General features: G+C 70.9%; 51 protein-coding genes and 3 tRNA genes (2 of these 54 only partly in view). 45 read left to right on the forward strand and 9 right to left on the reverse strand.

The genetic code is table 11. The features are described from left to right. On the reverse strand, nt 1-76 hold the beginning of the coding sequence (locus ACIQZN_RS06810; protein ID WP_403989053.1) for a cation:proton antiporter. It extends 1,115 nt beyond the left edge of the window; only the first 76 of its 1,191 coding nucleotides appear in the window; it begins with the start codon at nt 74-76; its stop codon lies off the left edge, out of view. A 146-nt stretch (nt 77-222) separates the two neighbouring features. Between ACIQZN_RS06810 and ACIQZN_RS06815 the strand changes: the two genes are divergently transcribed. Next, nucleotides 223-708, forward strand: a complete 486-nt coding sequence (locus ACIQZN_RS06815) for an HD domain-containing protein (RefSeq protein ID WP_403989055.1) — start codon at nt 223-225, stop codon at nt 706-708. Nucleotides 709-802: 94 nt separating this feature from the next. Here ACIQZN_RS06815 and ACIQZN_RS06820 read toward each other — a convergent pair whose 3' ends face one another. Beyond that, the gene (locus ACIQZN_RS06820; RefSeq protein WP_403989057.1) at nt 803-1,954 is read right to left on the reverse strand and encodes an acyltransferase family protein; all 1,152 of its coding nucleotides are present in this window, start codon (nt 1,952-1,954) and stop codon (nt 803-805) included. Nucleotides 1,955-2,409: 455 nt separating this feature from the next. Between ACIQZN_RS06820 and ACIQZN_RS06825 the strand changes: the two genes are divergently transcribed. Further along, nucleotides 2,410-2,604, forward strand: a complete 195-nt coding sequence (locus ACIQZN_RS06825) for a hypothetical protein (RefSeq protein WP_018103181.1) — start codon at nt 2,410-2,412, stop codon at nt 2,602-2,604. Nucleotides 2,605-2,658: 54 nt separating this feature from the next. Here the strand turns inward: ACIQZN_RS06825 and ACIQZN_RS06830 are convergent. After that, a tRNA-Gly gene (locus ACIQZN_RS06830) sits at nt 2,659-2,732 on the reverse strand. Nucleotides 2,733-2,887: 155 nt separating this feature from the next. On the opposite strand from ACIQZN_RS06830, the gene ACIQZN_RS06835 reads away from it, so the two are divergent. From ACIQZN_RS06835 to clpX, 5 genes are all read left to right on the forward strand, one after another. Further along, nucleotides 2,888-2,964 (forward strand) — tRNA-Pro (locus ACIQZN_RS06835). Nucleotides 2,965-3,130: 166 nt separating this feature from the next. After that, nucleotides 3,131-4,513, forward strand: a complete 1,383-nt coding sequence (gene tig, locus ACIQZN_RS06840) for a trigger factor (protein WP_403989059.1) — start codon at nt 3,131-3,133, stop codon at nt 4,511-4,513. A gap of 266 nt (nt 4,514-4,779) precedes the next feature. Next, nucleotides 4,780-5,385, forward strand: coding sequence for an ATP-dependent Clp protease proteolytic subunit (locus ACIQZN_RS06845; RefSeq protein ID WP_018103183.1), 606 nt, complete (start codon nt 4,780-4,782; stop codon nt 5,383-5,385). 77 nt (nt 5,386-5,462) lie between these two features. Continuing rightward, nucleotides 5,463-6,146: an ATP-dependent Clp protease proteolytic subunit gene (locus tag ACIQZN_RS06850; RefSeq protein ID WP_018518168.1), complete on the forward strand. Its 684-nt coding sequence runs from the start codon at nt 5,463-5,465 to the stop codon at nt 6,144-6,146. 156 nt (nt 6,147-6,302) lie between these two features. Then, a complete protein-coding gene (gene clpX, locus ACIQZN_RS06855) occupies nt 6,303-7,601 on the forward strand; it encodes an ATP-dependent Clp protease ATP-binding subunit ClpX (protein WP_018103185.1) in 1,299 nt (432 codons plus the stop codon). Nucleotides 7,602-7,679: 78 nt separating this feature from the next. Here the strand turns inward: clpX and ACIQZN_RS06860 are convergent, their stop codons facing one another. Continuing rightward, nucleotides 7,680-8,690: a hypothetical protein gene (locus tag ACIQZN_RS06860; protein ID WP_403989062.1), complete on the reverse strand. Its 1,011-nt coding sequence runs from the start codon at nt 8,688-8,690 to the stop codon at nt 7,680-7,682. A 139-nt stretch (nt 8,691-8,829) separates the two neighbouring features. Between ACIQZN_RS06860 and ACIQZN_RS06865 the strand changes: the two genes are divergently transcribed. The 12 genes from ACIQZN_RS06865 to ACIQZN_RS06920 all read left to right on the forward strand — a co-directional run bounded on the left by ACIQZN_RS06865 (nt 8,830) and on the right by ACIQZN_RS06920 (nt 24,683). Beyond that, nucleotides 8,830-11,478 carry a valine--tRNA ligase gene (locus ACIQZN_RS06865; RefSeq protein WP_403989064.1) on the forward strand — a complete coding sequence of 883 codons (2,649 nt, stop codon included), beginning with the start codon at nt 8,830-8,832 and terminating at the stop codon, nt 11,476-11,478. 111 nt (nt 11,479-11,589) lie between these two features. Then, a complete protein-coding gene (locus tag ACIQZN_RS06870; RefSeq protein ID WP_403989066.1) occupies nt 11,590-13,110 on the forward strand; it encodes a bifunctional folylpolyglutamate synthase/dihydrofolate synthase in 1,521 nt (506 codons plus the stop codon). A 2-nt stretch (nt 13,111-13,112) separates the two neighbouring features. Further along, nucleotides 13,113-13,460, forward strand: a complete 348-nt coding sequence (locus ACIQZN_RS06875; protein WP_403989068.1) for a DUF4233 domain-containing protein — start codon at nt 13,113-13,115, stop codon at nt 13,458-13,460. A 94-nt stretch (nt 13,461-13,554) separates the two neighbouring features. Further along, complete coding sequence (gene ndk / locus ACIQZN_RS06880; RefSeq protein WP_018103190.1) at nt 13,555-13,968, forward strand: nucleoside-diphosphate kinase; 414 nt, start codon at nt 13,555-13,557, stop codon at nt 13,966-13,968. Nucleotides 13,969-14,260: 292 nt separating this feature from the next. Next, the gene (locus tag ACIQZN_RS06885) at nt 14,261-15,280 is read left to right on the forward strand and encodes a rod shape-determining protein (protein ID WP_018518174.1); all 1,020 of its coding nucleotides are present in this window, start codon (nt 14,261-14,263) and stop codon (nt 15,278-15,280) included. Nucleotides 15,281-15,379: 99 nt separating this feature from the next. Continuing rightward, a complete protein-coding gene (mreC, locus tag ACIQZN_RS06890; protein WP_403989071.1) occupies nt 15,380-16,408 on the forward strand; it encodes a rod shape-determining protein MreC in 1,029 nt (342 codons plus the stop codon). A gap of 11 nt (nt 16,409-16,419) precedes the next feature. Further along, complete coding sequence (gene mreD, locus ACIQZN_RS06895; protein ID WP_018518176.1) at nt 16,420-17,085, forward strand: rod shape-determining protein MreD; 666 nt, start codon at nt 16,420-16,422, stop codon at nt 17,083-17,085. Between the two features lie 49 nt (nt 17,086-17,134). After that, the gene (gene mrdA, locus ACIQZN_RS06900) at nt 17,135-19,300 is read left to right on the forward strand and encodes a penicillin-binding protein 2 (protein WP_403989073.1); all 2,166 of its coding nucleotides are present in this window, start codon (nt 17,135-17,137) and stop codon (nt 19,298-19,300) included. After that, nucleotides 19,300-20,490, forward strand: a complete 1,191-nt coding sequence (gene rodA / locus ACIQZN_RS06905; protein WP_403989075.1) for a rod shape-determining protein RodA — start codon at nt 19,300-19,302, stop codon at nt 20,488-20,490. The genes mrdA and rodA overlap by 1 nt, the downstream gene beginning before the upstream one ends. 32 nt (nt 20,491-20,522) lie before the next feature. Beyond that, complete coding sequence (locus tag ACIQZN_RS06910) at nt 20,523-22,037, forward strand: CHAD domain-containing protein (RefSeq protein WP_403989077.1); 1,515 nt, start codon at nt 20,523-20,525, stop codon at nt 22,035-22,037. A 50-nt stretch (nt 22,038-22,087) separates the two neighbouring features. Next, complete coding sequence (locus tag ACIQZN_RS06915) at nt 22,088-24,028, forward strand: TIGR03960 family B12-binding radical SAM protein (protein ID WP_403989079.1); 1,941 nt, start codon at nt 22,088-22,090, stop codon at nt 24,026-24,028. Between the two features lie 232 nt (nt 24,029-24,260). Then, a complete protein-coding gene (locus ACIQZN_RS06920) occupies nt 24,261-24,683 on the forward strand; it encodes a hypothetical protein (protein WP_403989081.1) in 423 nt (140 codons plus the stop codon). Nucleotides 24,684-24,717: 34 nt separating this feature from the next. Here the strand turns inward: ACIQZN_RS06920 and ACIQZN_RS06925 are convergent, their stop codons facing one another. Then, the gene (locus ACIQZN_RS06925; protein ID WP_403989183.1) at nt 24,718-26,025 is read right to left on the reverse strand and encodes a recombinase family protein; all 1,308 of its coding nucleotides are present in this window, start codon (nt 26,023-26,025) and stop codon (nt 24,718-24,720) included. Between the two features lie 515 nt (nt 26,026-26,540). Between ACIQZN_RS06925 and ACIQZN_RS06930 the strand changes: the two genes are divergently transcribed. The 9 genes from ACIQZN_RS06930 (at nt 26,541) to obgE (ending at nt 38,313) form a co-directional block, all read left to right on the forward strand. Beyond that, the gene (locus tag ACIQZN_RS06930; protein ID WP_403989083.1) at nt 26,541-27,764 is read left to right on the forward strand and encodes a hypothetical protein; all 1,224 of its coding nucleotides are present in this window, start codon (nt 26,541-26,543) and stop codon (nt 27,762-27,764) included. Between the two features lie 121 nt (nt 27,765-27,885). Further along, nucleotides 27,886-28,668, forward strand: coding sequence for a TIGR03936 family radical SAM-associated protein (locus ACIQZN_RS06935; protein ID WP_403989085.1), 783 nt, complete (start codon nt 27,886-27,888; stop codon nt 28,666-28,668). A 230-nt stretch (nt 28,669-28,898) separates the two neighbouring features. Beyond that, nucleotides 28,899-33,077: an Rne/Rng family ribonuclease gene (locus tag ACIQZN_RS06940; protein ID WP_403989087.1), complete on the forward strand. Its 4,179-nt coding sequence runs from the start codon at nt 28,899-28,901 to the stop codon at nt 33,075-33,077. Between the two features lie 99 nt (nt 33,078-33,176). Next, complete coding sequence (gene galU / locus ACIQZN_RS06945) at nt 33,177-34,067, forward strand: UTP--glucose-1-phosphate uridylyltransferase GalU (RefSeq protein ID WP_403989089.1); 891 nt, start codon at nt 33,177-33,179, stop codon at nt 34,065-34,067. A 77-nt stretch (nt 34,068-34,144) separates the two neighbouring features. Then, nucleotides 34,145-34,897 (forward strand): sugar phosphate nucleotidyltransferase, encoded by a 753-nt coding sequence (locus ACIQZN_RS06950; protein WP_403492591.1) that lies wholly within the window; start codon nt 34,145-34,147, stop codon nt 34,895-34,897. Then, entirely contained in the window at nt 34,885-35,946 is a 1,062-nt protein-coding gene (locus tag ACIQZN_RS06955) for an iron-containing alcohol dehydrogenase family protein (protein ID WP_403989091.1), read from the forward strand. The genes ACIQZN_RS06950 and ACIQZN_RS06955 overlap by 13 nt, the downstream gene beginning before the upstream one ends. 196 nt (nt 35,947-36,142) lie before the next feature. After that, nucleotides 36,143-36,463, forward strand: coding sequence for a 50S ribosomal protein L21 (gene rplU / locus ACIQZN_RS06960; RefSeq protein ID WP_014045903.1), 321 nt, complete (start codon nt 36,143-36,145; stop codon nt 36,461-36,463). 14 nt (nt 36,464-36,477) lie between these two features. After that, nucleotides 36,478-36,735: a 50S ribosomal protein L27 gene (gene rpmA / locus ACIQZN_RS06965; protein WP_018103204.1), complete on the forward strand. Its 258-nt coding sequence runs from the start codon at nt 36,478-36,480 to the stop codon at nt 36,733-36,735. Nucleotides 36,736-36,873: 138 nt separating this feature from the next. After that, nucleotides 36,874-38,313 carry a GTPase ObgE gene (gene obgE / locus ACIQZN_RS06970; protein WP_403492589.1) on the forward strand — a complete coding sequence of 480 codons (1,440 nt, stop codon included), beginning with the start codon at nt 36,874-36,876 and terminating at the stop codon, nt 38,311-38,313. An 81-nt stretch (nt 38,314-38,394) separates the two neighbouring features. On the opposite strand, the gene ACIQZN_RS06975 is transcribed toward obgE, so the two are convergent. Continuing rightward, a complete protein-coding gene (locus ACIQZN_RS06975; protein ID WP_403989094.1) occupies nt 38,395-40,617 on the reverse strand; it encodes a CDP-glycerol glycerophosphotransferase family protein in 2,223 nt (740 codons plus the stop codon). Between the two features lie 189 nt (nt 40,618-40,806). Here ACIQZN_RS06975 and galE point away from each other — a divergent pair, with 189 nt between their 5' ends. From galE to rfbD, 4 genes are all read left to right on the forward strand, one after another. Further along, nucleotides 40,807-41,778, forward strand: coding sequence for a UDP-glucose 4-epimerase GalE (gene galE / locus ACIQZN_RS06980; RefSeq protein ID WP_403989096.1), 972 nt, complete (start codon nt 40,807-40,809; stop codon nt 41,776-41,778). Between the two features lie 216 nt (nt 41,779-41,994). Then, nucleotides 41,995-43,065, forward strand: coding sequence for a glucose-1-phosphate thymidylyltransferase (locus tag ACIQZN_RS06985; RefSeq protein ID WP_073863510.1), 1,071 nt, complete (start codon nt 41,995-41,997; stop codon nt 43,063-43,065). Beyond that, nucleotides 43,062-44,051: a dTDP-glucose 4,6-dehydratase gene (rfbB, locus tag ACIQZN_RS06990; RefSeq protein WP_403989098.1), complete on the forward strand. Its 990-nt coding sequence runs from the start codon at nt 43,062-43,064 to the stop codon at nt 44,049-44,051. The genes ACIQZN_RS06985 and rfbB overlap by 4 nt, the downstream gene beginning before the upstream one ends. After that, on the forward strand, nt 44,048-45,013 hold the full coding sequence (gene rfbD / locus ACIQZN_RS06995) for a dTDP-4-dehydrorhamnose reductase (RefSeq protein ID WP_403989100.1): 966 nt from the start codon (nt 44,048-44,050) through the stop codon (nt 45,011-45,013). The genes rfbB and rfbD overlap by 4 nt, the downstream gene beginning before the upstream one ends. Here the strand turns inward: rfbD and rfbC are convergent. Beyond that, complete coding sequence (rfbC, locus tag ACIQZN_RS07000; RefSeq protein ID WP_376451426.1) at nt 44,932-45,585, reverse strand: dTDP-4-dehydrorhamnose 3,5-epimerase; 654 nt, start codon at nt 45,583-45,585, stop codon at nt 44,932-44,934. The two genes, rfbD and rfbC, sit on opposite strands and share 82 nt — an antisense overlap. Before the next feature lie 225 nt (nt 45,586-45,810). Here rfbC and proB point away from each other — a divergent pair, with 225 nt between their 5' ends. The 5 genes from proB (at nt 45,811) to ACIQZN_RS07025 (ending at nt 50,859) form a co-directional block, all read left to right on the forward strand. Further along, a complete protein-coding gene (gene proB, locus ACIQZN_RS07005; RefSeq protein WP_403989103.1) occupies nt 45,811-46,917 on the forward strand; it encodes a glutamate 5-kinase in 1,107 nt (368 codons plus the stop codon). A 140-nt stretch (nt 46,918-47,057) separates the two neighbouring features. After that, a complete protein-coding gene (locus tag ACIQZN_RS07010; protein WP_073863506.1) occupies nt 47,058-47,558 on the forward strand; it encodes a hypothetical protein in 501 nt (166 codons plus the stop codon). Between the two features lie 81 nt (nt 47,559-47,639). Beyond that, the gene (locus tag ACIQZN_RS07015; protein ID WP_403989105.1) at nt 47,640-48,923 is read left to right on the forward strand and encodes a glutamate-5-semialdehyde dehydrogenase; all 1,284 of its coding nucleotides are present in this window, start codon (nt 47,640-47,642) and stop codon (nt 48,921-48,923) included. 64 nt (nt 48,924-48,987) lie between these two features. Further along, on the forward strand, nt 48,988-49,578 hold the full coding sequence (locus ACIQZN_RS07020) for a hypothetical protein (protein WP_403989107.1): 591 nt from the start codon (nt 48,988-48,990) through the stop codon (nt 49,576-49,578). Nucleotides 49,579-49,755: 177 nt separating this feature from the next. After that, nucleotides 49,756-50,859, forward strand: coding sequence for a hypothetical protein (locus tag ACIQZN_RS07025; protein ID WP_403989109.1), 1,104 nt, complete (start codon nt 49,756-49,758; stop codon nt 50,857-50,859). Here ACIQZN_RS07025 and ACIQZN_RS07030 read toward each other — a convergent pair. Further along, nucleotides 50,810-51,955, reverse strand: coding sequence for a M48 family metallopeptidase (locus tag ACIQZN_RS07030; RefSeq protein ID WP_403989111.1), 1,146 nt, complete (start codon nt 51,953-51,955; stop codon nt 50,810-50,812). The two genes, ACIQZN_RS07025 and ACIQZN_RS07030, sit on opposite strands and share 50 nt — an antisense overlap. Nucleotides 51,956-52,068: 113 nt before the next feature. On the opposite strand from ACIQZN_RS07030, the gene ACIQZN_RS07035 reads away from it, so the two are divergent. From ACIQZN_RS07035 to ACIQZN_RS07065, 7 genes are all read left to right on the forward strand, one after another. Continuing rightward, nucleotides 52,069-52,221 (forward strand): hypothetical protein, encoded by a 153-nt coding sequence (locus ACIQZN_RS07035; protein ID WP_185992685.1) that lies wholly within the window; start codon nt 52,069-52,071, stop codon nt 52,219-52,221. An 83-nt stretch (nt 52,222-52,304) separates the two neighbouring features. Beyond that, nucleotides 52,305-52,466, forward strand: coding sequence for a hypothetical protein (locus ACIQZN_RS07040; RefSeq protein WP_018518201.1), 162 nt, complete (start codon nt 52,305-52,307; stop codon nt 52,464-52,466). A gap of 38 nt (nt 52,467-52,504) precedes the next feature. Further along, on the forward strand, nt 52,505-53,122 hold the full coding sequence (gene nadD / locus ACIQZN_RS07045) for a nicotinate-nucleotide adenylyltransferase (RefSeq protein ID WP_403989114.1): 618 nt from the start codon (nt 52,505-52,507) through the stop codon (nt 53,120-53,122). A 19-nt stretch (nt 53,123-53,141) separates the two neighbouring features. Beyond that, on the forward strand, nt 53,142-54,896 hold the full coding sequence (locus ACIQZN_RS07050) for an LCP family protein (RefSeq protein ID WP_403989116.1): 1,755 nt from the start codon (nt 53,142-53,144) through the stop codon (nt 54,894-54,896). 146 nt (nt 54,897-55,042) lie between these two features. Beyond that, nucleotides 55,043-55,474 (forward strand): ribosome silencing factor, encoded by a 432-nt coding sequence (gene rsfS / locus ACIQZN_RS07055; protein ID WP_018103223.1) that lies wholly within the window; start codon nt 55,043-55,045, stop codon nt 55,472-55,474. Further along, nucleotides 55,471-56,124 carry a histidine phosphatase family protein gene (locus tag ACIQZN_RS07060; RefSeq protein ID WP_403989185.1) on the forward strand — a complete coding sequence of 218 codons (654 nt, stop codon included), beginning with the start codon at nt 55,471-55,473 and terminating at the stop codon, nt 56,122-56,124. The genes rsfS and ACIQZN_RS07060 overlap by 4 nt, the downstream gene beginning before the upstream one ends. A gap of 118 nt (nt 56,125-56,242) precedes the next feature. After that, nucleotides 56,243-56,315: transfer RNA gene (locus ACIQZN_RS07065), tRNA-Ala, on the forward strand. Nucleotides 56,316-56,367: 52 nt separating this feature from the next. Here ACIQZN_RS07065 and ACIQZN_RS07070 read toward each other — a convergent pair. After that, nucleotides 56,368-57,279, reverse strand: a complete 912-nt coding sequence (locus ACIQZN_RS07070) for a helix-turn-helix transcriptional regulator (RefSeq protein ID WP_403989119.1) — start codon at nt 57,277-57,279, stop codon at nt 56,368-56,370. Nucleotides 57,280-57,381: 102 nt separating this feature from the next. On the opposite strand from ACIQZN_RS07070, the gene ACIQZN_RS07075 reads away from it, so the two are divergent. Next, nucleotides 57,382-57,671, forward strand: the start of a protein-coding gene (locus ACIQZN_RS07075) for an MFS transporter (protein WP_403989121.1). It continues 1,186 nt past the right edge of the window; the window shows 290 of its 1,476 coding nt (coding positions 1-290); the start codon lies at nt 57,382-57,384; the stop codon falls past the right edge of the window.

Genomic DNA, 57,671 nt, shown 5'->3' on the forward strand with positions numbered 1-57,671 from the left:
ACAAGGGGATCGTGGGCAGTCCGATGCGGCGCCCCGCGCGGGCGAGGACCGCGGCGGCGAGGAAAGCGCCGCCCATGGCGATGAGCGTGTCTGCGTGTCCGATGAGCCCGGCCTTTCGAAGAGTCAAGAGATCGTCAAGGAGTGGTCATCGGTTAGTTTACCGAACGATTGACGTTGCAACTCTCCGGACCGGTGCGCGGGGGTGCGCCTAGAGTCCTCGCCATGACCGCATCACACGCTCGGCTGACGCTCGCCGAGGTCGAGGCCCTGGCCCGCGAGGCCCACGCCACCCAGCGGGACAAGGCCGGCCGCCCTTACGCGGAACACCTCGCGGCCGTCGCGGAGGGCGTACGGATCAGGGGCGGCAGCGACGAGCAGATCGCCGCGGCCTGGCTGCACGACGCGGTGGAGGACGACGCGCTGTCGGCCGAGTGGCTGGCCGGGGCCGCGCTGCCGCAGGCCGTCAAGGACATGGTGCTCGCCGTCACCAAGCGGGCGGGCGAGGAGCCGGAGGCGTACACCCGGCGCATCCTGGCCACCCCCGGCGCCCTGCTGGTCAAGGAGGCCGATCTCGCCCACAACGCCGACCCGGCCCGCCTCGCGGTGCTGGAGCCGGCCACCCGTACCCGGCTGACCGCGAAGTATGCGCGGGTACGCGAGCTGCTGGGGCTCACCGCACCGAACACGCCCCCGGAGCGTCGGGATTGAGCCAACACCGCCCGCCGACACCGCCCCCCGGCACCGCCCCATGACACGACGAAGCCCGGCCACCGGGGCCGGGCTTCGTGCGGTGTGCGGAGACTCAGATCCTGGCGGCGTCCCGGCGGAACGCCCAGTTCATGTCCGGCTCGGTCACGCAGCGCAGGACGCGCCGCACCGGGGGAGTGCACAGCAGGGTGACGGCGGTGGAGGCGACCACGGTCACGATCACCAGGCCCGCCGGACCGACCAGCCAGTCGTGGTCGTCGAAGATCCCCGCGTAGTCGGCGCCCTTCACCAGGAAGCCGTGCAGCAGGTAGCCGCAGATGGTGCCGGCGCCGAGCACCGTGAACCACATGTGGCGGCGCGGGACCAGCGCGAGGAACCCGGCCGTCAGCAGCACCGCGCAGCCGAACATCGCCAGGGTCATCACCGCGCCCGACCACCACGGCGCCCCCATGTCCTGGGCGCTGGAGTCCCGCAGGAACCAGCCCAGCTGCATCCGGGGCGCCGCCCAGTACGCGAAGACCAGCGCGCCCGCGAAGAGCGGCAGCGCGAACAGCCGGGCCTCGCGGCGGCGGACCAGCTCGAAGTGCTCCGGCTTCAGCTGGAGTCCGAGCACGAAGAACGGCAGGAACTGCAGCACGCGCGGCAGGTCGAGGTCGTCACCGATGCTGGGCGCGAGCGAGGCGAGAACGGCGATCACGAGCGAAACGGCCAGCGGATGGCGGAGGTTGCGCCAGATCGGCGTCGTGAGGCGCCAGATGAACAGGGCGGCCAGGAACCAGGTCAGGTACCAGGGCTCCAGCAGGCTGACGGCCGCGTCCGGCTGGTCGTTCGCGTACCGCCGGAACAGCGAGTACGCCGTCTCGAAGACCACGTACGGCACGGCGACACCCGTGACGAGCCGCTTCACCTTCTTGGGACTCAGGTCGAACGACCGTGAGAAATAGCCCGAGATGAGGATGAAGGCGGGCATGTGGAACGTGTAGACCACCATGTACAGCGCCCGGGCGGTCCGGCTCCCGTCCATGACCGGGACCCAGGAGTGCGCCACCGCGACGAGCACGATGGCGAGGTACTTGGCGTTGTCGAAGAAGGCGTCACGCTGCTTGGCCCCGCCGCTCCGGGCGGTCCGGTCCGCTGCCGGTGAGGGGGCCTCCCGGGTCGCCGTCGGCGCAGGGTGTCTGGGCTCCGCCTCCTCGGTCGCCGGGGGGAGCGTGGCCCTCTGCATTGCGTTCGGAGCGTGGAACATCTCAGGCACCCTAGACGTGTCGATTGCCATCCGTAAAACCGCCGTTGAATAGCGCGTCTTCCCTGCATATCAAATGGCAAACCAACGGAATGTGCCCGTTATGGCATGTTTGATCCCGATCAAATGGGGCAATCTGTGAGGCAGTTGACCGAAGTGAATTACCTCGCGTTCGGCGTCGAATTCGCCTGTGAATGAAGTGTGTGGATACGGAAACGATCACCGTTGCACATTCCCGGAGATCACGCGGCCCCGCTGGCCCGGAGCCCCGCCCGGTGTCCGGCCCCCGGCCGGGCGCACAGGGGGCGCAAGGGGCGCAGGATGGCGCGATATCGACAGGTCGATACGTCACCCGGCAACACCCCGGCGGGAGTTGGTGGCACGATGGGGGCGACGGAGGGTGCAGGGCCGCACATCTCCGGGCCGGCAAGGCGGACCGACCGAGGGTGTGAGCAGTCGTGGCCATTTCACTGTCTGTGGTGCTTCTGTTGGGGATCGTCCTGGTCGTCATGATCCGGAGCGGTTCCATAAAGGCGGGGCCCGCGATCGTCGCGGCGCTCTTCGGCTTCTTCCTGGCGCCGACGGGCATGGGGCCGTCGATCAACCGCTTCATGCACTCGATCATCGACTCGGTGGGCCAGATCAACTTCTGAGCCCCCGGACACGACGCGAAGGGCCCGGTCCAGTGGACCGGGCCCTTCGGCGGTTGGAGCGGGCGACGGGAATCGAACCCGCGTAGCTAGTTTGGAAGACTAGGGCTCTACCATTGAGCTACGCCCGCACGTACGGCACCGCAGGTCACACGGACCGCGGCACGACAAGCATCGTAGCGGGTCACGGGCGCTGCCCGCACACCCCTTGACGACCCGCCCCGACGGTCCTGCCGAAAGCGGCCGGCGCGATGCCTTACTCCATGTACCCTACGTGTCGCACCGACGGGGTGTGGCGCAGCTTGGTAGCGCGTCCGCTTTGGGAGCGGAAGGTCGTCGGTTCGAATCCGGCCACCCCGACCACCGGCAAGATCGCGCGGACAAGATCGCGTTGCGGGAGTTCTCCCCCTTGCCGTTACTATGCAAAATGCGTGCCCGTGTGTCTGATGTACCGGGCTCGGTCCGCGAAGCCGCCACCCCGTGCGGTGGAGCAGAACCCCAAGAAGTCAGCCACCAAGGAGACCGAACCGTGAAGAGCGCCGTGGAGACCCTGAACCCGACCCGGGTTCGGCTCAGCATCGAGGTGCCCTTCGAGGAGCTCAAGGACAGCCTCGACGCGGCGTACAAGAAGATCAACCAGCAGGTCACGGTGAAGGGGTTCCGCAAGGGCAAGATCCCCAACCGGGTCATCGACCAGCGGTTCGGCCGTGGTGCTGTGCTGGAGGAGGCCGTCAACGACGCGCTCCCGAAGTTCTACACCGAGGCCGTCAACGAGGGTGAGCTGAATGTCCTCGGCCAGCCCGAGGTCGACATCACGGAGCTGAAGGACGGCGAGCTGCTGGCCTTCACCGCCGAGGTGGACGTGCGCCCCGAGATCGAGATTCCGGACTACTCCGGCATCGAGGTCACCGTCGACGCGATCGACGTCACCGACGAGGAGGTCGAGAAGGCCGTCGAGCAGCTGCGCGGCCGCTTCGCCTCCACCAACCCGGTCGAGCGCGCCGCCGCCGAGGGCGACGTCGTCACGATCGACCTGGAGGCCAAGGTCGACGGCGAGATCCTGGAGGACGGCGTGGCCGAGGGTGTCTCGTACACCATCGGTTCCGGCGAGCTCCTGGAGGGCATCGACGAGGCCGTGACCGGCCTGGAGGCCGGTGGCGAGGCCACCTTCACCTCGCAGCTGAAGGGCGGCTCCGCCGAGGGCAAGGACGCCGAGGTCACCGTCAAGGTGAGCGCCGTCGCCGCCCGCGAGCTGCCCGAGCTGGACGACGACTTCGCCCAGATGGCCAGCGAGTTCGACACGCTGGAGGAGCTGAAGGCCGACAGCCGCAAGCGCCTTGAGAACACCAAGCAGTACGACCAGGCCACCCAGGCCCAGGAGCGCGTCCTCGAGGAGCTGCTGAAGCTCGCCGAGGTCCCGATCCCGGAGAAGCTGCTCGCGGACGAGGTCCAGACCCGCAAGCACAACCTGGAGCACCACCAGCTCGGTCAGATGGGGCTCACCCTCGACAAGTACCTGGAGATCCAGGGCAAGACCGCCGAGGAGTTCGAGGCCGAGACCTCCGAGCAGGCCGTCAAGGGCATCAAGACCCAGTTCATCCTGGACGAGCTCGTCAACAAGGAGAAGCTGAACGTCAACCAGGAGGAGCTCACCGAGCACCTCATGCGGCGTGCGGCCTCCTCCGGCATGAGCCCGGACCAGTTCGCCCAGGCCGTCGTCGAGGGCGGCCAGGTGCCGATGCTCGTCGGCGAGGTCGCCCGCGGCAAGGCGCTCGCCGTCGTGGTCGAGGCCGCCAAGGTCGTGGACACCAACGGTGAGGTCGTCGAGCTGGAAGACGACGAAGAGACGGCGGAGGAGACCACGGAGGCCACCGAGGCCGCCGCCGACTCCGAGGAGAAGACCGAGGCCTGAGCCTCGCGCTGACCCCGCACGACGGGCTCCGGACGCCACCGCGTCCGGGGCCCGTCGTCGTACCGGCGGACGTTTCGCCACAACCCTTGTGCCAACTGCGGACCTTGCGCTCCCAGCGAACAGTCGCGGAAGCGGGATGGCGTTGTTCCACCTGCGCGTTAGGGTCCATGAAGAGGAAGGGTCGGGTAGTCCCGGCCCACCCGGTACGAAGACGCTGAGACGGCCGGAGCCGTCAGAGACGAGCAGGTGGATACGTGACGAATCTGATGCCCTACGCCGCCGGAGAGCCGTCCCTCGGTGGTGGCCTCGGTGACCAGGTCTACAGCCGGCTGCTCGGCGAGCGCATCATCTTCCTCGGCCAGCAGGTGGACGATGACATCGCCAACAAGATCACCGCGCAGCTGCTCCTCCTTGCCGCCGAGCCGGACAAGGACATCTACCTCTACATCAACAGCCCCGGCGGTTCGGTGACGGCCGGCATGGCCGTCTACGACACCATGCAGTACATCCCGAACGACGTCGTCACCATCGGTATGGGCATGGCGGCCTCGATGGGCCAGTTCCTGCTCACCGGCGGCACCGCCGGCAAGCGCTTCGCGCTCCCGAACACCGACATCCTCATGCACCAGGGATCGGCCGGCATCGGCGGTACCGCCTCGGACATCAAGATCCAGGCCCAGTACCTGCTGCGCACCAAGCAGCGCATGGCGGAGATCACCGCCCGCCACTCCGGCCAGACCGTGGAGACGATCATCCGCGACGGCGACCGCGACCGCTGGTACACCGCGGAAGAGGCCAAGGAGTACGGCCTCATTGACGAGATCATCTCGATCGCGTCGGGCGTTCCGGGCGGCGGCGGCACCGGCGCCTGATCCGGACCCCCGGACAGCGCCCGTACCGCACCGCATCTCTCGTACGCCGAGACACCCAGCCACAGAACGCCACCAGGATGGTGAACACCCACATGAACAACTTCCCCGGCGCCTCCGCGAGCGGCCTCTACACGGGCCCGCAGGTGGACAACCGCTACATCGTGCCGCGCTTCGTGGAGCGCACCTCGCAGGGCGTGCGCGAGTACGACCCGTACGCGAAGCTCTTCGAGGAGCGCGTGATCTTCCTCGGCGTGCAGATCGACGACGCGTCCGCCAACGACGTCATGGCGCAGCTGCTGTGCCTGGAGTCGATGGACCCGGACCGGGACATCTCCATCTACATCAACAGCCCCGGCGGCTCGTTCACCGCGCTCACCGCGATCTACGACACGATGCAGTTCGTGAAGCCGGACATCCAGACGGTCTGCATGGGCCAGGCGGCCTCCGCCGCCGCCGTCCTGCTCGCCGCCGGCACCCCGGGCAAGCGCATGGCGCTGCCGAACGCCCGTGTGCTGATCCACCAGCCGTCCTCGCAGACCGGCCGTGAGCAGCTCTCCGACCTGGAGATCGCGGCCAACGAGATCCTGCGCATGCGGACCCAGCTGGAGGAGCTGCTCGCCAAGCACTCCACCACGCCGATCGAGAAGATCCGCGACGACATCGAGCGCGACAAGATCCTCACCGCCGAGGACTCCCTGGCCTACGGCCTTGTCGACCAGATCGTGTCGACCCGCAAGAGCGCGGCGGGCGCGCTCGCCTGACCTGCGCCCCATCCCCTTGGCACGGCGGCGACACCCGGCTCCCGCCGTGTGAACCGTGCCAAGGGGGGCCCGAATGGGGGGCCGGGCAAGGTACCGTCGGATAGAGGCACAGGAGCCGCTGAACCAGGCGTCTCCCAGGCGAAGGGGAAGCACCTCGTGGCACGCATCGGTGATGGCGGCGACCTGCTCAAGTGCTCGTTCTGCGGAAAGAGCCAGAAGCAGGTGAAGAAGCTCATCGCGGGTCCCGGTGTGTACATCTGCGACGAGTGCATCGATCTCTGCAACGAGATCATCGAGGAGGAGCTCGCCGAGACGAGCGAGGTCCGCTGGGAAGAGCTTCCCAAGCCCCGCGAGATCTACGAGTTCCTCGAGGGGTACGTCGTCGGGCAGGAGCCCGCGAAGAAGGCCCTCTCGGTCGCTGTGTACAACCACTACAAGCGGGTCCAGGCCGGCGAGAACGGCGGCGGGGCGGGCCGCGACGACGCGATCGAGCTCGCCAAGTCCAACATCCTGCTGCTGGGCCCCACGGGCTCCGGCAAGACGCTGCTCGCGCAGACGCTGGCCCGTATGCTCAACGTCCCGTTCGCCATCGCGGACGCGACGGCGCTGACGGAGGCCGGCTATGTCGGCGAGGACGTCGAGAACATCCTGCTGAAGCTGATCCAGGCCGCCGACTACGACGTCAAGAAGGCCGAGACCGGGATCATCTACATCGACGAGATCGACAAGGTCGCCCGCAAGAGCGAGAACCCGTCGATCACCCGTGACGTCTCCGGCGAGGGCGTCCAGCAGGCCCTGCTGAAGATCCTGGAGGGCACCACCGCCTCCGTGCCGCCGCAGGGCGGCCGCAAACACCCGCACCAGGAGTTCATCCAGATCGACACGACGAACGTGCTGTTCATCGTGGGCGGCGCCTTCTCCGGCCTGGAGAAGATCATCGAGTCCCGGGCCGGCGCCAAGGGCATCGGCTTCGGCGCCACGATCCGCTCCAAGCGGGAGATCCAGGCCAGCGACCAGTTCCAGGAGGTCATGCCGGAGGACCTGGTGAAGTTCGGGATGATCCCCGAGTTCATCGGCCGCCTCCCCGTCCTGACCTCGGTCCACAACCTGGACCGCGAGGCCCTGCTCCAGATCCTCATCGAGCCGCGCAACGCCCTGGTCAAGCAGTACCAGCGCCTGTTCGAACTCGACGGCGTGGAGCTGGACTTCGAGCGCGAGGCGCTGGAGGCCATCGCCGACCAGGCGATCCTGCGCCAGACCGGTGCGCGCGGCCTGCGCGCGATCATGGAGGAGGTCCTCCAGTCGGTGATGTACGAGGTCCCGTCCCGCAAGGACGTCGCCCGCGTGGTCATCACCGCCGACGTGGTCCGCAACAACGTCAACCCGACGCTGGTCCCGCGCGAGCCGCGCACGATCGGCAAGGGCGACGAGGGCCGCCACGAGAAGTCCGCGTAACGCGGTGCGGTAGACGTACGTACGCGAAGGGGCGCCCGGCCGGAGGAACCGGCGGGCGCCCCTTCGTGCTGCCGCGGGTCAGATCTTGGTGCGGGAGGTGTTGTAGAGCTGGGCGGCCAGGTCGGCGACCTCGTCGGTCGGCATGGCCTTGTCGGTCATGGCTGCGCCAAGGTCGACGGCGATGACGATGCCGACCGTGCTGTAGTCAGTCCAGATGCACACCGGGGAGAGCACCTCCTTGGGCCCGTTCTGCACGGTCCCGTCGGCCTTCTTGTTGACCGTCTTGAAGGTCTGGCACTTCATCAGCGCCCCGTCGAAGCCCTTGGGACTGGCGGCCTCGGGCGAGCCTACGAGCGAGACCTCGGTGTCGTCGTCGCCCTCGTCCTTCGCCATCTCCTCCTTGGCGCTGGCGAAGGCGGCGTCGAGCGTCTTCGACGGGTTCTCGACCTCTCCCCAAACGCCCTTGAGCATGAGCATCTTCGAGGTGAGCGGATTCTTCTCCATGTCACCACTGAGGTAGCCGGCGCTCGCGTCACTCGGTGACTTGATGCCCATGGCCTCAGTCTTGGTCTTCTCCTCGCCCTTCAGGGGGCCGGACGTGCTGTCGGCCGCGTCGCTGTTCTTCTTGTACTCGCCCACCGTCTCCGGGGGCGTCAGCTTGTAGCCCTTGGTGGAGGACGCGACGGAGCCGCTGCCTCCGTCCGACGTCAGGAAGTACACCCCGCCCGCGATGACGGCCAGCGCGAGGACCGCGGCGCCGACGATCAGGCCCGTCTTCTTCTTCGCGGGGGCCGGCGGGGGGAAGCCCGGCTGCTGGCCGTAGGCCGGCTGGCCGCCGTACGGCGGGGTGGGCGGCTGCTGTCCGTACGGGCCCGGCTGCTGTGCCTGCGGGTACCCGTAACCCGGCTGGGGCGGCTGCTGCTGGGGCGGGACGCCCTGGGGGGCCTGCTGCGGGTAGCCGTAGCCGGGCTGCCCCTGCGGCTGGCCCTGCGGCGGCTGACCGCCATAGGGGCCCGGCTGCTGGCCGTACGGTCCGGGCTGGCCCTGCGGCGGCTGGCCACCGTACGGACCCGGCTGGTTGTAGCTCATCTGCGGTGTCCCCTGTTCGTGATACTTACGCGTTGCGAACATCCTGACGGAAGGCTCGCGCGCGTGGACCACCGGGAGGCACACCGTTACGGAACAAACCGGTTTCAGTGCACTCCTGTGACGGCTCTAAACTGTGCGCGTGACCGAGAACCCAGCGCAGCAGCCAGCCAGCAACCCCGAACTGCCGACCCAGTACACGCCGGCCGAGGTAGAGGGGAAGCTGTACGAGCGCTGGGTAGAACGCGGGTACTTCGAGGCGGACGCCAAGAGCGACAAGCCGCCGTTCACGATCGTCATCCCGCCGCCCAACGTCACCGGCTCCCTGCACCTGGGCCACGCCTTCGAGCACACGCTGATCGACGCCCTCGTCCGCCGCAAGCGCATGCAGGGCTTCGAGGCGCTGTACCAGCCGGGCATGGACCACGCCGGCATCGCCACCCAGAACGTTGTCGAACGCGAACTCGGCAAGGAGGGCAAGTCCCGCCACGACCTGGGCCGCGAGGCGTTCGTCGAGCGCGTCTGGCAGTGGAAGAACGAGTCCGGCGGCCAGATCTCCGGCCAGATGCGCCGCCTCGGCGAGGGCGTCGACTGGACCCGCGAGCGGTTCACCATGGACGAGGGCCTGTCCAAGGCCGTCCAGACCATCTTCAAGCGGATGTACGACGACGAGCTCATCTACCGCCGTGAGCGCATCGTCAACTGGTGCCCCCGGTGCCTCACCGCGATCTCGGACATCGAGGTCGAGTACCAGGAGGACGACGGCGAGCTCGTCTCCATGACGTACGGCGAGGGCGAGGAGACCATCGTCGTCGCCACCACCCGCGCCGAGACGATGCTCGGTGACACCGCCGTCGCCGTCCACCCCGACGACGAGCGGTACAAGCACCTGGTCGGCAAGCAGATCAAGCTGCCGCTGACCGACCGCACCATCCCGGTCGTCGCCGACCACCACGTCGACCCGGCGTTCGGCACCGGTGCCGTCAAGGTCACCCCCGCCCACGACCCGAACGACTTCGAGATCGGGCAGCGCCACGACCTGCCCTTCCTCACCGTCCTGGACGAGCGCGCGGTCATCACCGTCCCCGGCCCCTTCGAGGGCCTGGACCGGCTGGAGGCCCGCTCCGCGATCGTCGCCGCCCTGCGCGCCGAGGGCCGGATCGTCGCCGAGAAGCGGCCGTACGTCCACTCCGTCGGCCACTGCTCGCGCTGCAAGACCACCGTCGAGCCCCGGCTGTCCATGCAGTGGTGGGTCAAGGTCGCCCCGCTCGCCAAGGCGGCCGGTGACGCCGTCCGCGACGGCAAGGTCCAGATCCACCCCCAGGAGATGGAGAAGCGGTACTTCGACTGGGTCGACAACCTCCACGACTGGTGCATCTCGCGCCAGCTCTGGTGGGGCCACCGCATCCCCGTCTGGCACGGCCCCGACGGCGAGATGGTCTGCGTCGGACCCGACGACGAGCCGCCCACCGGCGAGGGCTGGACCCAGGACAGCGATGTCCTGGACACCTGGTTCTCCTCCGGCCTGTGGCCGTTCTCCACGCTCGGCTGGCCCGAACAGACCGAGAGCCTCGCGAAGTTCTACCCGAACTCCGTCCTGGTCACCGGCTACGACATCCTCTTCTTCTGGGTCGCCCGGATGATGATGTTCGGCCTGTACGTCAACAAGGACGTCCCGCCGTTCGAGAAGATCGTGCTGCACGGCATGGTCCGCGACGAGCACGGCAAGAAGATGTCGAAGTCCTTCGGCAACGTCGTCAACCCGCTGGACTGGATGGACAAGTACGGCTCCGACGCGCTGCGCTTCACGCTCGCGCGCGGCGCCAACCCGGGCACCGACGTCCCGATCGGCGAGGACTGGGTCCAGGGCTCCGCGAAGTTCTCCAACAAGATCTGGAACGCGACCCGGTTCGCCCTGATGAACGGGGCGACGATCGAGGGCGAGCTGCCGTCCGCCGACGAGATGTCGGTGACCGACCGCTGGATCCTCTCCCGCCTGAACAAGACGGTCGCCGAAGTCGACGCGTACTACGAGGACTTCCAGTTCTCCAAGCTCAGCGAGGCGCTGCGGCACTTCGCCTGGGACGAGGTCTTCGACTGGTACGTCGAGCTGTCCAAGACCACCTTCTTCGGCGGCGGCCGCCCGGCCGAGGTCTCCGGCCGGGTCCTGGGCGAGGTCCTCGACGTGATGCTGCGCCTGCTGCACCCCGTCGTCCCCTTCGTCACCGAGACCCTGTGGACCGCGCTCACCGGCCGCGAGTCGGTCGTCATCGCGGACTGGCCGAAGGCTGCGGTCGTTCCTGGCGCTGACGCGCCGGGCGGCTTCCGCGACGACGCCACCGAGCGGGAGATCGAGCTCGTCCAGCAGGTCGTCACCGAGGTCCGCCGCTTCCGCTCCGACCAGGGCCTCCAGCCCGGCCAGAAGGTCCCGGCCGAGCTCACCCTGACCGGCACCCCGCTCGCCCCGCACGAGTCGGCCATGCGGCAGCTGCTGCGGCTCCAGCCGGCCGGGGACGGCTTCCACGCCACCGCCTCGCTGCCCGTCGCCGGGGCGACCGTCGCCCTGGACCTGTCGGGCACGATCGACGTCGACGCCGAGCGCAAGCGGCTGACGAAGGACCTGGAGGCGGCCCGCAAGGAGAAGGGCCAGGCCGAGGGCAAGCTCGGCAACGAGGCCTTCCTCGCCAAGGCCCCGGACAACGTGGTCGACAAGATCCGCGGCCGGCTCACCAAGGCCGAGGCCGACATCGAGCGCATCGCCGGCCAGCTGGCGGCCCTGCCCCAGAGCTGAGCGGTCACCCGGAGCCCCCGCACCCCTCACCCGAGGGGCGCGGGGGCTCCGGCGTGTCCGGCCCCCGGGCGGCTGCGCGCGATGTCCGTGGCCATCCGTAGACTGGGGCCCGTGAGTGAGCCCCGCCCCGACCGGCCCGACGCGTCCGACCCCGACGACACCTTCGCGGAGATCGTGGACGAAGCGACCCAGCGCGACCCCGACCTGGCGGTGATCGAGGCCGGGAGCCGCACGCTGCGCGCCGCCTCCGGGCCGCCCCGCGCCGAGGAACTCCCCGCCCGCCCCGCCGACCCCGAGGTCGACAAGGCGCTGCGCGCGGTGGAGCAGGAGCTCGCAGGGCGCTGGGGCGAGACCAAGCTGGAGCCGTCCGTCACGCGCATCGCCGCCCTGATGGACGTGCTCGGCGAGCCGCAGCGCGCTTACCCCTCGATCCACATCACCGGCACCAACGGCAAGACGAGCACCGCCCGCATGATCGAGGCCCTGCTCGGCGCCTTCGACCTGCGCACCGGGCGCTACACCTCGCCGCACGTCCAGTCGATCACCGAGCGGATCAGCCTGGACGGCGCCCCGGTGGACCCGGAGCGGTTCATCTCCACGTACGAGGACATCAAGCCGTACGTCGAGATGGTCGACGCCCAGCAGCCCTACCGGCTGTCCTTCTTCGAGGTGCTGACCGGAATGGCGTACGCGGCCTTCGCCGACGCGCCGGTCGACGTCGCCGTGGTCGAGGTCGGCATGGGCGGCACCTGGGACGCGACCAACGTCATCGACGCCTCGGTCGCCGTCGTCACCCCCATCTCGCTGGACCACACCGACCGCCTGGGCAACACGCCGGGCGAGATCGCGACCGAGAAGTCCGGGATCATCAAGCAGGGCGCCACGGTCATCCTGGCCCAGCAGCCCGTCGACGCCGCCCAGGTCATGCTGAAGAAGGCCCTCGAGGTCGACGCCACCGTGACCCGCGAGGGCATGGAGTTCGGCGTGGTCTCCCGCGAGATCGCGGTCGGCGGCCAGCTGCTGACCCTGCGCGGCCTCGGCGGCGAGTACGACAACATCTTCCTTCCGCTGTACGGCGCCCACCAGGCGCACAACGCGGTGGTGGCGCTCTGCGCGGTCGAGGCGTTCTTCGGCGTCGGCGCCGAGCAGCCCGGCGCGCTGGACGCCGACATCGTGCGCGCCGCGTTCGCCTCGGTGATCTCGCCCGGCCGCCTCGAAGTCGTCCGCTCCAGCCCGACCGTCGTCCTGGACGCCGCGCACAACCCGGCGGGCGCCCGCGCCACCGCCGAGGGGCTGTCCGAGGCGTTCGGCTTCTCCCGGCTGATCGGGGTGGTCGGCGCCAGCGGCGACAAGGACGTGCGGGGGCTCCTGGAAGCCTTCGAGCCGATCTTCGCCGAGGTCGTCGTCACCCAGAACTCCACCGAGCGCGCCATGGACGCCGACGCCCTCGCGGCCGTCGCCGTCGAGGTCTTCGGCCACGACCGGGTGCAGGTCGAACCCCGGCTCGACGACGCGCTGGAGGCGGCGATCACGCTCGCCGAGGAAGAGGACGAGTACGCGGGCGCCGGGGTCCTGGTGACCGGTTCCGTGATCACGGTCGGCGAGGCCCGGCTGCTCCTGGGAAGGCGCTGACCATGCGCATGCTCTGTGCGTCCACGCTGATCGGCGAGTTCTTCGTGATCGGGTTCGCCGGACTCGTCGCGATGAAGTCCGACGACCTGTCGCACGCCACGGTCTGGACGGTGTGCGGCATCGGGATGCTTTTCTCCGTGCTGCTCTGCGGCATGCTCACCCGGCCGGGGGGCGTCCAGCTCGGCTGGGCCCTCCAGGTCGCGCTGGTGGCGAGCGGCTTCGTGATCCCGGTGATGTTCATCCTGGGCGTCGCCTTCGGCGCGCTGTGGTGGGCCTCGGTGCACTACGGCCGCCGGATCGACGAGGTGAAGGCCCGCTGGGCGGCCCAGGCCGAGGCGGACACGGCCTGACCGGGCGCCCACCACGGCAAACCCGGCGGCGGGCGACTCGCCGGGCCCCTGTAATGTCGCCTCACCGCACCCGTATGCCTGCAAGGAGCCGCACATGACCCAGCGCACCCTCGTTCTTCTCAAGCCCGACGCCGTCCGTCGCGGTCTGGTCGGCGAGATCGTCGGCCGCATCGAGCGCAAGGCCGGCTGGAAGATCACGGCGCTGGAGCTGCGTACCCTGGACCGCGCCACGCTGGAGCAGCACTACGCCGAGCACGTGGGCCGCCCCTTCTACGAGCCGCTGGTCGAGTTCATGCAGTCGGGTCCGATCGTCGCCCTGGTGGCCGAAGGGGAGCGGGTCATCGAGGGCGTCCGCGCCCTGGCCGGGCCCACCGACCCGATCGCCGCCGCGCCCGGCTCGATCCGCGGTGACTTCGGCACGATCACCCGCGAGAACCTCATCCACGCCTCGGACTCCGAGGAGTCCGCGGAGCGGGAAATGAAGCTGTTCTTCCCCGGACTTTCCTGAACCGGGATCAGCCGAACAGCGCTCACGACCTGGGGCGACCGAATTAATTCGGTCGCCCTTCGGCATAGGGTGTCCGATCGCGGGAACGCATCGTCCCGACGTAACGTCACCATGAGTGGAACGGCCACCCGTTCTGCCCAGCAAGGCGGCGTACCCTCGCGCTGTGCCGGTACATCCGGCACTACGATGGAACCTTCCACGCCCGCAGCGCCCATCCTGCCTACCAAAACAAGCCATTCCGGCTTTTACCTGGGAGGCCCGACGCATCCTCATGGGGAACAAGGGGAACTCAATGTCGTTCATCGGCCGTGACATGGCTATCGACCTCGGGACTGCCAACACGCTGGTGTACGTCAGGGGGCGCGGCATCGTTCTGAACGAGCCGTCCGTCGTGGCCATCAACACCAACACCGGCGGAATTCTGGCGGTCGGCGCCGAGGCCAAGAAGATGATCGGCCGTACGCCCGGCAACATCGTCGCCGTACGGCCCCTGAAGGACGGCGTCATCGCCGACTTCGAGATCACGGAGCGGATGCTCCGCTACTTCATCCTGAAGATCCACAAGCGCCGCTACCTGGCCCGCCCCCGGGTCGTCGTCTGCGTGCCCTCCGGCATCACCGGGGTCGAGCGACGCGCCGTGATCGAGGCGTCGACGCAGGCCGGCGCCCGCCAGGTGCACATCATCGAGGAGCCCATGGCGGCGGCCATCGGCTCGGGCCTCCCGGTCCACGAGGCCACCGGCAACATGGTGGTCGACATCGGCGGCGGCACCACCGAGGTCGCGGTGATCTCGCTCGGCGGGATCGTCACCGCCCAGTCCATCCGGGTCGCCGGGGACGAGCTGGACAACGCGATCATCCAGCACATCAAGAAGGAGTACTCGCTCCTCCTGGGCGAGCGCACCGCCGAACAGATCAAGATCACCATCGGTTCGGCGTTCGACCTGGAGAAGGACGAGCACACCGAGATCCGCGGCCGCGACCTGGTCTCGGGCCTGCCCAAGACCGTCGTCATCTCGGCCGGCGAGGTCCGCAAGGCCATCGAGGAGCCGGTCAACGCCATCGTGGACGCGGTCAAGACGACGCTCGACAAGTGCCCGCCGGAGCTGTCCGGCGACGTCATGGACCGCGGCATCGTCCTCACCGGCGGCGGCGCGCTGCTGCGCGGCCTGGACGAGCGGCTGCGCAACGAGACGGGCATGCCGATCCACATCGCCGAGGACCCGCTGGACTCGGTGGCGCTCGGCTCCGGCAAGTGCGTCGAGGAGTTCGAGGCGCTCCAGCAGGTCCTGGACGCCCAGCCCCGACGCTAGTAACCCCACGGCCCTCCGCGCGGACGCTGCCGCTCCGCGCGGGGGACCGCCGACATACAGGCACGATCATTCCTACGAGGAAGGCACGGCCGCCGCACTGTGAGGGACACACGAGAGAGCCGGCTGCTCCTGGTGCTGCTGATCGCCATCGCGTTCGCGTTGATCACGGTGGACATCCGCGGCGGTGAGGCGTCACCGGTGGACGGCGCCCGGCAGGCCGCCGCCACGGTCTTCGGGCCCGTGGAGAACGGCGTGGCGTCGGCGGTCGACCCGGTGGGCAACGCCATAGGGGCGGTCCGCGCCTCCGGCGCCCGGCACGACAAGATCGCCGCGCTGGAGAAGCAGAACGCCGAGCTGAAGGCCAAGCTCGGCAGCGACGACCGCAACCGCAGCCGGGTCCGCCAGCTGGACGACATGCTGAAGAAGTCGGCCACCGGCCAGTACGGCATCGCGGCCGCCGAGGTCATCGCCATAGGAGCGGCCCAGGGCTTCTCCTGGACGGTCACCATCGACGCGGGGACCAAGGACGGCGTCAAGCGCGACATGACCGTCATCAACGGGGACGGGCTCGTCGGCCGCGTCACCACCGTCGGCCCGGACACCGCGACGGTGCTCCTCGCCAACGACCCCGACTTCACCGTCGGCACCCGGATGGAGTCCACCGACGAGCTGGGATTCGCCACCGGCCAGGGCTCGCGCCCGCTGGCGGTGCAGTTCCTGAACGGCAAGGCCAAGGTCAAGAAGGGCGACCGGCTCGTCACCTTCGGCTCCAGCAAGGACAAGCCGTTCGTGCCCGGCGTCCCGGTCGGCGAGGTCGTCCGCGTCGACCCCTCGGGCGGCGACCTCACCCGGACCGTCTACGTCCGCCCGTACGTCTCCTTCACCAAGCTGGACATCGTCGGCATCGTCGTCCAGGCCCCGCGCCAGGACCCCCGCGACGCGGTCCTGCCGAAGAAGCCGAAGGCGCCCGCCAAGCCGAAGCCCACGCCGACCGTCACCGTCACCATCTCGCCCAACGGCGACATCGTGGACACCGAGGGCAACGTGGTCGGCAACATCCACGAGAGCCCGAGCCCCAGCGGGAACGCCACCCCGAACGCCGACAACGCGGTCAACGAACAGAGGTAGAGCTGATCCCCATGCACGTCAACCGGACCCTGCTCTCCATCGTTCTGGTCGTCTTCGCCCTCGTCGTCCAGGTCTCCGTGCTCGCCCGTCTCCAGCTCCCCGGCGCCGTGCCCGACCTGCTGCTCATGGTCGTCCTCGGCCTGGCCTTCGTGTACGGGCACGTCAGCGGCGCCCTCATCGGCTTCGGCGCCGGCCTCCTCGCGGACCTGGCGCCCCCGGCCGACCACGCCGCCGGGCGCTACGCCCTGGTCCTCTGCGTCATCGGCTACCTCGCCGGCCTGGCCCGGCCCGAGAACGGCCAGCTGAAGTCCGCGTTCCTGCCGATGGCCGTGGTCGTCGCGGCGGCGATCGGCTCGACCCTGCTGTACGCGGGCGTCGGCGCCCTCGTCGGCGACACGGCGGCCCGGCACGTGGGCCTCGGCAGCCTGCTGTTCACGGCCGCGGTGTACGACCTCCTCCTGGCGCCGTTCACCGTGCCGCTGATCATGGCGCTCGCCAGACGCACCGTGAACGACCCCGTCACCGAGTCCTCCTCGGGGCGCGGCGACGTGGCGGCCGGCTGGCTGGCGGCCGGGACCGGGCTGCGGATCGGCGGCCAGCGCGGCGGACTGCGCGTGAAGGCGGCCCGCAACCGGGCGGCACGCGCCGGACGGATCAAGGGAGTCAAGCGACTGTGAGGCAGCATCACGCCGGGCCCCGCCCCCGGACCACCACCGGAGGCGCCCCGTGAGCAACATCCCCGAGACGGGCCGCACCCAGCGCGTCCAGATCCGGCTGATCGTCATCCAGGTCCTCGTCTTCTCGCTGCTCCTCACCCTCGGCGGCCGCCTCTGGTACCTCCAGATCCGCAACGGCCAGGAATACTCGGACGAGGCGAAGAACAACCACGTGCAGCAGGTCGTCCAGCCCGCCGCCCGCGGCTCCATCCTCGACGCGCGCGGTGTCCCGCTCGCCGACAACGAGACCCGCCTCGTGGTCTCCGCCAGCCGCACCGAGCTGCTGAAGATGGACGACGACGGCAAGGCCGTGCTGACCCGGCTCGCCGGCGTACTCGACATGAAGCCGAAGGACGTCTTCGACAAGGTCCGGCTCTGCGACGCCAAGACCCCGCAGCCCTGCTGGAACGGTTCGCCCTACCAGCCGATCCCGGTCACCGACGAGGCCACCACCCAGCAGGCCCTGACGATCCGCGAGCGCGCCGAGGACTTCCCCGGCATCACCGCGGAGCCCACCGCCGTCCGCCGCTACCCGGCGCCCGGCAAGGCCAACACCGCCCAGGTCCTCGGCTACCTCTCGCCCGTCACGGACGAGGAGATCACCAAGGCCCAGGACAGCGAATCGCCGTATCTGCGTTCCGACATGGTCGGCCGCTCCGGTCTGGAGCGCACGTACGACAAGGAGCTGCGCGGCAAGGCGGGCGTCACCCGCTACGAGGTCGACAACCTGGGCCGGGTCATCGGCCAGGCCAAGAACGACGAGGCGGAGGCCGGCGCCAGCGTCGTCACCTCGATCGACGCCCGCGTCCAGGCCGTCGCCGAGTACGAGCTCAACGACGCCATGAAGAAGGCCCGCCTGGAGTTCGACACCAACACCGGTGAGAACTACAAGGCGGACTCCGGGGCCGTCGTCGTCATGGAGGCCAAGACCGGCCGGGTCGTCGCCATGGCGTCCCTGCCCAACTACGACCCGAACTCCTGGGTCGGCGGCATCTCCGCCAAGGACTACGCCAAGCTCACCGGCAAGAAGTCCAACTTCCCGCTGCTGAACCGGGCCATCCAGGGCCAGGCCGCCCCCGGCTCGATCTTCAAGGTCATCTCCTCGACCGCCGCGGTCAACGCCGGATACCCCTTCGACGGCCACTACCCCTGCCCCAGCTCGTACTCCATCGGCGGGCAGACCTTCAAGAACTTCGAGTCCCAGGGCTACGGCGACATCACCATCGGCCGCGCCCTGGAGGTCTCCTGCGACACCGTGTACTACGGCATCGCGCACAAGGAGTGGGCGAAGGACGGCGGCAACAACCCCAAGAAGCACCCCAACGACTGGTTCTACAAGACCGCCCACCAGTTCGGCCTGGGCAAGGAGACCGGCATCGACCTCCCCAACGAGGTCACCGGCCGCGTCCCGGACCGCGAGTGGAAGAAGAACTTCGCCAAGGCCAACCACGACGCCTGGTGCAAGCAGGGCAAGAAGGACGGCACGTACGTCGAGAAGATCGCCTACGAGAACTGCCTCGAAGGCGACAAGATGCGCGCCGGTGACTCCGTCAACTACTCCATCGGCCAGGGCGACACCCTCGTCACGCCGATCCAGATGGCCACCATCTACGCGGCCATCTCCAACGGCGGCACGCTCTACGACCCCACCGTCGGCAAGGCGATCGTCAGCGGCGACGGCAAGACCGTCCAGGAGATCGAGCCCGAGTCGCACGGCAAGCTGCCCTTCACCAAGAAGACGCGCAACGAGATAGACGAAGCCCTCGCGGGTGTCGCGACCCGCGGTTCGGCCGCCTGGCGATTCGGCGGCTGGCCGCAGGACAAGATCCCGATGCACGCCAAGACGGGTACCGCCGAGGTCTACGGCAAGCAGACGACCTCCTGGTTCGCCACGTACACCAAGGACTACTCGATCGTCATGACGATCTCCCAGGGCGGTACGGGTTCCGGCGCGTCCGGGCCCGCCGTCCGCAACATCTACAACGCGCTGTACGGGCTCGACGCCACCGGCAAGCAGGACCTCAAGAAGGCCCTCCTGCCGGCCCCGCAGAAGGGGCTGCCGAAGATCCAGACGGACGGCAGCATCGACGCGCCGACGGTCAAGCCGTACAACCCCGCCTCGGAGAAGCCCCCCACCGAGCAGACGCTCGCCGCGGTGCTGGGGAGGCGCGACTGATGGCCGGATTCTCCGTACCGCGCTACGGCCCCGAGCGGTCCGGCTGGGGCCGGCTCATGGCACGCGACTCCGTCGTGCGCCGGCTCGACTGGCCGCTCCTCGGCTCGGCCGTCGCGCTCTCCTTCATCGGCTCGCTGCTGGTCTGGTCGGCGACCCGGGGACGCGACTCGCTGACCCACGGCGACCCGTACTACTTCCTCTTCCGGCACGCGCTCAACACCGGCATCGGCATGGCGCTGATGATCGGCACGATCTGGCTCGGCCACCGCACGCTGCGCGGCGCGGTGCCGATCCTCTACGGGCTGTCCGTGCTCCTCGTCCTGGCGGTCCTCACCCCGCTGGGCGCCACCGTCAACGGCGCCCACGCCTGGATCCTGCTGCCCGGCGGCTTCTCCATCCAGCCCTCCGAGTTCACCAAGATCACCATCATCCTGGGCATGGCGATGCTGCTCGCCGCCCGGGTCGACGCCGGCGACCAGGTCCACCCCGACCACCGGACCGTCGCCAAGGCCCTCGGCCTCGCGGCGCTCCCCATGATCATCGTCATGGGGATGCCGGACCTCGGCTCCGTGATGGTCATGGTCGTCATCGTGCTCGGGGTGCTGCTGGCCTCCGGCGCGTCCAACCGCTGGGTCTTCGGGCTCCTCGGCGCGGGCGTGGCCGGGGCGGTCGCCATCTGGCAGCTCGGCCTGCTGGACGACTACCAGATCGCCCGCTTCGCCGCCTTCGCCAACCCGGCGCTCGACCCGGCCGGCGTCGGCTACAACACCAACCAGGCCCGTATCGCGATCGGCTCCGGCGGCCTGCACGGCACCGGCCTCTTCCAGGGCACCCAGACCACCGGGCAGTTCGTCCCCGAGCAGCAGACCGACTTCGTCTTCACGGTCGCCGGCGAGGAGCTGGGCTTCCTCGGCGCCGGGCTCATCCTCGTACTGCTCGGCGTCGTCCTGTGGCGCGCCTGCCGCATCGCCCGCGAGACGACCGAGCTGTACGGCACGGTGGTCGCCGCCGGGATCATCGCCTGGTTCGCCTTCCAGTCCTTCGAGAACATCGGCATGACGCTCGGCATCATGCCGGTCGCCGGCCTCCCGCTGCCGTTCGTCTCCTACGGCGGCTCCTCGATGTTCGCCGTGTGGGTGGCCATCGGCCTGCTCCAGTCGATCCGGGTGCAACGGCCGATAACGGCCTGAGCGGATTCCCGGGGGCGCGTTAGGTTCGTTGTATGGCGGACTCCAAGCGCGAGATCGAGCGGAAGTACGAAGCCACGGACGCCACCCGGCTGCCCGACCTGGGCCGGGTGGCCGGGGTCGGGTCCGTCGCGCACGAGGGCGTCATGGAGCTGGACGCCGTCTACTACGACACCGAGGACCTGCGCCTCGCCGCCGGAAGCGTCACCCTGCGCCGCCGCACCGGGGGCTCCGACGCCGGCTGGCACCTGAAACTCCCCGTCGCCGAGAGCGTCCGCGACGAGATCCGGGCCCCGCTCTCCGACCGCGTGCCGGCCCGCCTCACCGCCCTGATCCGCTCCCGGGTCCTCGACACCCCCGTCGTCCCCGTCGTCCGGCTGGTCTCCGTCCGCGACGTCCACGTACTCCTGGACGACGAAGGCGCCCCGCTGGCCGAGCTCAGTGTGGACGAGGTCCTCGCGGAGCGGCTGCACGGCGGCGACCGCACCGCTACATGGACCGAGATCGAGGCCGAGCTCGCCGACGACCGGGACCCCGCCTTCCTCGACACCGTCGGCCGCGCGCTGGAGGAGGCCGGCATCCGGCCCTCCGCGTCCCACTCCAAGCTCGCCCGCGCGCTGGAGGAGACGGCGCCCGAGGCCGCGCGCCCCCGGGAGGACGAGCCGCGCACCGCCGGTGACCACGTCCTGCACTACGTGCGCCGCCAGGCCGAGGCGATCGTGGCGCTCGACCCGGCCGTGCGGCGGGGGCTGCCGGACTCCGTGCACCGGATGCGCGTCGCCATCCGCCGACTGCGCAGCGCCCTGCGCACGTACCGCCGCGTCCTGGACCGCGAGGCCACCCGCCCCCTGGGCACCGAGCTGAAGTGGCTCGCGGGGGAGCTGGGGGTCGACCGGGACCAGGAGGTGCTGGACGCCCGGCTGCGCGCCCGGCTCGGCGAGCTGCCCCGCCCACTGGTCATCGGGCCGGCCCGGGCGCGGCTGCGGCTCCGGTCGGCGGCGGGGCGCGGCGGTTCGCGCCGGCGCACGACCGCCGTCCTGGACTCCGCGCGCTATCTGGACCTGCTGCGCGCCCTGGAGGCCCTGCTCGCCGCCCCGCCGCTGCTGCCCGGGGCCGCCGGGGAGCCGGGCGACGAGCTGGCCCGCGCGGTCCGCAAGGACCACAAGCGCCTCGCCGGACGGGTGGCGCACGCCCTGGAACTGGACCCCGGACCGGACCGGGACGCCGCGCTGCACAGCGCCCGCAAGGCCGCGAAACGGGCGCGTTACGCGGCGGAGGCCGCCCGCCCCGCCCTGGGCGGGCCCGCCAAGAAGGCGGCCAAGCGCCTCAAGGCCGTACAGAGCCTCCTCGGCGACCACCAGGACGGCGTCGTCGCCCGCGAGACCCTGCGCGCCCTCGCCGTACAGGCGCACGCGGCGGGGGAGCCGTCGTTCACGTGGGGACTGGTGTACGGGCGGGAGGAGGCGGCCGCCGCCGCGACCGAGCGAGAGCTGCCCGGGGTGTGGCACCGGGCGCACAAGGCCCGTATCCGGCGGGCACGGGGACACTGAGCAGCGAGGTACGCTGGATGGTCACCCCTGCCGGCTCTCGAAAGTTCGCGATGTCTGTCGATTCGGTCTTCCCACAGCTCGAAGCTCTGCTCCCGCATGTGCAGAAGCCCATCCAGTACGTCGGCGGTGAGCTGAACTCCACCGTCAAGCCGTGGGACGAGTGCGACGTCCGCTGGGCGCTGATGTACCCGGACGCCTACGAGGTCGGGCTGCCCAACCAGGGCGTCATGATCCTGTACGAGGTACTCAACGAGCGCCAGGGCGTCCTCGCCGAGCGCACCTACAGCGTCTGGCCGGACCTCGAAGCGCTGATGCGCGAGCACAAGGTGCCGCAGTTCACCGTGGACAGCCACCGCCCGGTCAAGGCGTTCGACGTCTTCGGGCTCAGCTTCTCCACCGAGCTGGGCTACACCAACATGCTCACCGCCCTGGACCTGGCCGGCATCCCGCTGGCCGCCAAGGACCGGGGCATCGACGACCCGATCGTGCTCGCGGGCGGCCACGCCGCGTTCAACCCGGAGCCGATCGCCGAGTTCATCGACTGCGCGGTCATCGGCGACGGCGAGCAGGCGGTCCTGGAGATCACCGAGATCGTCCGCGCCTGGAAGGCCGAGGGCCGCCCCGGGGGCCGCGAGGAGGTCCTGTTCCGCCTGGCGAGGACCGGCGGGGTGTACGTCCCCGGCTTCTACGACGTGGAGTACCTCCCGGACGGCCGCATCGGCCGCGTCGTACCGAACAAGTCGGGTGTGCCGTGGCGGGTGTCCAAGCACACCGTCATGGACCTGGACGAGTGGCCCTACCCGAAGCAGCCCCTGGTCCCGCTCGCCGAGACCGTCCACGAGCGGATGTCCGTGGAGATCTTCCGCGGCTGCACCCGCGGCTGCCGTTTCTGCCAGGCCGGCATGATCACGCGCCCCGTGCGGGAGCGAAGCATCACCGGCATCGGCGAGATGGTGGAGAAGGGCCTCAAGGCGACCGGCTTCGAGGAGGTCGGCCTGCTCTCCCTCTCCTCCGCCGACCACACCGAGATCGGTGAGATCGCCAAGGGTCTCGCGGACCGCTACACCGAGGACAAGATCGGCCTCTCGCTGCCCTCCACCCGCGTCGACGCGTTCAACGTGGACCTGGCCAACGAGCTGACCCGCAACGGCCGCCGCTCCGGCCTCACCTTCGCCCCCGAGGGCGGCTCCGAGCGCATGCGCAAGGTCATCAACAAGATGGTCTCGGAGGAGGACCTGATCCGCACGGTCTCCACCGCCTACGGCAACGGCTGGCGCCAGGTGAAGCTGTACTTCATGTGCGGCCTGCCCACCGAGACCGACGAGGACGTCCTCCAGATCGGCGACATGGCGGTCAACGTCATCGCCAAGGGCCGCGAGGTCTCCGGCCAGAACGACATCCGCTGCACGGTCTCCATCGGCGGTTTCGTGCCCAAGCCGCACACCCCGTTCCAGTGGGCGCCGCAGCTCAGCGCCGAGGAGACCGACGCCCGGCTCGGCAAGCTCCGGGACAAGATCCGCGGCGACAAGAAGTACGGCCGCTCGATCGGCTTCCGCTACCACGACGGCAAGCCCGGCATCGTCGAGGGCCTGCTCTCGCGCGGCGACCGCCGGGTCGGCTCCGTCATCCGCGCGGTCTACGAGGCCGGCGGCCGGTTCGACGGCTGGCGCGAGTACTTCAGCTACGACCTGTGGATGAAGAGCGCCGAGGCGACCCTGCCGGAGTTCGGCGTGGACGTCGACTGGTACACCACGCGCGAGCGGACCTACGAGGAGGTCCTGCCCTGGGACCACCTGGACTCGGGCCTGGACAAGGACTGGCTCTGGGAGGACTGGCAGGACTCGCTGGACGAGACCGAGGTCGAGGACTGCCGCTGGACGCCGTGCTTCGACTGCGGGGTGTGCCCGCAGCTCTCCACGAGTATCCAGATCGGCCCGACCGGCAAGAAACTCCTGCCGCTGACGGTCAAGAACAACGCTGCGGCTGGCTGAAACGGCCACTGATCTGAGTAGTGACCCCGCCCAGCGCCTCACACCGGCACTGGGCGGACACGAGCGGGTGGAGACACAGCGGCCTCCTGGTGCTCCGGCGCTCTCGGGCACGAGCCGGGCGATGGCTCGGCCCCAGACGTTTGCGGCCAGGCGTCGGCCATGCTGAGCGCCTTTTCAGTCACGAGGCAGAGAAACGACACACCCCACGCCACATCAACGCCACAGTCGGGGTATGGCGACTTCGGGGGCAAGGGCAAAAGGTAGTCGGCTCGGCGGTTTGGGACAGTGGTGGGGTGTTATCGCTGCAGCGTTGCTGATCGCCGCATGGATGAACAGGGCCGCAGGACCGGTGACTGTCGCAGTCCTGTCGGCGCTGGTCGTTCTCTGGTGCTTCTTCCAAGCCCCCGTTACGTGCGCTGCTCCTGTCAGGGGCCGTGAGGACGGTTGCCGGAACAACGCAACTGGCCTTCTCATGGGCTGCCACATTCGCCAGCATCGTTGGCAGAAGCTCAAGATGCTCATTTTCAGACGTCAAGTGCGTGCGTTCTGCTCGGGTCTGTTCTCGGATGGCAAGGCGGCCCTCGTCACGCTGGCCGCGATCGGCAGCTTCCTGTCCGGCCTGATTGCCCTCGTTCCCGGGGCTGCCGTCGGCTGATTCTTGTGACGCGCGCATGGAGTCCGGGCCGGGTTCAGAGGGCTGGCGCGAAGTCGTCTCCGTGGATCACGAGCCGTTCGCGTACGTCTTCCGGGATCAGCAAGCGAAGGCGCACCGTAGGGGCCCGGACACCTGACACCTTCGTGCGGGTGACCTCGCAGCGGATCCCGACGCGATGCAGATCGGCCGACATGGCACCCATGCCACCTTCCTGCCAGCGCTCACGGAACGTCTTCCCATCGGGGACTCTGATCCATCGGTCCTGCGCGGTCTCGGGATCGATCGCTTCGAGCTCCGCGATGAGTTTGTCCAGTGCCGCCTCTGCCCGGGCCTTCGTGAACCGCGTTTTCGAGTACCGGCCTTCAGGCCCCAGCTCCCTCATGTACACGGCGATGTGCTCCTGGAGACGCTTGATCTCCCGCCGCCCATCCGCACCCTCGGCGTAGTGGCGCACTTGTACGGGACAATCTCCGAGGATCTTGAGCACGTCCTCCACCAAGCGCTCGTAGACCTGATCGGGATGGGGCGCCCCGTACCCGCCGCTCCGGCAGTTGCGGCACCGTAGATAGGGATAGACCCCGCTCCGGTTTCTTGTGATGTGCACCGTCATGTTTGTCTTGCAGTCGGCACACACGAGGACGCCGAGGAACCGCGTAGCTCCGCCGGGACGGCGCGGGGGCTGCTTCTTCATCCGCTTGTCGAGAGCTGCGCCGAGAGTCTCGAACTCCTCTTCGGTGAAGATGGCGGGAGCGACCTTGATGGGCTTGCCCTCCTGACCAAGGACCGGTTTCGAGCGCCGTTGGCCCCCCTCCCTGTCCTCCTCCACGCGGTAGCCGAGGAGTGCCGGGTTGCGGAGCCGCCGGAGGAGCGTCGCCACGGTGAGCCCCTGGCCCATGAGGCCGGACCGTTTCAGGCAGCGCACTATGAAGCGGGCGGAGCGTCCCCGGACTGCCATGCGCCGAGCCCAGTGCAGTGCTTCGCAAGCCTCGGGATCGACGGCGAGAACGATCTTCCCAGTGTCGTCCTCGACTGTGACGTAGCCGTATGTCGGCTTTCCGACGAGCCAACCCTCCTGCGACTTCGCGTAGTCCCAGAGGCTCGTGACCCGAGTGGAGGTGTTGGCTGCTTCGATCTCGGCGATGCCACCGATGATCGTGACCATGGTTCTTCCGGCGGCCGTCGTGAGGTCAAGATCGTCGTTCTTCGAGACCAGGTTCTTCCCGCGCTTCAGACTCCACTCGATCATCGTCGCGAGGTCGGAGAGGCGGCGTACGAAGCGATCGAGCTTCCAGAAGAGGATCTCGTCGAACTCGGGGGAGCGATCGTTCAACCACTTCCCCAGTTCCTTCCGCTTTCAGGGCGGGACCCTGGTCGCTGACACGTTCAAGTCGGAAGCCACGCCGACAACTCGGCAGCTGCGCTCTGCGGCCAGGATGCGGAGGTCGAGTTCCTGCCGGACCGGAGACGTCGTGATGTCCGTCAGCACGGATAAGCGGATCGACAGGAGTGCCCGAGGGGCGTCTTGAGGCAGCAGGGACTCTGCTTCTTTGAGCTGTTCCAACAGGGCCAGGTCGGCTTCTGTCCATCCAGCTTCAGGGCTGTAAGCCGTTCGCTTCGACGTGAGTGGCCGCTGTGCTCTTCTGCTCATGCCAGACAGCGTGGCACTCTTCGAAGGGTTTTTTGTCAGTTTCCATATATGGGCAATGGACACCAGCATCCAGATCGCCCGACCGGGAAGAAGCTCCTGCCGCTGACGGTCGTGAAGTGAGCCGCGAAGGGGTCGCGGGCGTGTGACAGCTCGGTGACGAAGGCCCGGTCGGGGGAAACTCCCGGCCGGGCTTTCGCGTCATCAGGTGCATGGCACAGGGACAGGGAAAGCACCGGGCGCCGGCGGAGTACGGCGCCCACCAGGCGCCCGCGCACTACGAGGGCGGCGACGGCTGCCTCACCACGTTCATCCGGATCCCGGTCCGGATCGTCGTGCTCCTCGTCGTCCTGCCGGTCCGGATGGTGTGGGACGCCCTCGTCGTCACCGCCCGGGCCGCCGAACGGCTGCTGTTCCGCCCGCTCGGACGCGCCCTGGCCTGGCTCTTCGACGTCCTGGTGGTGATCCCGGCCGGGTGGCTGTGGCGGTACGTCTGCGTCCCGCTGGGGCACGCGCTGGCCTGGCTGGCCCAGGCGCTGTTCGTCCGGCCCTGGGTCGCGCTCTGGCGTTACGTCGTGGTGCCCGTGGTGCGGTACGGGATCGTGGTGCCCCTCCAATGGGTGTACGCGCGTCTGCTCACCCCGCTCGGACACGGGCTGCGGTGGCTGTACCGGGAGGTGCTGGTCCCGGCGGCGCGATGGCTGGGGACAGCCCTGAAGTGGCTGCTCACCATGGTGCTCGTCCTGCCGGTGGTGCTGCTGTGGCGGTACGTCGTGGTCCCCGTCGGGCTCGCCGCGGCCTGGCTGGTCCGGTACCTCGTGGTGATCCCGCTCGTGTGGACGTACCGGAACGTCCTCACCCCGGTGGGCCACGGCATCGCCTGGGCGCTGGATCTGGTGATCCGGGGGATCGAGGCGTTCTTCCGGGGCATCGGCATCGCGCTGCGGTGGCTCGTCGTCGTGCTTCTCGTCACGCCCGTCGTCTGGGTCCACCGGCGCGTCCTGACCCCGGTCGGCCGGGAGATCGCCGCCGCGCTCGGGATCGCCTGGCGGGTCGCCGGATACCTCTCCCGGGCGGTCGGCCGCGCGCTCGCCTGGCTCGCCCGGAATCTGATCGCCGCGCCGGTGCGCTGGGCGTACCGCACGGTGTGCGTCCCGGTCGGCCACTTCGTGCGCGACGCCTTCCTGGCACCCGCCGGGCGGGCCCTGCGCGCGGTGGGCCGCACCGCCCGCCAGACGCTGCGCACGGCCCGCGAAACGGTGCGCCGGGCCAGGCGCGATGCCTGGCGCGCCCTGGTCGGCGCGCCCGCCGAACCCGAGCCCGGGGAACCCGGAAGCCCCCTTGCGCGTACTCTGGGTAGTGCAACGACCGTGCCCAGCGTGGTGCCAGGACCAGAGTTCTCCCCGCTCCCGGAGAAATCCGCACAGCAGGGGTGAGCCGGACCGGGCCCCCGGGCCACCCGCATTTCGAGGGCGGCGCGCCACCGCGCCCGCCCCGCACCGAGGAGAAGAACCACTGGGCAAGCGACAGCCCGAAGGCCCGCCGCCCGCACCGGCGGTGCAGCGCATCCGACTGCGCTACACCAAGCGCGGCCGCCTCCGGTTCACCAGCCACCGCGACTTCCAGCGTGCCTTCGAGCGGGCGCTGCGCCGCTCCCAGGTCCCCATGGCCTACTCGGCGGGCTTCACCCCCCACCCCAAGGTGTCGTACGCCAACGCCGCCCCCACCGGTACGGGCAGCGAGGCCGAGTTCCTGGAGATCGCGCTCACCGAGCCCCGTGACCCGGGCGTCCTGCGTGAGCTGCTCAACGAGTCCATGCCGGACGGCCTGGACATCACGGACGCCGTCGAGGCCCGCACCTCGGGTCTCGCCGACCGGCTGACCGCCTCCGTCTGGGAGATCCGCCTCGACGGGGTGACCCGGGAGGACGCGGAGAAGGCCGTGTCCGCCTTCAACGCGGCACAGACCGTCGAGGTCGAGCGCCGTACGAAGAACGGCATGCGGGCCTTCGACGCCCGTTCCGCCGTGGTCGACCTCAAGACCCTCGATCTTCCGGCCGATAGGTCCGGTGACAGGGCCTGTGCGATACTGCGGCTGGTTGTTCGGCACGTGACACCTGCCGTACGGCCTGACGACGTCCTGTCCGGTCTCCGCGTTGTGGCCGACCTGGCGCCGCCGGTCCCCGCAGCGGTGACCAGGCTGGCGCAGGGGCTCTTTGACGAGGAGTCCGGCACGGTGACCGACCCGCTCGCGCCCGACCGCGAGGCAGCCCCGGCCGCATCAACCACGGCCACCGGGACCGCCGTCGCGACGGCGCCGGAAGGTGCAGGTTCCGCGTAAGGCGGTCGTTGTAGCGCAGCCCTCGCGCTCGGGAGCCACCTGGGCCGGGCCGCGCGCTGACCCATAAGACTTTCGCCAGGCCGTCCGCACACCGCGTACGGAACCGGCGAGCCAAGATTCAGCTCCCGTGCGGCGCCCGCGCCCCGGACGGCGGTGCCGCGGCCACCCGCGGACCGAGCCGGACCGGAATCAGGTGCGGCGCCCGGGAGCGCGACGGGAGAAACGCCCGCATGCCCCAGCCGAACGAACCCGGCACCGCCGGGAACGCAGAAGACAACAACACCCCCGGGGACAAGCTGCCCCCGCGCCGCAGGCGCCGCGCCGCCTCCCGGCCCGCCGGACCGCCGTCGGGCGGGGCGCAGGCCGCCGCCGAGGCGCCGGCCATACCGGCCGTTGACGCCGCAGAGTCCCCGAGCACGGAGCCGGCCGCCGAGGCCGCCCCCGCCCGCCCCCGCCGCCGCGCGGTCCGCAAGGCCACCTCCCCGTCCGGCGCGCCGAAGGCCGCCGAGCAGACCGGGACCGTGGAGCCCGAGACCCCCGAGCCGGCCGCCGCCGAGCCCGTGGCGGAGCCCGTCGCCGAACCGGCCGCCGAGGCCCCCCGCCGCCGCCGTGCCGTGCGCAAGGCCACGTCCCCGAGCGGTGCGCCCAAGGCCGCCGAGCCGGCCGAGACCGTTGAGGAGGCCCCCGTCGTGGAGAGCCCCGAGTCCGCCGCCGAGAGCGCCGCTCCGGCCCGCCCGCGCCGCCGCGCGGTCCGCAAGGCCACCTCGCCCGCCGGTGCGCCGAAGGCCGCCGAGCCGGTCGAGGTCGTCGAGGAGACCCCCGTGGCGGAGCCCGTCGCGGAGCCCGCCGCCGAGGCCCCCCGCCGCCGTCGTGCCGTCCGCAAGGCAACGTCGCCCGCCGGTGCGCCGAAGGGCGCCGAGAGCGTGGCGGAGACCCCCGAGGCCGCTGAGGCCCCCGAGGCCGTCGCCGAGGCCGCTCCCGAGCCCGCCGAGGCCCCGCGCGGCCGCACCCGCCGCCGGGCCTCCGCCCCGGCCGGTGCCCCGCAGGCCGCCCCCGCGCAGCCCGCCGCCGAAGCCGACGAGGCCGAGGAGACCGACGAGGTCACCGGGGCGGCCCAAGCCCCCGAGCCGGTCGCCGAGCCCGCCGAGACCCCCCGCGGCCGCCGCCGCGCCACCCGCAGGGCCTCGTCCCCGGCCGGTGCGCCGAAGGCCGCCGCCGAGCAGCCCGCCGAGGCCGCCCAGACCGGTGAGAGCCTGCCCGAGGCCGCCGTGGAGGAGCTGGCCGCCGAGCCCGTCGAGGTCGAGGAGGCCGCCCCGCGCGGCCGCCAGCGCCGCCGGGCCACCGCGGCCGCCGGCCGCCCCGAGTTCACCGCCGAGCCGGAGGAGCCCGCGCGCCGCGGCCGTCGGGCCGCCCGCCCAGCCGTCGCCGTCTTCCAGGCGCCGGTCTTCGCCGAGCCGATGTTCCAGACCCCGGAGACCGCGGCAGCCGCCGCGGCCGCCGCCTCGCCCGAGGAGCCCGAGGACGAGGTCGCCCCGGTCGCCCCCGTCCGGGAGGAGGCGCCCGCGCCCGCCGAGACCGCGTCGCAGGGTGGTTCGCGCCGCCGTCGCCGCCGTCGCGGTGAGGCCGCCGAGGCCGACACCACCGAGACCGTGACCGCCGCCCCGGCGCAGGAGCAGGCCGAGGACGAGCAGGAGCCGGAGGCCGCCGCCGAGGCCGAGCAGGACGGCGAGGACACCGACGAGTACGGCGACCGTCCGTCGCGCCGCCGTCGCCGGGGCGGCCGTCGCCGCCGCCGGGGCGATGCCGCCGAGGACGAGGGCGCCGAGCAGCAGTCGGACGACGAGCACGGCGACCGGGCCGAGGACGAGCCCGAGGGAGCCCAGGACTCCGGGGACGAGGCCGACGAGGAGGACGACGAGCGCGACTCCGGCGCCTCCGGTTCGAGCAGCAGCCGCCGTCGCCGGCGCCGCCGTCGTCGCAGCGGTGACGCGGTGGCCGATGGAGAGAACGGCTCGGACGACCCGGAGCGCACCGTCGTCAAGGTCCGCGAGCCCCGCAAGAAGGAGGAGCGGGAGCCCGGTACCGGCTTCGACGAGGTCCAGTCCATCAAGGGCTCGACCCGCATGGAGGCCAAGAAGCAGCGTCGCCGCGAGGGCCGTGAGCAGGGCCGCCGCCGGGTGCCGATCATCACCGAGGCGGAGTTCCTGGCGCGCCGCGAGGCCGTCGAGCGCGTCATGGTCGTCCGCCAGAGCGGCGAGCGCACCCAGATCGGCGTCCTTGAGGACGACGTGCTCGTGGAGCACTACGTCAACAAGGAGCAGGCCACCAGCTACGTCGGCAACGTCTACCTGGGCAAGGTCCAGAACGTGCTGCCGTCCATGGAGGCCGCCTTCGTGGACATCGGCAAGGGCCGCAACGCCGTCCTGTACGCCGGTGAGGTCAACTTCGAGGCGCTCGGCATGGCCCACGGGCCCCGCCGTATCGAGACCGCGCTCAAGTCCGGCCAGTCCGTCCTGGTGCAGGTCACCAAGGACCCGATCGGCCACAAGGGCGCCCGCCTGACCAGCCAGGTCTCGCTGCCCGGCCGCTACCTCGTCTACGTGCCCGAGGGCTCGATGACCGGGATCAGCCGCAAGCTGCCCGACACCGAGCGGGCCCGGCTCAAGACCATCCTCAAGAAGATCGTCCCCGAGGACGCGGGCGTCATCGTGCGCACCGCCGCCGAGGGCGCGAGCGAGGACGAGCTGCGCCGTGACGTCGAGCGGCTCCAGCAGCAGTGGGAGGACATCCGGAAGAAGGCGAAGGGCACCGGCAACTCCAACGCCCCGACCCTTCTGTACGGCGAGCCGGACATGACCGTCCGGGTTGTCCGGGACATCTTCAACGAGGACTTCTCCAAGGTCATCGTCAGCGGCGACGACGCGTGGGAGACCATCCACGGTTACGTCTCGCACGTGGCGCCCGACCTGGCGGACCGGCTGTCGCGGTGGACCTCCGAGGTCGACATCTTCGCGACGTACCGGATCGACGAGCAGCTGATGAAGGCGCTGGACCGCAAGGTCTACCTGCCGAGCGGCGGCTCGCTGGTGATCGACAAGACCGAGGCCATGGTCGTGGTCGACGTCAACACCGGCAAGTTCACCGGCCAGGGCGGCAACCTGGAGGAGACGGTCACCAAGAACAACCTGGAGGCGGCCGAGGAGATCGTGCGCCAGCTGCGGCTGCGCGACCTCGGCGGCATCGTGGTGGTCGACTTCATCGACATGGTGCTGGAGTCCAACCGGGACCTGGTGCTGCGCCGCCTGCTGGAGTGCCTGGGCCGCGACCGTACGAAGCACCAGGTCGCCGAGGTCACCTCGCTCGGCCTGGTCCAGATGACCCGCAAGCGGGTCGGCCAGGGGCTGCTGGAGTCCTTCTCCGAGACCTGCGTCCACTGCAACGGCCGCGGTGTCATCGTCCACATGGAGCAGCCCGCGTCCACGGGCGGCGGTGGCGGCGGCAAGCGCTCGAAGAAGCGGCGCGGCAGCGGTCAGGACCACGACCACGACCACGACCACGCCCAGGAGCACACGGAGGCCGAGACCGAGGCCGAGGTGGCGGCGGAGGTCGCCGCGCCGGTGGCCCTGCCCGAGCCCGAGTTCGTCCCGGACGAGGAGCTGTACAGCAGCGCCGCCGAGGCGGAGGCCGCCGCCACCCGCGGCCGCGGCCGCCGACGGGCGACCCGCAAGGCATCGGCCCCGGCCGGCGCCCCGAAGTCCTCCGCCGCCCCGGTGGAGGAGATCGTGGCCGAGCCGGTCGCGGAGCCCGTCGCGGCTCCGGAGCCGGTGGCCGAGGAAGCTCCCGCCGAGGCCCCGCAGGGCCGGACGCGCCGCCGGGCGACCCGGAAGGCGACCGCCCCGGCGGGCTCCCCGGCCCCGGCCGAGGTGTCCGTGACCGAGGCGGCTCCGGCCGAGGCCGAGCCCGCGCCGGCCGCTGGGCCGGCCGCCGGCCCGGACCCGGTGGCCGCCGAGGACCCGGTGGTCGAGGCGTCGCACGCCGAGGTCCCGGCCGAGGAGCCGGCCGCGCCGCCGCGTGTCCGGCGCCGCGCCACCCGTAAGGTCAGCGCCCCCGCCGGTTCCCCGGCCGGTGCCGAGGAGGCCGCGGTCGTCGTGGTGGAGACCCCCGAGGCCACTGAGGCCGCTGAGGCTCCCGAGGCCACGGAGGCTCCCGAGGCCGAGGCCGCTCCGGCCAAGAAGGCGGCCCGCAAGACCGCCAAGAAGGCCACGGCCAAGAAGGCGGCGGTCAAGAAGACCGCGGCCAAGAAGACGGCCGCGAAGAAGACGACGGCCAAGAAGGCGGCGGCGAAGAAGACGGTGGCGGCGGAGCAGCAGACCGCCCCGGCCGTCACGGCCACGGCCGACGAGGACTGATCCGCCTCGCGTGACACGGTCCGGCCGGTCCCCCTCCAGGGACCGGCCGGGCCGCGTCCCGGCGCCGGGCCCTCCCGCCCCCGACACGAAAGCCCCCACATGCGCAAGATCCAGAAGGCCGTCATACCGGCCGCCGGGCTCGGTACCCGGTTCCTGCCGGCGACGAAGGCGACTCCCAAGGAGATGCTGCCGGTCGTGGACAAGCCGGCGATCCAGTACGTCGTGGAGGAGGCCGCCGCCGCGGGGCTGAACGACGTCCTGATGATCACCGGGCGCAACAAGCGCGCGCTGGAGGACCACTTCGACCGGAACTACGAGCTGGAGTCGGCGCTGACCCGCAAGGGCGACGCCGAGCGGCTGGTCCGGGTCCAGGAGTCGAGCGAACTCGCGACCATGCACTACGTCCGCCAGGGCGACCCGCGCGGCCTCGGCCACGCCGTCCTGTGCGCGGAGCCCCATGTGGGCGACGAGCCCTTCGCGGTGCTCCTGGGCGACGACCTGATCGACCCGCGCGACCCGCTGCTGACCCGGATGACCGAGATCCAGGAGCGCGAGGGCGGCAGCGTCGTCGCGCTGATGGAGGTGGCGCCCGAACAGAGCCACCTCTACGGCTGCGCGGCGGTGGAGTCCACCGCCGAGGACGGCATCGTCCGGGTCACCGGCCTGGTCGAGAAGCCGGAGCCGGGCGACGCCCCCAGCAACCTCGCGGTCATCGGCCGCTATGTCCTGGACCCCGCCGTCTTCGCCGTGCTGCGCGAGACCGAGCCGGGCCGGGGCGGCGAGATCCAGCTGACCGACGCGCTCCAGCAGCTCGCCGCCGACGAGAAGCTCGGCGGCCCGGTGCACGGGGTGGTCTTCCGGGGCCGCCGCTACGACACCGGCGACCGGGGCGACTATCTGCGGGCCATCGTCCGCCTCGCCTGCGAGCGCGAGGACCTGGGCCCCGACTTCCGTACCTGGCTGCGCGACTACGTGGCGTCGGAACTCTGACCCGCCCGCAGGGCCCCGCACTCCCGAACCCAGACATCCGTACCACCGCACCGCAACACCGCACCGAGGAGAACCCCATGATCGGCATGATTCTGGCCGCCGGCGCCGGACGTCGTCTGCGCCCCTACACCGACACGCTGCCCAAGGCGCTCGTGCCCGTCGGCCCCGAGGGCGACGAGGAGAGCCTGACCGTGGTCGACCTGACGCTCGGCAACTTCGCCGAGGTCGGCCTGACCGAGGTCGCGATCATCGTGGGCTACCGCAAGGAGGCCCTGTACGAGCGCAAGGCGGCGCTGGAGGCCAAGTACGGCGTCAGCATCACGCTGATCGACAACGACAAGGCCGAGGAGTGGAACAACGCCTACTCCCTGTGGTGCGGCCGGGACGCCCTCAAGAACGGCGTCATCCTCGCCAACGGCGACACCGTGCACCCCGTCTCCGTCGAGAAGACCCTGCTGGCCGCGCGCGGCGACGGCAAGAAGATCATCCTCGCCCTCGACACGGTGAAGTCCCTCGCCGACGAGGAGATGAAGGTCGTGGTGGAGGACGGCAAGGGCGTTCAGCGCATCACCAAGCTGATGGACCCGGCCGAGGCCACCGGTGAGTACATCGGCGTCACCCTCATCGAGGGCGAGGCGGCCGAGGAGCTGGCCGACGCGCTGAAGACCACCTTCGAGCGCGACCCGGACCTCTACTACGAGGACGGCTACCAGGAGCTCGTCAACCGCGGCTTCAAGGTCGACGTGGAGCCGATCGGCGACGTGAAGTGGGTCGAGATCGACAACCACGAGGACCTGGCCAAGGGCAGGAAGATCGCGTGCCAGTACTGACCCGGCTGATACCCGCGCCGGTCGTCGTCGACATCAGGGCCGGGGCCCTCGCGGATCTGGCGGGCGTCCTCGCCGACCAGCGGATCTCCGGCTCCGGCAAGCTGGCGGTCGCGATCAGCGGGGGTTCCGGCCGGGCCCTGCGGGAACGGCTCTCGGACAGCCTGCCGGGCGCCTCCTGGTTCGAGGTGGGCGGCGGCACGCTGAACGACGCCGTGAAGCTCGCCGAGGCCATGAAGTCCGGGCGCTACGACGCCGTGGTCGGGCTCGGCGGCGGCAAGATCATCGACTGCGCCAAGTTCGCCGCGGCGCGCGTCGGGCTGCCCCTGGTCGCCGTGGCGACGAACCTGTCCCACGACGGGCTGTGCTCCCCGGTCGCGACGCTGGACAACGACGCGGGCCGGGGCTCGTACGGTGTGCCGAACCCGATCGCGGTCGTCATCGACCTCGACGTCATCCGCGAGGCCCCCGTCCGCTTCGTGCGGTCCGGGATCGGGGACGCGCTGTCCAACATCTCGGCCGTGGCCGACTGGGAGCTGGCCCACCGGGTCAACGGCGAGGACATCGACGGCCTGGCCGCCGCGATGGCCCGGCAGGCCGGCGAGGCCGTGCTGCGCCACCCCGGCAGCCTGGGCGACGACGCGTTCCTCCAGGTGCTGGCGGAGGGCCTCGTGCTCACCGGGATCTCGATGTCGGTGGCCGGTGACAGCCGCCCGGCCTCCGGCGCCTGCCACGAGATCAACCACGCCTTCGACCTGCTCTTCCCGCAGCGGGCCGCCAGCCACGGCGAGCAGTGCGGGCTCGGCGCGGCGTTCGCCATGCATCTGCGCGGCGCCGTCCAGGAGTCCGTACGCATGACCCGGGTGCTGCGGCGCCACGGGCTGCCGGTCACCGCCGAGGACATGGGCTTCGACGTGGACGAGTTCGTCCGGGTGGTGGCGTTCGCGCCGAAGACCCGGCCGGGCCGGTACACGATCCTGGAGCACCTGAACCTGTCCGAGGACGGCATCAGGGACGCGTACGCCGAGTACGTCAGGAGCGCCGAGGTCTGAGGGGACGGGCCCGGTTTGACCGGCTGTGCCGGGCCCCGTAGCCTTGACCGTCGGCGTTTGTTCGCCACACCTCTGAGCACCCACCTCCCGCTCGTACGGGAGAGGCCGCTCGTCCACTCCGGATCGTCATGGGTCCCCGGACCCGTGCGAGCGGCTGGCTTCAGAGGTTTCCGCTTCGAGTGAGAGTGAGATCCGCGTGTACGCCATCGTGCGCAGCGGTGGCCGCCAGCACAAGGTTGCTGTCGGCGACATCGTTGAGGTTGACAAGATTTCCACCGCCAAGGTTGGCGACACGGTAGAGCTCTCTACCCTGCTCGTTGTCGACGGCGACGCCGTGACCAGCGACCCGTGGGTGCTCGACGGCATCAAGGTCCAGGCCGAGGTCGTGGACCACCACAAGGGCGCGAAGATCGACATCCTTCGCTACAAGAACAAGACCGGCTACCGCCGTCGCCAGGGTCACCGCCAGCAGTACACGGCGATCAAGGTCACCGGTATTCCCGCGGCTGCGAAGTAAGGGACTGAGAACACATGGCACACAAGAAGGGCGCATCGTCCACCCGGAACGGGCGCGATTCCAATGCTCAGCGGCTCGGCGTGAAGCGCTTCGGCGGCCAGGCCGTCAACGCCGGTGAGATCCTGGTCCGCCAGCGCGGCACCCACTTCCACCCGGGCACGGGCGTCGGCCGTGGCGGCGACGACACGCTGTTCGCCCTCGCCGCCGGTGCGGTCGAGTTCGGCACGCACCGTGGCCGCAAGGTCGTGAACATCGTTCCGATCGCCGGCTGAATACCCGGCGCTCGTAGAGCGGTATGACGTGGAGGCGGACCTCACTTCCCGAGAGGGGAAGTGGGTCCGCCTTTCGCGTGTTGCCCTTACGGGGGCGAGCGAAGTTTTTCCGCAGGTATGCAACTGGAGGTTCCATCCATGACCACCTTCGTGGACCGCGTCGAACTGCATGTCGCCGCGGGTAACGGAGGCCACGGCTGTGCCTCCGTTCACCGTGAGAAGTTCAAGCCGCTCGGCGGTCCGGACGGCGGCAACGGCGGCCGCGGCGGCGATGTGACCCTGGTCGTCGACCAGTCCGTCACCACGCTCCTCGACTACCACCACCACCCCCACCGCAAGGCCACCAACGGCCAGCCCGGCGGCGGCGACCACCGCACCGGCAAGGAGGGCCAGGACCTGGTCCTGCCCGTCCCGGACGGCACCGTCGTCCTCGACCGCCAGGGCAATGTGCTCGCCGACCTCGTCGGCCAGGGCACCACCTTCGTCGCGGGCCAGGGCGGCCGCGGCGGCCTCGGCAACGCCGCGCTGGCCTCCGCCCGCCGCAAGGCCCCCGGCTTCGCGCTGCTCGGCGAGCCCGGCGAGGCCCGGGACATCGTCCTGGAGCTCAAGACCGTCGCCGACGTGGCCCTCGTGGGCTACCCGAGCGCCGGCAAGTCCTCGCTGATCTCGGTCCTCTCGGCGGCGAAGCCGAAGATCGCGGACTACCCTTTCACCACCCTCGTCCCGAACCTGGGCGTGGTCACCGCCGGCGAGACCGTCTACACCATCGCCGACGTCCCGGGCCTGATCCCGGGCGCCAGCCAGGGCAAGGGCCTCGGCCTGGAGTTCCTGCGCCACGTCGAGCGCTGCTCGGTGCTCGTCCACGTACTGGACACGGCGACGCTGGAGTCCGACCGCGACCCGGTCTCCGACCTCGACATGATCGAGGAGGAGCTGAAGCTGTACGGGGGTCTTGAGGACCGGCCCCGCATCGTCGTCCTCAACAAGATCGACATCCCGGACGGCCAGGACCTGGCGGACATGATCCGCCCCGACCTGGAGGCGCGCGGCTACCGCGTCTTCGAGGCGTCCGCCGTCGCCAGGACCGGGCTCAAGGAGCTGTCGTTCGCCCTCGCCGGCATCATCGCCGAGGCGCGCGCCGCCAAGCCGGTCGAGGAGGCCACCCGCATCGTCATCCGGCCCAAGGCCGTGGACGACGCCGGGTTCAGCGTCACCCTGGAGGAGGACGGCATCTACCGGGTGCGCGGCGAGAAGCCGGAGCGCTGGGTGCGCCAGACCGACTTCAACAACGACGAGGCCGTCGGCTACCTCGCGGACCGGCTCGCCCGGCTCGGTGTCGAGGACCAGCTGCGCAAGGCCGGCGCCCGGGCGGGCGACGGCGTGGCGATCGGCGCCGAGGACAACGCGGTCGTCTTCGACTGGGAGCCGACCGTGACCGCCGGTGCGGAGATGCTGGGCCGCCGTGGCGAGGACCACCGCCTTGAGGAGCCGCGTCCGGCCGCTCAGCGCCGCCGCGACCGCGAGGCGGAGCGGGACGAGGTCGCCGAGGAGTACCGGGACTTCGACCCGTTCTCGTAGGCCGCGAAGAACGACCGCGGGCCCGGTCCCTTCCGGATGACGGAAAGGGGCCGGGCCCGCGGTCGTTTCGTTGAGGGAACCTCAGACCTGGGCCGGCGCCTCGGCGGGGGAGGGGACCGGGGTGCGCTCGGCGAGCGGGACCACCGGCAGCAGGGCCTCCTCGCCCAGGAACACCTTGCGCACCACGCGCTCGGCGGCCCGCCCGTCGTCGTAGTCGCAGTACCGCTCCCGGAACGCCGCGCGCAGCGCCGCCGCCTTCTCGTCCCGCCACTCCTCCGAGCCCAGGATCCCGGTCAGCCGCTCCTGGGTCGTCGCGACGGCGCCCGGGGGCTCGGCCATCAGGTCGAAGTAGGTGCCGCGCACCACCCGGTAGGTCTCCCAGTCGTCCGCGTGGATGACGATCGGCCGGTCCAGGTTGGCGTAGTCGAACATCGCCGAGGAATAGTCGGTGATCAGGGCGTCGGCGGCGAGATAGAGCTGTTCGACATCGCCGTGGGCGGAGACGTCGATGATCCGGCCGCCGGCCTGGAGCTCGGCGAGCCGGCCGGTGGGCTTGTAGAAGTAGTGCCCGCGCACCAGCAGGGTGACGTCCGGGCCCAGGTCCTCGGCCAGCTTCGACAGGTCGAGCCGGGGCGCGAACGACTTCTCGTACTCGCGGTGGGTCGGCATGTACAGGAAGGCGGTCGTGCCGTCCGCGAGGCCGAGCTCCCGCCGGGCCGCCACGACGTCCGCCGCGGTGGCGTTGACCAGCACGTCGTTGCGCGGGTAGCCGGTCTCCAGGGTGGTGTACCGGCAGGGGTAGACCCGCTCCCAGACGGTGGTGGAGAACCGGTTGGAGGACAGGCTGAAGTCCCAGCGGTCGCACCGGCGGAGAAGCTTCTCCATGTCCATGCTGGTGGACGCCGGGTACTGCGCCTGGTCGAGCCCCATCGTCTTCAGCGGGGTGCCGTGGTGGGTCTGGAGGTGGATCTGCCCCTCGCGCTTGACGATGGTGTCGCCGAAATTGACGTTGTTCGTCAGGTACTTGGCGCGGGCCATCACCGCCCAGTACTCGCGTGAGCCGACGATCACCTTCTCGACGCCCTTGGGCACCCGGTCGCGGTGTTCGGAGCGCACCGCCCAGACCCGGCGCACCTGCGGCGCGAGCCGGCCCAGCTCGGCCTCGATGGCGGCCGGGTTGCAGGAGTAGCCCCGGCCCCAGTACGCGGAGAACACGGCCAGGTTCTCGTCCACCGGCATCCGCAGCTGTGACCGGTAGAACATGCCGAGGGCCGCCCGCTTGGCCCGGCCGATACGGGCCTGCCCGCCCAGCCGCGCGCGGTGGCGGACGTTGTTGGCGCGGGTCAGACCGAAGAACGCGGAGTACGAGTCGACGCCGAGCAGCGCGTACTTGTAGCCGCGCCCGCCCGCCGGCCGCTCGAAGCCCTCCGGGAGCCGCGCCCGGTAGTCCTTCGCGGCCCGGTGGAAGAACTCGGCGCGCGCGTTGCGCGGCAGCCGGCCCGGCTTCTCCAGCACGGTCAGGAAGTGGTCGACCATCTTCCGGAACAGCGCCGGGCGCCAGGAGTCGAGGTCCGGCCGCCCGTCCAGGAACGCGAACACCCGGTCGTACTGGTCGAAGACGTCGAAGTGCTTCCGGCTGACCGTGCGCAGGATGTTGCCGCCCTCACGCCGCTGCCGGTACATCACGCAGGAGCGGTCGAGCACCGCGATGCGCTCCGCCGCGATGAGCGAGCTGTACGTCCACGGCGCGTCCTCGTAGTAACCGGGCGGGAACTGGAAGCCGTGGCGGGTGACGAAGTCGCGGCGGTACGCCTTGTTCCACACGATCTGGAGCAGGTCCAGGAGCTGCGGGCGCTCGGCGAGCGAGAAGACGGCCGGGCCGTCCTCGGTCATCAGGTCGGTGCGCTTGTTGCGCAGCAGCCGCCCGTCCCAGTAGGTCCGGGTGTAGTCGTAGACCAGGATGTCCGGGTCGCCGGTCGCGTCGAGCCGGGCCGCGATGGCCGAGAGCGAGCCCGGTGCCAGGGTGTCGTCGCTGTCCAGGAAGAGGACGTAGTCACCGGTCGCCTGTTCGAGCCCGGCGTTGCGCGCACGGCCCAGGCCGACGTTCTCCGTGAGGTGCAGCACACGCAGCCGGTCGTCGCGGGCCGCGTATGTGTCGAGGATCGCACCGGAACCGTCCGGGGAGCAGTCGTCGACGCCGATGACCTCGACGTCGGCGAAGTCCTGCCCGAGCACGGAGTCCAGACACTCCCCGATGTACCCCTGCACGTTGTACGCAGGCACGATGAGTGTCAGTCGAGGCATCGTCCACCAGTTCCAGAGGGCTGTCCGCAGGGGCTTCACGAGGGGTGCGGTCGGACCGTGCGACAGTGGTCGGCGTCCGGCACCCGGACAGCGTAATTGATCGCCCCGGCCGCACCCGGGGGGTGCCTCGGGCCTTCCACGTAGGGTGGAACGCCGACGGGGCACAGCAGCTGACAGGAGACGCACGACATGACCTGGATGGTTACGGGTGGGGCGGGGTTCATCGGCGCGCACGTGGTGCGCGCGATGCTCGCCGGTGGTCAGCGGGTGGTCGTGTTCGACGACCTGTCGACCGGCAGCGCCGACAAGGTGCCCGAGGGCGTTCCCCTGGTGACCGGCACGGTCCTCGACCGCGAGGCCCTGGACGCGGCGATCCGCGAGCACGGGGTGACCGGTGTGGTGCACATCGCGGCCAAGAAGCAGGTCGGCGAGTCCGTCGAGCGGCCTCTCCATTACTACAAGGAGAACGTCACCGGCCTGGAGGTCCTGCTGGAGAGCATGGTCGCCGCGGGCGTCGGCCGGCTGGTGTTCTCCTCCTCGGCCGCCGTCTACGGCATGCCCGACGTCGACCTCGTCACCGAGACGACGCCGTGCGCGCCGATGAGCCCGTACGGTGAGACCAAGCTGATCGGCGAGTGGATGATCCACGCCGCCGCCAAGGCCCACGGGCTGCGCGCCGCCTCGATGCGCTACTTCAACGTGGCGGGCGCCGCGTCGCCGGAGCTGGCCGACGGGGGCGTCTTCAACCTGGTCCCGATGGTCTTCGAGCGCCTGGAGGCCGGCGAGGCCCCGCGCATCTTCGGCGACGACTACGACACGCCCGACGGCACCTGCGTCCGCGACTACATCCATGTCGAGGACATCGCCTCCGCCCACCTCGCCGCCGCCCGCCGGCTGGAGGAGGCCGAGGCCGGTACGGACCTCACGCTGAACATCGGCCGCGGCGAGGGCAGCTCGGTGCGCGAGATGGTCGACCGCATCCTCAAGGTCACGGGCAACGAGGACGCCGCCGTCGAGGTCTCCGCCCGCCGCCCCGGCGACCCGGCCCGGGTGATCGCCTCCGCCGACCGCATCCGCGAGGAGCTGGGCTGGTCGGCGCGGTACGGGGTGGACGAGATGATCGAGTCCGCCTGGCAGGGCTGGCGCCTGCGCCACCCGTAAGCACGGCCGTACGAAGGGCCCGGCACCGCTCCACGAGGACGGCGCCGGGCCCTTCGCGTACGGCGGGGCGGTCCGGGTTACGGGGGGCCGTCACTTTTCCCCTGATATAGCGTTAATGGACGTTTTGTCGCGGAAGATGTGAGGGAAGCTCAGTAAGGTCCCCTAGGTAGCGGCCCTGGCGGCCGCCGTCACATCTCATCGTGGGGGCAGGAAACTGTGAAGGCTCTCGTACTTTCCGGTGGGGCCGGCACCCGGCTTCGTCCCATCACCCATACCTCGGCGAAACAGCTGGTCCCGGTCGCCAACAAGCCGGTGCTCTTCTACGGCCTGGAGGCCATCGCGGAGGCCGGCATCACCGAGGTCGGCATCATCGTGGGCGACACCGAGGAGGAGATCCGCGCGGCGGTCGGCGACGGTTCGCGCTTCGGCATCGATGTCACCTACATCCCGCAGGCCGAGCCCCTCGGCCTCGCCCACGCGGTCCTGGTCGCCCAGCGCTTCCTGGGCAACGACGACTTCGTGATGTACCTGGGGGACAACTTCATCGTCGGCGGCATCGCGGACCTGGTCGAGGAGTTCCGCGCGGACCGGCCCGACGCGCAGATCCTGCTGACCCGGGTGCCCGACCCGACCTCGTTCGGCGTCGCGGAGCTGGACGGGGACGGCAGGGTGGTGGCCCTGGAGGAGAAGCCGGAGCACCCCAAGAGCGACCTCGCGCTCGTCGGCGTCTACCTCTTCACCCCGGCCGTCCACGAAGCCGTCCGCTCGATCCGCCCCTCCTGGCGCGGCGAGCTGGAGATCACCCACGCCATCCAGTGGCTCATCGACCGCGAACGCGACGTGCGCTCCACCATCATCCGCGGCTACTGGAAGGACACCGGCAACGTCACCGACATGCTGGAGGTCAACCGGACCGTCCTGGAGAGCGTCGAGCCGTGCACCGACGGCGCCTACGTCGACGGCGAGAGCGAGATCATCGGCCGGGTGCTGATCGAGCCGGGCGCCCGGGTCACCCGCAGCCGGATCGTCGGGCCCGCTGTGATCGGGACCGGGTCGGTGATCAGCGACGCCTATGTCGGCCCCTTCACCTCGGTCGCCCAGAACTGCCGCATCGAGGACAGCGAGATCGAGTACTCCATCGTCCTCGGGGGCGCCTCCATCGACGGGGTGAGGCGCGTGGAGGCCTCGCTGATCGGCCACGACGTCGAGGTGACGCCCGCGCCCCGCAGCCCCTCCGCCCACCGACTCGTCCTCGGCGACCACAGCAAGGTGCAGATCTCCTCATGACCGGTACGCGCATCCTCGTCACCGGAGGCGCCGGCTTCATCGGCTCCCATTACGTCCGTACGCTGCTCGGCCCGGACGGCCCCGGCGACGTCTCCGTCACCGTGCTCGACGCCCTCACCTACGCGGGCAACCCGGCCAACCTGGACGAGGTCCGGGGCCACCCGGGCTTCGCCTTCGCGCACGGCGACATCTGCGACCCGGAGCTGGTGGGGCGGCTCATGGCCGGACACGACCAGGTGGTGCACTTCGCCGCCGAGTCCCATGTGGACCGCTCCATCGACGGCGGCGCCGCCTTCGTGCGTACGAACGTCATGGGCACCCACACCCTGGTCCACGCCGCGCACGAGGCGGGCGTCCGCACCTTCGTCCACGTCTCCACCGACGAGGTCTACGGCTCCATCGAGGAGGGCTCCTGGACCGAGGACGAACCCCTCGCGCCCAACTCCCCGTACTCCGCGTCCAAGGCGTCCGGCGACCTCATCGCCCTCGCCCACCACCGCACCCACGGCCTCGACGTCCGCGTCACCCGCTGCTCCAACAACTACGGGCACCACCACTTCCCCGAGAAGGTCATCCCGCTCTTCGTCACCAACCTCCTGGAGGGACTGCCCGTCCCGCTGTACGGCGACGGCGGCCATGTCCGCGACTGGCTGCACATCGACGACCACGTCCAAGGCATCGAGCTCGTCCGCACCCAGGGCCGCCCCGGCGAGGTCTACAACATCGGCGGCGGCACCGAACTCTCCAACAAGGAGCTCACCCGGCTGCTCCTGGAGGCGTGCGACGCCGACTGGGACACCGACGTGGTGCACGTCGAGGACCGCAAGGGCCACGACCGCCGCTACTCCGTCGACTGCACGAAGATCCGCGAGGAGCTGGGTTACGCGCCCCGCAAGGACTTCGCGGCCGGCCTCGCCGAGACCGTCCGCTGGTACCGCGAGAACCGCTCCTGGTGGGAACCGCTCAAGGAGAGGGCCGCCCTGTGAGGCCGCGCTGGCTGGTCACCGGGGCCGGCGGCATGCTCGGCCGGGACCTGACGACCGCCCTGGCCCGCGAGGGCGCCACCGTCGTCGCGGCGGACCGCGAGGCCCTGGACATCGCCGACCCGGCGCAGGTCCGCGCCGTCCTCGACGCCCACCGGCCCGCCGTCGTCGTGAACTGCGCCGCCTGGACCGCCGTGGACGACGCGGAGAGCCGGGAGTCCGAGGCGCTGCGCGTCAACGGCACCGGACCCGCCGTCCTCGCCGACGCCTGCCGCACCCACGGCAGCGTCCTGCTGCACGTCTCCACGGACTACGTGTTCGCGGGCGACGCGGACCGGCCGTACCCGGAGGACGCCCCGACCGCCCCGCGCAGCGCGTACGGCCGCACCAAACTGGCCGGGGAGCGCGCGGTCCTGGAGACCCTGCCGGACACGGGCCACGTCGTGCGGACGGCCTGGCTCTACGGTGCGGGCGGCCCCAACTTCGTCCGTACGATGATCAGGCTGGAAGCCGTCAAGGACACCCTCGACGTGGTGGACGACCAGCACGGGCAGCCCACCTGGACCGTGGATCTCGCCTCCCGGCTGGTCCTGCTCGGCCGCGCCGCGCTCGATGGCACCGCCCCCGCGGGCGTCTACCACGGCACCAGCGGCTCCGCGACGACCTGGTACGGCCTGGCCCGCGAGGTGTTCCGGCTGCTGGGCGCCGACCCGGACCGCGTCCGTCCGGTCGACAGCGCCGCCTTCGCCAGGCCCGCGCCCCGGCCCGCGTACAGCGTCCTCGCGCACGACCGCTTCCGGGCCGCCGGCATCGCCCCGGTCCGCGACTGGCGTGCCGCGCTGCACGCGGCCTTCCCCGCGCTCCTCGCCGCCGAACGCCCCGGTCAGCGGCCGGCCGGGCTGAACGACGGCTCGCCGGCCCGGACCCCCGGGACCGCCGGACCGTCCGCGCGCAGCCGCGCGTAGTACGCCTCGCACTCCGCGTACGAGGGCAGCAGCCCGCGCTCCTCGGCCTCGGCGAGCTTCGGGGCCGAGGCGTCCTTCGGGGACAGCAGCGGCGCGATGTCCGCCGGCCACGCGATGCCCAGGTCCGGGTCGAGCGGGTCGACGCCGTGCTCCCGCTCCGGCGCGTAACCCTCGGAGCAGAGGTACAGCACGCACGCGTCGTCGGTCAGCGCCATGAAGCCGTGCCCGAGCCCCTCCGCGAGGTAGACCGCCCGGTGGTCGGTGTCGTCCAGCCGGACCGCCTCCCACCGCTTGTACGTGGGCGAGCCGGTGCGTACGTCCACGATCACGTCCAGCACCGCGCCCCGCACGCACTTCACGTACTTCGCCTGGCCCGGCGGCACGTCCGCGAAGTGGATCCCGCGCAGCGTGCCCCGCCGCGAGCGGGAGAAATTGGCCTGCGCGAGCCCCAGCGTGTGCCCGGCCGCCGCGCCCAGATCCGCCGCCCGGAACCACTCGTGGAAGCTGCCGCGGTCGTCCGGGAAGACCGTGGGCTCGTGCACCCAGGCCCCGGGAACGGAGAGCCGGCGCATGCGATCACATCCTGTTCGCACTCCGCGGAGCCTCCTGCCGGCCCCGGTGTCTCTGCCCAACGAGTCCGGAGACCGAACAGACACGGAACGGGACAAAAGGCGACGAAAAGGTTTCTGTGCTGTTTCCACGGTGCGGAACGCGAAGGCGCCGGATTCCGCTCTCGCGTAGATTGCGGGGTCCAGCGAGCGAATGCGGGGGACCGGGTGTCAGGGGCAAGGCAGGGCGTGACGGAAGCCCGCAGGATCGTGGTCAAGGTCGGTTCCTCCTCCCTCACCACCGCCGCCGGCGGCCTCGACGCCGACCGCGTCGACGCCCTGGTCGACGTGCTGGCCAAGGTCCGCGACGGCGGCGAACGCGAGGTCGTCCTCGTCTCCTCCGGCGCCATCGCGGCCGGACTCGCCCCGCTCGGACTGCACCGCAGGCCCAAGGACCTGGCCCGCCAGCAGGCCGCCGCCAGCGTCGGCCAGGGACTCCTGGTCGCCCGCTACACCGCCTCCTTCGCCCGCTACGGCATCCGCGTCGGCCAGGTCCTGCTCACCAGCAACGACACCAGCCGCCGCGCCCACTACCGCAACGCCTACCGCACCCTCGACCAGCTCCTGGACATGGGCGCGCTGCCCGTCGTCAACGAGAACGACACCGTCGCCACGGACGAGATCCGGTTCGGCGACAACGACCGGCTCGCCGCCCTCGTCGCCCACCTGGTCCGCGCCGACCTGCTGGTCCTCCTCTCCGACGTGGACGGCCTCTACGACGGCGACCCGAGCATCCCCGGCACCACCCGCGTCGCCCAGGTCACCGGCCCCGCCGACCTGGCCGGAATCAGCATCGGCAGCGCGGGAAAGGCGGGCGTCGGCACCGGCGGCATGGTCACCAAGGTGGAGGCCGCCCGGATCGCCACCGCCGCAGGCATCCCCGTCGTCCTCACCTCCGCCAGCCACGCGGCGGACGCCCTCGCCGGCCGCGACACCGGCACCTACTTCCACCGCACCGGCCGCCGCTCCGCCGACCGCCTCCTCTGGCTCGCCCACGCCTCGACCCCGCGCGGCTCGCTGACCCTGGACGACGGGGCGGTGCAGGCGGTCGTGGAGCGCCACAGCTCACTGCTGCCGGCCGGGATCGCGGCGGTCGAGGGCGAGTTCACCGCGGGCGACCCGGTGGAGCTGCGCGATCTGCGGGGCCGACCCGTGGCGCGCGGGCTCGTCAACTTCGACGCCAAGGAGATGCCGCGGCTCCTCGGCCGCTCCACCCGCGACCTCGCCCGGGACCTCGGCCCCGCCTACGAACGCGAGGTCGTACACAGGGACGATCTCGTCCTCCTGCACGGCTGACGCCCCCGAAACGGCTGAAAGTCCAGCCATCGGACCGGGACCTTCACGAAAACCGCCCCACATCGGGCCGCGGGCTGGTCCACTTTGTAGCAGGGAAACTGCGGGGTACAGCAAAAGCAACACATCACAGGAGGCCGCCGGTGAGACGAGCGCGCCCGGGGGCGCCGCCCCGAGGAACGGGTGGCCGCACCCTGACCAGTGTGGGAGCGGGGGCCGGCTTCGACGGGAGCGGACCCGCGGACCGGAGGGACGAGCGCCCCGCCCGGCCGGAGCCGAGACCGGCCGGCCAGGAGCACGCCCCGTCGAAGCTGTGGCACGTCACCCTCTGCGTCTCCGGGAACGAGTTCCCGCTGAAGGAGGTCAGGCGCGGACTCGAACAGCTCGCCCATGACCACCCGTTCCTGCTGACCAGCCGCTACGCCAACGACCACGCGGAGATCCGCTACTGGGAGGAGGCCCGCGACCTGCACGACGCGGCGGCCGTCGCCCTGCGGCTCTGGGGCGAGCACCGCTCCACCGCCGGCCTGCCGCCCTGGGCGATCGTCGGCCTCGAAGTCATCGACCGCGAGACCTACCACCAGCGCGTCGCCGAGGGATACGGGCCGCCTCCGGCCGCCCCGGTCGGCGTCCACCCGTACTGACCCGGCCGCGCCGGTGAGACGGCCGTCTCGCATCACGGGATGCGTGCGGAATGCCCGCAGGGCGCGCACTACTCTGCGGGCATGACCACGCTCTCGCCGTACGACAACATGTCTCCCGTGGCCCAGGCCGCCTACCGGGCCCGCTCCGCCGCCGCCGACATCGCGCCACTTCCGCGCGCGGCCAAGGACGACGCGCTCCTGGCGATCGCCGACGCGCTGGAAGTACGGACGAGCGACATCCTCGCGGCCAACGCCGAGGACGTGGCGCGCGCCCGCGAGGCGGGGACCAGCGAATCCGTCGTGGACCGGCTCACCCTCACCCCGGAGCGCATCCGCGCCATCGCCGCCGACGTACGGGACGTCGCCGCCCTGCCCGACCCGGTCGGCGAGGTCGTCCGCGGCTCGACCCTGCCCAACGGCATCGACCTGCGCCAGGTCCGGGTGCCGCTCGGCGTCGTCGGGATCATCTACGAGGCCCGGCCCAACGTGACCGTGGACGCCGCCGCCCTCTGCCTGAAGTCGGGCAACGCCGTCCTGCTGCGCGGCTCCTCCTCCGCCTTCGCGTCGAACACCGCCCTGGTGCGGGTGCTGCGCGACGCCGTGGGCGGCTCCGGCCTGCCGGCCGACGCGGTGCAGCTGGTCCCGGGCGAGAGCCGGGACTCGGTGCGCGAGCTGATGCGCGCCCGGGGCCTCGTGGACGTGCTCATCCCGCGCGGCGGCGCCTCGCTGATCCGCACGGTGGTCGAGGAGTCCACCGTCCCCGTCATCGAGACCGGCACCGGCAACTGCCATGTGTACGTCGACGCGCAGACCGACCTGGACATGGCCGTGGAGATCCTGGTCAACTCCAAGGCCCAGCGCCCGAGCGTCTGCAACGCCGCCGAGACCCTCCTCGTCCACAAGGACATCGCCGACGCCTTCCTGCCGCGCGCCCTGGACGCCCTGGCCGAGGCCGGCGTGACCGTGCACGGCGACGAACGGGTGCTGGAGTACGCCGAGGGCTCCAAGGCCACGGTGGTCGCGGCGACCCCGGAGGACTGGGAGACCGAATACCTCTCGTACGACATCGCGGCGGCCGTCGTGGAGTCGCTGGACGCGGCCGTGGCGCACATCCGGCTCTGGTCCTCCGGCCACACCGAGGCGATCGTGACCACCTCGCAGGCGGCCGCCCGCCGCTTCACCCAGCTGGTCGACTCCACCACGGTGGCCGTCAACGCCTCGACCCGGTTCACCGACGGAGGCCAGTTCGGTTTCGGCGCCGAGATCGGCATCTCCACGCAGAAGCTGCACGCCAGGGGCCCCATGGGCCTGCCGGAACTGACGTCGACCAAGTACATCGTCACCGGCGACGGCCATGTGCGGTGACCCGGTGACAGGCGAATGCGCCGTCTCCCTGCCCAAAGCGGTCCGCCGGGGCTAGTCTGAAACCGTGGCGGACGACGTGGGGGGCAGGCCGTATCCGAACGGCTGGGAGCCCGACGACGACCGCGGGGGCGCGGACGAGGACTTCGCCTCCGTGGTGTTCGACGAGGACTTCGTACGGGCCGCCGAGTTTCATGAACCGACCGCCGTCGAGCGGCTGTTGGCGGCGGCCGAGGCCCGCGCGGAGGCCGACGCCCGGCACGCCGGTGGCCGCGGCGGCCCCTACGACGACGAGCTGCACGACGAGGGCTACGGTCCGGGCGGCTACGGCGGCCCGGACGGCTACGACCCGCTGGACGCGGACTTCCACGAGCACGGGCCCTATGGGCGCCACGGCGGCGCCCTCCGCCCGTACCGGGGGGCGGCCCGCTGGCACCGGCCGGTCGCCTGGATGCTGGCCGTCCTGATGGGCGTCGGCATGGTCGCCCTGGCCTTCAGCGCCGTCTACCGCAACAGCTCGGGGGACCGGCAGGACCAGGTCCCGCCGCCCGCCTCGACCGGCGTGGACAGCGCGCCGGGGCCCGGCCCCGGCTCCGCTCCCTCGGACGCGGACGACTACTCCCGCCCCATGGTCTCCGCCGTCCCGCGCACCCCCTGACCTCCCGCGCCCCGGCCGGACCCGTCCCGCGTCCGGATCCCCCGTCCGGCGGTCCGGTGGAACTCCCCGGTGGTTGCCGGGCGTCACCGCGTTTACCGTCGTCGTGATCGACCCACCCTGAAGGTATGACCCCTCCTCCGCCCGAAGAGGGGACTTCTCACGGAGTCGGGAGAAGTCATGGCACACCGCGGAGATCCACCCGACGGCCCGGCGGAGAACAGCGCGCACGGTCCGGACGACGAGTACGGCTCACTCGTCTTCGACGAGTCCTTCGTACGGGCCGCCCGGCTGCAGGAATTCTCCGCCCAGGAGCGCATGGGGGAGCACGCCCGGGCCGTCCGCAGCCTGCCCGGGCGGGCCTACCGCAACGGCTCCCGGATCGCCCTCGCCCTGATGGTCCTCATCGCCCTGGCCTTCGGCACCGCCGTCTTCATGGGCCTGAGCCACCCCTACGAGACCCCGGCCGCCGCCCGGAAGCCCGAACCGCTGCGGATGACCCTCGTCCCCCTCGCCCCGCGCGGCCCCGTCCCCGCGGGCACCCCCGCCGCCCTCTTCGCGAGCAGCCCCGCCGCGCACTACCCGAAGGGCCGGGACGGCATCAGCCCGCCGCCCGCCCGGCACACCGCCGACTTCTCGGAGAGCGAGGTCAGCGCCGCCCTGGCCACGGTCAAGGACTACCTGGCCGCCTCCTCGCTCGACCCCGACGTGCTCAGCGGGAACGCCGTGCGCCCCGTGGAGGCGCTGCTCGACCCGGACCAGATGGAGCAGTTCGACCGCAGCGTCGACGAGCCCTACGACGACGGGCAGCACGCCGCGTCCGGCTGGCTCGTCCGCTTCGACCCGGTCCGGGTCACCCCGGACCCGGAGGTACGGGTCCGGGGCACCCTGCGCTACACCCAGACGGGCTCCGACGCCCTGGAGGTCGTCTCGGACCACACCTTCACGTACGCCCTGCGCCCCGCCGTGTCGGGCCCTCAGCCGAAGGGCGGCGCCTCCCTGTTCACCGTGCGGCGGGAGATGCGCTTCCGGTTCGACCGGGAGGACCTGCGGTTGCACCGGCTGGAGGTGCAGACCAGCTATCTCCAGGCGGGCCCGCAGTCCTGCCCGGCCGACGCCTCGGGCGCCCTGCGGCCGCTGCTCGCCGGCCAGCGGGCGGTCTCGCGCGCACCGGCGGGCACCGACCCGTACGCCACGGGCCGGCCCGTCGCCGCGCTCTGCGGGACGCTGGAGGTCAGCTCCCTTCCGCCGACGGCCCCTGCGAGTCCTCAGGGTTCTCCGTAGCACCGCCCTTGGCGCCGCCCGTAGCACCGCCCGTAGCACCGCCCGTAGCACCGCCCTTGGCGCCGCCGCCCGCGCCGGTGAACTTGTCGCGCAGCTTGCCGCCCAGGTCCCCGGCGCCGCCCGCGATGTCGCCGACCAGCTTCATCAGCGGATCCTTGCTGTTGCGCACCGAATCGGCGTAATGCGAGGCGGACTCCTTGAACGAGTCCGTCACCGAGGTGTCCTTGTCCTCGTCCCGGCGCGGGTAGTGGCCGTCCAGGATCCGCTGGTAGTCGCGGGACTCCGACCACTTCTTCAGCTCGGCGGCGCGGACCGTGGTGAACGGGTGCGAGCGGGGCAGCACGTTGAGGATCTTGAGCACCGAGTCGCGCAGGTCGCCGGACTTCTCGTACTCGTCGGCCTGGGCGAGGAACGCGTCCACGTTCATCTCGTGGAGGTGGTTGCCGCCGGCGATCTTCATCAGGCCGCGCATCGACGCCTGTATGTCCTGGCCGGCCAGGAGACCGGCCCGGTCCGCCGACAGCTCCGACTTGCGGAACCACTCGCGCAGCGCCGTCACGATCGCCATGATCGCGACGTTGCCCAGCGGGATCCAGGCGACCTTGAGCGCCAGATTGGTGAGGAAGAGCAGGATCGTGCGGTACACCGCGTGACCCGACAGGGCGTGTCCGACCTCGTGGCCGATGACCGCCCGCATCTCCTCCTCGTCCAGCAGCTCCACCAGACCCGTGGTCAGCACGATGATGGGCTCGTCCAGCCCGATGCACATGGCATTGGGCTTGGGGTCCTGGTTGACGTACATCGGCGGGACCTTCTCCAGGTCCAGGATGTAACAGGCGTCCCGGAGCATGTCGTTGAGGTGCGCGAACTGGGCGTCGCTCACCCGGACGGAGTCCGACAGGAAGAGAAGGCGCAGGCTGCGCTCCGGCAGCAGTCCGCTCAGCGCCTTGAAGACGGTGTCGAAGCCGCTCAGCTTGCGCAGCGCGACCAGCGCGGAGCGGTCCGCGGGGTGCTCGTAGGCCCGGGAGGAGATCCCCGGGAAACGCTTGCGCTGCCTGCTCGGTACGCGGTCCTGGCTCTCGTGGCTGCTGGTCATGACATGGGCCCCCTGTGTTCGTACGAGACGTCGCTCGCCCCCTGACGCCGCCCAGCCTAGGTGCTGGGGCTACGGTGTGCGGGGGGCTGTGGATAACTGAGGAGACGCCCGACATGCCGCACACCGTTGCTCTGTTCGCCGCCGCATCCGGGGACCAGGGGCCGGGCAACACGATCCGCATCGTGCTGGTCGCCTCCCTGCTGGGAGCCGCCCTGCTGGCCTGGTTCCTGCTGCGCGGATACCGCAACGACGACAACAACGACTGAGTCGGCGTGAGCGTGCCCGGGGCACCCGCATACGATGTCCGCGACGTCTTCCCCCGACTCCCGATCGATAGGTCCTGCCGAAGATGAGCCTCACGAGCACCGCACACCAGCTGGTCACCGTCGCCGCCGAGGGCGAGCACGGCGGCAATCACGAAAGCCTCAGCCCCTACCTCACCGGTGGCGGTGCCTTTGTCGTGCTTCTCCTCCTTCTGTGGATCACCACGCGCTTCAACCGCGACCGCTGAGGCAGAGGCGCACAGCTGTGCCAGTAGGCTCTGCACGCATGGGAGAGCAGGAAGTGCCTACCGGCCGCGGAAAACGCCGACTCGGCGTGATGGGCGGGACCTTTGACCCGATTCATCATGGACACCTGGTGGCGGCCAGTGAAGTGGCCGCCCAGTTCCACCTCGACGAGGTGATCTTCGTACCGACCGGGCAGCCGTGGCAGAAGAGCCACAAGGAGGTGTCCCCGGCGGAGGACCGTTATCTGATGACGGTCATCGCGACGGCGTCCAACCCGCAGTTCTCGGTCAGCCGGAGCGACATCGACCGCAAGGGCCCCACGTACACGATCGACACCCTGCGGGACCTGCGCGAGGCCCACGGCGAGGCGGACCTCTTCTTCATCACCGGTGCCGACGCGCTCGCCCAGATCCTCACCTGGCGCGACGCCGACGAGCTGTTCTCGCTCTCCCACTTCATCGGCGTGACCCGGCCGGGCCATGTGCTCACGGACGACGGGCTGCCGAAGGGGGGCGTCTCCCTGGTGGAGGTCCCCGCGCTCGCGATCTCCTCGACGGACTGCCGCGCGAGGGTCGCCCAGGGCGAACCGGTCTGGTACCTCGTGCCCGACGGCGTGGTCCGCTACATCGACAAGCGCCAGCTGTACCGCGGCGAGTGAGCCACGGAAAGGGGCACCGGTGAACGACCGACAGAACCCGTACGACCCGTACTACCAGCAGCCGCAGATCATCGGCTACGACGAGTACGGGCAGCCGGTGTACCAGCAGCCGGGGCAGCAGCAGTACGACCCGTACGCGCAGCAGCCGCAGCAGCAGCCCGACCCGTACGGTGGCCAGGCGCCCCAGGGCGGCGGCCAGGGTTACGGCTACGACCCGTACGCCCAGCAGCGGCCCCCCGCGCCGCCGCAGCCGTACGACCCCTACGCGGCCCAGCCCCAGCAGGCCCCGCAGCAGGACTACGGCTACGACCGGTACGGGTACGACACCGGGCAGCAGCAGCCCGTCCACGACACCGGGCAGCAGCCCGCCGCGGTCGACACGACCCAGCAGTGGAACATTCCGCAGCAGGCCGCGGCCCCGGCACCCGCGCCCGCCCCGGCACCCGCGCCCGCCCCGCCCCGTGAGCCCGAGCGGCCTCCGGGACCGGAGGCGGCCGTGCCCGGGCAGCGCCGGGGCGACGACTACCGCACCGAGCAGTTCGCCTTCATCGAGGAGCCCGACGAGGACTCCGAGGACGTCATCGACTGGCTCAAGTTCACCGAGAGCCGCAGCGAGCGCCGCGAGGAGGCGCGCCGCCGGGGCCGCAACCGGATCGTCGCGCTGCTTGTCGTCGGGGTCCTGGCCGTGCTCGGCGGCGTCGGCTACCTGTGGTCGGCGGACAAGATCCCCGGCCTGTCCGGCGGGGAGAAGGAGAACACCGCGACGACCGGTCCGCAGCGCCGGGACGTCATCGTGGTCCACCTCCACAACACCAAGACCGGCGGCACGTCCACCGCCCTGCTCGTGGACAACGTCACCACCAAGCAGGGCACCACGGTCCTGCTCCCCAACTCCCTCGCCGTCTCCGACGAGGACGGCACCACCACGACGCTCGGCAAGTCGGTCGAGGACGACGGCACGTCCGGGACCCGGGACTCCCTGGACACCCTGCTCGGCACCGACATCAGCGGGACCTGGCGGCTCGACACCCCGTACCTGGAGAACCTGGTCGACCTCGTCGGCAACATCGAGGTCGACACCGACACCGCGGTGCCGGGTGCCAAGAAGGGCTCCGGCGACCTGGTCAAGAAGGGCGAGGCGCAGACCCTCAGCGGTCAGATGGCCGTCGCGTACGCCACGTACCGGGCGCCCGGCGAGGCCGAGGCCAAGCAGCTGATGCGGTTCGGGCAGGTCATGCGCGGGGTGCTGCGCAAGATGTCCGACGACCCGAAGGCGGCCACGGTCACCGTCCAGACGCTGGCCCAGATCCTCGACCCGTCGCTGCCCGAGAAGGACCTCGGCGCCTCGCTGGCGAAGCTGGCCGAGCACGCCAAGATCGGCGATTACAAGACGGCGCTGCTGCCCGTGCAGGACGACGGGACCCTCACCGACGCGGCCACCGAGAGCGTGGTCAAGGACATCCTCGGCGGCACGGTCAAGGCGCCGTCGGCGGACGGGGTGATCCGGGTCGGGATCAAGAACGCCACCGGTGACACCGGCTCCACCGAGTCCGCCCGGGGCAAGCTGGTCAACGGCGGTTTCGCCTTCGTCAACAGCGGGAAGGCCGACGCGGCCGCCTCCTCGCAGGTGGTGTACGCGGAGGCGGCCGACAAGGAGAAGGCGACCCAGGTCGCCAAGACCCTCGGACTGCCGATGAGCGCGGTCGAGAAGGGCAAGCCGGCCGGGAACGCGGACGTGTCCGTCCTCCTCGGCCAGGACTACAAGCCCGAGTAGCCACGGAGCGGTCGCGGGAGGTCCGGAGCCGAGCGGCCCGGGCCTCCTCGCGCGGCGCGCGGGCTGGCCACGGAATACGGCTGCGTGGGCGGGCGGTTCCCCGTGAGACCCTAGGGGTCTATCCGACCGACGACGAAAGCCTGCTTGTGACCGCCACTGACCGCTCCATCGAGCTCATCAACGCCGCCGCTCAGGCGGCCGCCGACCGGCTCGCGCACGACATCATCGCCTACGACGTCAGCGACGTGCTGTCGATCACCGACGCCTTCCTGCTGGCCTCGGCCCCCAACGACCGCCAGGTCAAGTCGATCGTCGACGAGATCGAGGAGCGGCTCCAGAAGGAACTCGGCGCCAAGCCGGTCCGCCGCGAGGGCGACCGTGACGCCCGGTGGATCCTCCTCGACTACGTCGACATCGTCATCCACGTCCAGCACAGCGAGGAGCGCGTCTTCTACGCGCTGGAGCGCCTGTGGAAGGACTGCCCCGAGCTCGACCTGCCCGAGGACGCGGTGAAGACCCGCGGCAAGGCCGCCGAGCACGCGCAGCTCAACGGCGGTACGGAAGGTGAGCAGAGCTGAACGGCAGCAGCAGCGGCAGGGGCCGCAGGATCGTCCTCTGGCGCCACGGCCAGACGGCATGGAATCTGGAACGCCGGTTCCAGGGCTCCACGGACATCGAGCTGACCGAGACCGGCGTCGCGCAGGCCCGCCGGGCCGCCCGGCTGCTCGCCTCGCTGAAGCCGGACGCGATCGTCGCGTCCGACCTGCGGCGGGCCGCGGCCACGGCAGCCGAGCTCGCCGCGATCACCGGGCACGACGTGGTGCACGACGCGGGTCTGCGTGAGACCTACGCGGGCGCCTGGCAGGGCCTGACCCACGAGGAGATCGTGGAGCGGTACGGCGAGCAGTACGCCGCGTGGAAGCGCGGCGAGCCCGTACGGCGCGGCGGCGGCGAGCTGGAGACCGAGGTCGCCGACCGGGCGGCCCCCGTGGTCCTCGGGCACGCCGAGAAGCTGCCCGACGGCGGCACGCTCGTCGTCGTCAGCCACGGCGGCACCATCCGGACCACCATCGGCCGGCTGCTGGGCCTGGAGGCGCACCACTGGGAAGGGCTGGGCGGGCTGACCAACTGCTGCTGGTCCGTGCTCGGCGAGGGCGCCCGCGGCTGGCGGCTGCTGGAGCACAACGCCGGCACCCTGCCCGAGCCGGTGCTCGGCGACGACACCTGATCCGGCCGTCGCCGGCCGCCTCCGGGGCGGTGGGGGCCGGATTTCACTTTCCGGCTGGTCACAGGCTAAAGTTCTTCTTGTTCGCAGCGCGGAAGCGCAGGGAAACACAGCGGACAGCGGGGCTATAGCTCAGTTGGTAGAGCGCTTGCATGGCATGCAAGAGGTCAGGAGTTCAATTCTCCTTAGCTCCACAATCGGAAATCCCGTCCCCACCAGGGGGCGGGATTTCCGCATGTGGTGCGGTCACTGGTTCCGAGTGCCCCGGCGGTGTGCCCGCAGCGCGGCGAGCAGCTCCCTGCTCTCCTCGTCGGCCGGGGTGTACGTGACGATCCGGCACTCGGGCAGCCCGTTGATGGTCAGCGACACCGAGGTCATCCGTATCTCACCGGCCACCGCCCAGTGCCGGAAGGTCTTCACACGCCGCCCCGGCGGGACGACGTCCCCGCTGCGCCACAGCTTCGCGAAGTAGGGGCTGGCCTCCGACAGCTGCGCGATGAACGACTCCCACGCGGGCTCGCCCACATGGCGCCCGTAGCCGCTGCGCAGGGTCGCCGCCATCAGGGGCAGCTCCTGGTCGCGGTGCACGACCGGACAGTCCTCCTCGGACGCCGTGAACAGCGACCACAGCGCGTTGCGGACCGTGGTGTCCGGCATGACGGGGATGCCGAAGAGGTCCCGGTAGCCCGGATTGGTCGCCAGCACGTCGTAACGCGCGTTGTAGACGACGGCGGGGAGCGGGTCGAGCGCGTCGATGATGCCCTGGACCTCCTCGCCGACCTCGAAGGCGTCGGACTCCCTCTTCGGCAGGAAGGCGACGCCCGCCAGCTCGTACAGGTGCTCGCGCTCCGGGGGGTCCAGCCGCAGCGTCCTCGCCACCGCGTCCAGGACCTGCGGGGACGCGTTGATCGGGCGGCCCTGCTCCAGCCACGTGTACCAGGTCACGCCGACGCCGGAGAGCTGGGCGACCTCCTCGCGCCGCAGTCCTGGGGTGCGCCGCCGTAAGCCCGGGGCCATGCCCACGTCGGCCGGGGTCACCCGGGCCCGGCGGCCGCGCAGGAAGGCGGCGAGCTCCGGCCGCCTGCCCGTCGCCGGTCCGCTCCGGCCCGTGCGCTGTTGTGCCGTTGCCGTTGCCGTCCGCTGTGTCGTCACCGTCACGCCCCCATCGTCGGTGCTGCGCCCGGCCGTTGCCAGGTGCTGCCAGTACCAGCATCAGTGGGCTCTCGTTACCCGTATGCGTACGGCACCAGCCTGGAATCCATGACCGCGACATCCGAGACGACGGCCTCACGCTCCGTCACCAGTAAAGCTCCCGCCACTGACAAGGCACCCGCACGGCTGCTCGCCGTGGTGCTCACGGCCCAGTTCATGGCCATGCTCGACATCTTCATCGTCAACGTCGCCGCCCCGACGATCCGTACCGAACTCGGCGCGTCCGGGGCCGGATTGCAGCTGGTGGTGGCCGGATACACCATCTCGTACGCCGTCCTCCTCGTCGCCGGTGCCCGGCTCGGGGGCGTGTTCGGCCACGGCCGCGCGCATCTGGCCGG

Source organism: Streptomyces sp. NPDC097595, from assembly GCF_044761525.1.
Taxonomy (GTDB): domain Bacteria; phylum Actinomycetota; class Actinomycetes; order Streptomycetales; family Streptomycetaceae; genus Streptomyces; species Streptomyces drozdowiczii_A.

What these genes read in the sequence shown, in the direction of transcription:
- ACIQZN_RS06930 (WP_403989083.1), top strand. Translation starts at nt 26,541, where the DNA reads ATGGCACAGGGACAGGGAAAGCACCGGGCGCCGGCGGAGTACGGCGCC.
- ACIQZN_RS06885 (WP_018518174.1), top strand. Translation starts at nt 14,261, where the DNA reads ATGTCGTTCATCGGCCGTGACATGGCTATCGACCTCGGGACTGCCAAC.
- ACIQZN_RS06915 (WP_403989079.1), top strand. Translation starts at nt 22,088, where the DNA reads ATGTCTGTCGATTCGGTCTTCCCACAGCTCGAAGCTCTGCTCCCGCAT.
- ACIQZN_RS07025 (WP_403989109.1), top strand. Translation starts at nt 49,756, where the DNA reads ATGGCACACCGCGGAGATCCACCCGACGGCCCGGCGGAGAACAGCGCG.
- rodA (WP_403989075.1), top strand. Translation starts at nt 19,300, where the DNA reads ATGGCCGGATTCTCCGTACCGCGCTACGGCCCCGAGCGGTCCGGCTGG.
- ACIQZN_RS06910 (WP_403989077.1), top strand. Translation starts at nt 20,523, where the DNA reads ATGGCGGACTCCAAGCGCGAGATCGAGCGGAAGTACGAAGCCACGGAC.
- ACIQZN_RS07035 (WP_185992685.1), top strand. Translation starts at nt 52,069, where the DNA reads ATGCCGCACACCGTTGCTCTGTTCGCCGCCGCATCCGGGGACCAGGGG.
- rfbB (WP_403989098.1), top strand. Translation starts at nt 43,062, where the DNA reads ATGACCGGTACGCGCATCCTCGTCACCGGAGGCGCCGGCTTCATCGGC.
- galU (WP_403989089.1), top strand. Translation starts at nt 33,177, where the DNA reads ATGCGCAAGATCCAGAAGGCCGTCATACCGGCCGCCGGGCTCGGTACC.
- ACIQZN_RS06850 (WP_018518168.1), top strand. Translation starts at nt 5,463, where the DNA reads ATGGTGAACACCCACATGAACAACTTCCCCGGCGCCTCCGCGAGCGGC.
- ndk (WP_018103190.1), top strand. Translation starts at nt 13,555, where the DNA reads ATGACCCAGCGCACCCTCGTTCTTCTCAAGCCCGACGCCGTCCGTCGC.
- ACIQZN_RS06920 (WP_403989081.1), top strand. Translation starts at nt 24,261, where the DNA reads ATGGCGACTTCGGGGGCAAGGGCAAAAGGTAGTCGGCTCGGCGGTTTG.
- ACIQZN_RS06845 (WP_018103183.1), top strand. Translation starts at nt 4,780, where the DNA reads ATGCCCTACGCCGCCGGAGAGCCGTCCCTCGGTGGTGGCCTCGGTGAC.
- mreD (WP_018518176.1), top strand. Translation starts at nt 16,420, where the DNA reads ATGCACGTCAACCGGACCCTGCTCTCCATCGTTCTGGTCGTCTTCGCC.
- ACIQZN_RS06975 (WP_403989094.1), bottom strand. Translation starts at nt 40,617, where the DNA reads ATGCCTCGACTGACACTCATCGTGCCTGCGTACAACGTGCAGGGGTAC.
- nadD (WP_403989114.1), top strand. Translation starts at nt 52,505, where the DNA reads ATGGGAGAGCAGGAAGTGCCTACCGGCCGCGGAAAACGCCGACTCGGC.
- ACIQZN_RS06815 (WP_403989055.1), top strand. Translation starts at nt 223, where the DNA reads ATGACCGCATCACACGCTCGGCTGACGCTCGCCGAGGTCGAGGCCCTG.
- rpmA (WP_018103204.1), top strand. Translation starts at nt 36,478, where the DNA reads ATGGCACACAAGAAGGGCGCATCGTCCACCCGGAACGGGCGCGATTCC.
- ACIQZN_RS07015 (WP_403989105.1), top strand. Translation starts at nt 47,640, where the DNA reads ATGACCACGCTCTCGCCGTACGACAACATGTCTCCCGTGGCCCAGGCC.
- ACIQZN_RS07040 (WP_018518201.1), top strand. Translation starts at nt 52,305, where the DNA reads ATGAGCCTCACGAGCACCGCACACCAGCTGGTCACCGTCGCCGCCGAG.
- rfbC (WP_376451426.1), bottom strand. Translation starts at nt 45,585, where the DNA reads ATGCGCCGGCTCTCCGTTCCCGGGGCCTGGGTGCACGAGCCCACGGTC.
- ACIQZN_RS06950 (WP_403492591.1), top strand. Translation starts at nt 34,145, where the DNA reads ATGATCGGCATGATTCTGGCCGCCGGCGCCGGACGTCGTCTGCGCCCC.
- galE (WP_403989096.1), top strand. Translation starts at nt 40,807, where the DNA reads ATGACCTGGATGGTTACGGGTGGGGCGGGGTTCATCGGCGCGCACGTG.
- ACIQZN_RS06820 (WP_403989057.1), bottom strand. Translation starts at nt 1,954, where the DNA reads ATGTTCCACGCTCCGAACGCAATGCAGAGGGCCACGCTCCCCCCGGCG.
- ACIQZN_RS07030 (WP_403989111.1), bottom strand. Translation starts at nt 51,955, where the DNA reads ATGACCAGCAGCCACGAGAGCCAGGACCGCGTACCGAGCAGGCAGCGC.
- ACIQZN_RS06940 (WP_403989087.1), top strand. Translation starts at nt 28,899, where the DNA reads ATGCCCCAGCCGAACGAACCCGGCACCGCCGGGAACGCAGAAGACAAC.
- ACIQZN_RS06860 (WP_403989062.1), bottom strand. Translation starts at nt 8,690, where the DNA reads ATGAGCTACAACCAGCCGGGTCCGTACGGTGGCCAGCCGCCGCAGGGC.
- obgE (WP_403492589.1), top strand. Translation starts at nt 36,874, where the DNA reads ATGACCACCTTCGTGGACCGCGTCGAACTGCATGTCGCCGCGGGTAAC.
- ACIQZN_RS06875 (WP_403989068.1), top strand. Translation starts at nt 13,113, where the DNA reads ATGCGCATGCTCTGTGCGTCCACGCTGATCGGCGAGTTCTTCGTGATC.